This is a genomic window from Nocardia sp. KT25-26, assembly GCF_056627695.1.
Window position 1 is genome coordinate 1,896,108 of the sequence record NZ_CM152813.1, and the last position, 57,130, is coordinate 1,953,237.

The following is a 57,130-nucleotide window of genomic DNA, read 5'->3' on the forward strand; positions in this document are numbered from 1 at the left end:
GCAAACTGCACCCGAAATGGGTGGACCGGGCCTGGGAACGGATCGTCGAGGAGGTGGCGGCCGGTCGGCAGGCCTATGTGGTGTGCTCCCGGATCGGTGACGACCCCGAGAAATCCGCGGCGAAGGAAGCGGAATCGGCCGGGCCCACCACCCAGGCGGCGGTGGACATGTTCGAGACGCTCGGCGCCGGACCGCTGGCCGGGGTCCGGGTCGGCCTGCTGCACGGCCGGCTACCCACCGAAGAGAAGGACCGGGTGATGCGGGCCTTCAACGACGGCGAGCTGGACGTGCTGGTGTGCACCACCGTCGTCGAGGTCGGTGTCGACGTGCCGAACGCAACGGTCATGGCGATCGTCGATGCCGACCGGTTCGGGGTCAGCCAGCTGCATCAGCTGCGCGGCCGGGTCGGCCGCGGGCAACATCCCGGGCTGTGCCTGCTGATCACCGATGCGGCGCCGGGCGGCACCTCGATGGCGCGGCTCGAGGCGGTGGCCGGTACCACCGACGGATTCGAGCTTGCCGTGCTGGATCTGCGGCAGCGGCGCGAGGGCGATGTGCTCGGTGCCGCCCAGTCCGGGACCGCCAGTTCGTTGCGGCTGCTGTCGTTGCTCGACGACCTGGAGGTCATCTCCGCCGCCCAGGACTGCGCGCGCCGGGTGGTCGCGGACGATCCCGGGTTGGCCCGGCATCCCGGGTTGGCCCGGATGATGCACGCCGCCGTCGATTCCGAACGCCTGGAGTATCTGGCCAAGTCGTGAGCCGCCCGGGCCCGGCAGATCAGTTCGGCAGTCGCGGATAGGGGAGATCGGTACCGGTGTGCTCGGCGATCGCGAGCGGCCGGCCGATCTGCGGGAAGGCACGCTGCCGGCAGTTGTCGCGTTCGCACACCTTGCAGCCGGCGCCGATCGGCACCGCGGTGTTCTCGTCATGGGTGGCCAGACCGGCGGAATAGGTGAGCCGGTCGGCGTATTCGATATCGCAGCCGAGCCCGATCGCGAACTCCTTGGTGGCCGCACCGAAACGCTGCGGGGTGGCCGCGGTGGTGCGGGCGATCCAGAGATACCGGCGGCCGTCGGGCATCTCGGCGATCTGGGTGAGGATCCGCCCGGGCTGCGCGAAGGCGTCGTGCACGACCCACAGCGGGCAGCTGCCGCCGACCCGGGAGAAGTGGAAGGCCGTCGCCGACTGCCGTTTCGAGATGTTGCCGGCCCGGTCGGTGCGGACCAGGAAGAACGGAACCCCCCGCTGCCCTTGCCGTTGCAGGGTGCTGAGGCGGTGGCAGACCGTCTCGAAGCCCACCTCGAAACGCAGGCCGAGCAGGTCGATGTCGTAGCGCAGTTCCTCGGCGGACCGCAGAAAGCGGCCGTACGGGAGGACCAGGGCACCGGCGAAGTAGTTGGCCAGCCCGATGCGTGCGAGTGCCCGGGATTCGTCGGTGAGCGATCGGGATTCGTTCAACACCTCGTCGATCTGCTTGTCGAACAACAACAGTCCGAGTGTGGTGGCGATCTGGAAGGCCCGCTGCCCGGGCCGCAGCCGGCGGGCCAGGGTCAGGGTCCGGGTCTCGGGGTCGTAGTGCCGCTTCGGGATCCGCGGGTCGGCGCCGTCGCCGCGGACCAGCACGGTGACGCCGGCCCGCTCCTCGGCGACCCGGGCGAGCTGGCGGTCCAGGGAGCCGATCGTCAGGCCGGATTCCTCGAACAGGCGTTCCGCGGCGTGATCCAGGGTCGAGATGTGGTTGCGGTGGTCGTAGAAGAAGTCCCGGACGTCCTCGTAGGGCATCGGGTCGCCCGGCTGAGTGTCCGGCGTGTCCACCCGGGCCGACAGCAGATCGAGCTGGTCGGTCGCGGCCCGCAGGCGCCGGTTCATCGCGATGACGATGCGGGCGACCTCGGGTAGCCGGGTCGCCAGTTCCTCGACCTCGGTCAGCGGTGCGGTATCGCCACCGGCGGCGGACTCCACCAGGGCCTCGTGCAGATCGGAGACCAGGCGGGCGTCGGAATCGGCGGCGAAGAACTGGACGTCCAGATCGAAGGTGGAGTTCAGTTTCAGCAACACCGGTATCGTCAGCGGCCGCTGGTCGCGTTCGAGCTGGTTGAGGTAGCTGGGAGACAGGTCGAGGGATTTGGCGAGGGCTGCCTGCGTCATCCGTCGTTCTTCGCGCAGTCGGCGCAGCCGGGCGCCCGCATACATCTTGCGCACCCGGCAGATCCTAGCTGCCGGGGTTCGCAATGTTCGCACATCGGTGCGTCGGATCGGCTTAACACCGGAAACCACAACATGTTCTGCGGTGCCGGTGCCGTGCGTATGGTGCGAATCCGGGCCGACCGGATTCGCGCGGCTGCCGGCGTGCGCTGCGCATACCGCACGCCGGCAGCCGTCCGGTCAGCGCAGCGCCCGCGCCGCGGCGACCAGGTTGCGCAACGATTCCTGGACCTCCAGGAGACCACGGGTCTTCAGCCCACAGTCGGGGTTCACCCAGAGTCGTTCCGCGGGAACGGCCTTCAATGCCGCCCGCAGCGAGGTGGTGATCTCCTCGACCGACGGCACCCGGGGGGAGTGGATGTCGTACACGCCGGGGCCGATACCGAGGTCGAAACCGGCCGCGGTCAGATCGTCCAGCACCTCCATACGCGAACGGGCCGCCTCGATCGAGGTGACATCGGCATCCAGCTCGGCGATCGCGTCGATGACCGCACCGAACTCCGAGTAGCACAGGTGGGTGTGCACCTGGGTGGTGTCGGCGACGCCGGAGGTGGCCAGCCGGAACGCGGCCACCGACCAGTCCAGGTACCCGGCCTGCTCGGCGGCCCGCAGCGGCAGCAGTTCACGCAGCGCCGGTTCGTCCACCTGGATGATCCGGACACCGTCGGCCTCCAGGTCGACGGTTTCGTCGCGGATGGCGAGCGCGACCTGCCGCGCCGATTCGGCCGGTGGCTGGTCGTCCCGGACGAACGACCACGCCAGCATGGTCACCGGGCCGGTCAGCATGCCCTTGACCGGTTTGCCGGTCCGCGAGCGGGCATAGCCGATCCAGTCCACCGTCATCGGGGCGGGCCGGGAGACGTCACCGAACAGGATCGGCGGCCGGACGCAGCGGGTGCCGTAGGACTGCACCCAGCCGGCCGTGGTCGTGGCGAATCCGTCCAGCAGGTCCGCGAAGTACTGCACCATGTCGTTGCGCTCGGGCTCACCGTGCACCAGCACATCCAGGCCGAGCTCCTCCTGCAGTGCGATCACCGCATCGATCTCCGCCCGCATCCGCCGCTGGTACTCGTCCCGGTCGATCGCGCCGGAGCGCAGTGCGGCCCGGGCCCGCCGGATCGCGGCGGTCTGCGGATAGGAGCCGATGGTGGTGGTCGGCAAGGGCGGCAGGTCCAACTCCGCACGCTGCAGGGCGCGGCGCTCGTCGGCGGGGGCCCGGGTCACCTCGGCCGGGCCCAGTGCGGCCAGCCGATTCCGCACGGCGGTGTTGTACAGCCGGGTGTCGGTCCGGCGCGCCGCCAGTGCGGTGCGGGCCGCGGCGAGTTCCTCGGCCACCGCCTCGGTGCCGTCGCGCAGTGCCGTGGCCAGCAGCCGGACCTCGGCGATCTTCTCGGCGCCGAAGGCCAGCCGGCTGCGCAGTTGTTCGTCGAGAGCCTGCTCGGGGGCCAGCGAATACGGGACGTGCAGCAGCGAGCAGGAACAGGCAACGGCCACCGCACCGGCGCTGCCCAGCAGCGTGCCCAGGGTGCTCAGGGCGCGGTCCGGGTCGGTGCGCCAGACATTGCGTCCGTCCACCACGCCCGCGACCAGCAGCTTGTCCGCCAGTGCCGGGACCACGGCGACGTCCTCGACCCGGGTGCCCGCGGTGAAGTCCAGCGCGATGCCGTCGATATCGGTCTCGGCGAGCGCGGGCAGCGCGGCGTCGAGATGTCCGAAGTAGGTCGCCACCAGGATCGCCGGTCGTTGCCCGGCCGCCGACAGGCGACGGTAGGCCTCGACGACCCGGGCGAGCTCCGTCGCAGTCAGATCGGTCGCCAGGATCGGCTCGTCGATCTGTACCCAGCCGGCACCGGCCGCGGCGAGCCGGCCCAGCAGGTCCTCGTACAGCGGCAGCAGCTCGGCCAGCCGGTCCAGCGGCTCGCCGGTGGCGTGCTTGGCCAGCTTCAGGAACGTCACCGGCCCGATCACCACCGGCCGGGCGGGCACCCCGAGTTCGGCCGCCTCGGCGAACTCGGCCAGCAGCTTGTCCGGCTGCAGGGTGAAGGTGGTGTCGGCCGTCAGCTCCGGCACCAGGTAGTGGTAGTTGGTGTCGAACCATTTGGTCATTTCCAGGGGTGGCACGGTGTCGTTGCCGCGGGCGGCGGCGAAGTACCGGTCCAGCGGGTCGGCGATGTCGGTGACTCGCCGGGGCAGTGCGCCGAGCATTACGGCGGTGTCGAGGACCTGGTCGTAGTAGGAGAAGGTGCCCACCGGCACCGAGTCCAGGCCGGCGGCGGTGGCCGCGCCGAGCTGGCTGCGGCGCAGGTCGCGGGCCACGGTGTGCAGGTACTCGGCATCGACGCGGCCGGCCCAGTAGGCCTCGGTGGCGCGCTTGAGCTCCCGGTTCGGCCCCACCCGGGGCAGGCCGAGCACGGTCGCGGTGAACGGGGTTCGGGAAACGGTCACGGAATCTCTCCCAATGCAGTGCGGATGGCCACGGCCATTACCGGGCGAGGGCACACGGGAGCGCCGCGGCAGGGATCCGTGCTGCCGGCAGCAGGAGCCCGATACGACGGTTCCGATGGTCCGCGCGCCCGATCCACGAGGCGGTGGCCGCCGGATACGGCGTATCCGGCACAGCGGGCAGGTCTTCGGACTCGCGGGCACCGGCCGGATCGGCCGACCTACTGGCCGTCGCTTCCCGGGCGCCGGGCCCAGTGCTCATGACGGCGGTCGTTCCTGCATACCGCTGCGGGACAGTCCCGGATTCCCACCGGGTTCCCTCTCACCCGGGCCCCGAGGGGCGCGGGCTTCGACCCGGTGCGGGAGGACGGGGCTCCATCTCTTCCACCGCACCGGCGAACCAGCTGCGTACTCCAGCATAGGTCCTCCCGGGGGAGTAATGTCGCGCCTGCCCGCACCACGGGCGTCGGCCGGCCGTGAGATGTGACCGCTGAGTGAACACAACTTCGCAGGTCGGCGGCGGATCCTGTGAAGATTGCTGCGAACCACCCTTCGCTGTCGGATCCTCGGACAGGGCCATGTACGTTGAATCAATGTTCTCGAAAGTCTTGGTCGCCAACCGCGGCGAGATCGCCATCCGGGCCTTCCGGGCTGCCTACGAACTGGGCATCGGAACGGTCGCGGTGTTTCCGCACGAGGACCGCAACTCCGTCCACCGGCTGAAGGCCGCCGAGGCCTACCAGATCGGTGAGGAGGGGCACCCGGTCCGGGCGTATCTGTCGATCGACGCCGTCATCGACGCCGCGAAGTCGGCGGGTGCCGATGCCATCTACCCGGGCTACGGCTTCCTGTCGGAGAACCCGGACCTGGCGGCGGCGTGTGCCCGGGAAGGCATCACCTTCATCGGCCCGTCCGCCGAAGTGCTGGAGATGGCCGGTAACAAGGCCACCGCCATCGCCGCGGCGAAGGCGGCCGGGCTGCCGGTGCTGAAGTCCAGCGAACCGAGCGCCGATATCGATGCGCTGCTGGCCGCCGCCCAGGAATTCGAGTACCCGGTCTTCGTCAAGGCGGTGGCCGGTGGCGGCGGCCGCGGGATGCGGCGGGTCGCCGAGCCGGATCAACTGCGTGAGGCGATCGAGGCCGCCTCCCGGGAGGCCGAGTCGGCGTTCGGCGATCCGACGGTGTTCCTCGAGCAGGCCGTGGTCAACCCGCGGCATATCGAGGTGCAGATCCTGGCCGACCAGCAGGGCAATGTGATGCATCTGTTCGAGCGGGACTGCTCGCTGCAGCGGCGGCATCAGAAGGTGATCGAGCTGGCTCCGGCACCGAATCTGGACCCGGAGCTGCGGGAACGGATCTGTGCCGACGCCGTCGCCTTCGCCCGGCAGATCGGTTACAGCAATGCCGGCACCGTCGAGTTCCTCCTCGATGAACGCGGCAACCACGTCTTCATCGAGATGAACCCGCGCATCCAGGTCGAGCACACGGTGACCGAGGAGATCACCGATGTCGACCTGGTGCAGTCGCAGCTGCGGATCGCCGCGGGGGAGACCCTGTCCGACCTGGGGCTGAGCCAGGACGCGGTGTCCATCCACGGTGCTGCGCTGCAATGCCGGATCACCACCGAGGACCCGGCCAACGGGTTCCGCCCGGACACCGGCCGGATCACCGCCTACCGCACCCCGGGTGGTGCCGGGATCCGCCTGGACGGCGGCGCCAACCTGGGCGCGGAGATCGGTGCCTACTTCGATTCGATGCTGGTGAAGCTGACCTGCCGGGGCCGCGACTTCACCGCGGCGGCCGGGCGGGCGCGCCGCGCGCTGGCCGAGTTCCGGATCCGCGGCGTCACCACCAACATCCCGTTCCTGCTCGCCGTGCTCGACGACCCGGATTTCCGGGCCGGCCGGGTGACCACCTCGTTCATCGACGAACGGCCGCAGCTGCTGACACCGCGTGAGCCCGCCGACCGCGGTACCAAGATCCTGAACTATCTCGCCGATATCACCGTCAACAAGCCGCACGGGCCGCGGCCGACGGCGGTGTACCCGCACGACAAGCTGCCCGCCATCGACCTGACGGTGCCGCCGCCGGACGGGTCGCGGCAGCGGCTGCTGACCCTCGGTCCGGAGGGCTTTTCGCGGGCGCTGCGCGAACAGGACGCGGTCGGGGTCACCGACACCACCTTCCGGGACGCCCACCAGTCGCTGCTGGCCACCCGGGTGCGGACCAACGGACTGCTGGACGTCGCCGGGCACGTTGCGCGGCTGACCCCCGAACTGCTGTCGATCGAGGCCTGGGGTGGCGCGACCTACGATGTGGCGCTGCGGTTCCTGTACGAGGATCCGTGGGAGCGCCTCGCGGCATTGCGCGAAGCGGTCCCGAACATCTGCCTGCAGATGCTGCTGCGGGGCCGCAACACCGTCGGCTACACCCCGTACCCGGAGCGGGTCACCCGCGCCTTCGTGTCCGAGGCGGCCGACACCGGAATCGACATCTTCCGGATCTTCGATGCGCTCAACAATGTCGACCAGATGCGGCCGGCCATCGACGCCGTCCGAGAGACCGGGACCGCGGTCGCCGAGGTCGCACTGAGTTACACCGGCGATCTGTGCAACCCGGACGAGGAGCTCTACACCCTCGACTACTACCTGAAGCTGGCCGAGCAGATCGTCGACGCCGGTGCGCACGTGCTCGCCATCAAGGACATGGCCGGGCTGCTGCGCGCCCCGGCGGCGGTGAAGCTGGTCACGGCGTTGCGCAGCAACTTCGACCTGCCGGTGCATGTGCACACCCACGACACTCCGGGCGGGCAGCTCGCGACGTACCTGGCGGCCTGGCAGGCGGGCGCCGATGCGGTCGACGGCGCCAGCGCCGCGATGGCCGGCACCACCAGCCAGCCCGCGCTGTCGGCGATCGTGGCCGCGGCCGCGCACACCGAGCGCGACACCGGGCTGAATCTGCAGAACGTCTGCGATCTGGAGCCGTACTGGGAGGCGCTGCGCAAGGTGTACGCGCCGTTCGAATCCGGCCTGCCCGCGCCGACCGGCCGGGTGTACACCCACGAGATCCCCGGCGGGCAGCTGTCGAACCTGCGGCAGCAGGCCATCGCGCTCGGCCTCGGTGACCGGTTCGAAGAGGTCGAGGCCAAGTATGCGGCCGCGGATCGGCTGCTGGGTCGGCTGATCAAGGTGACCCCGTCCTCGAAGGTCGTCGGTGACCTGGCGTTGTCGCTGGTCGGCAGCGGTGTCTCGGTGGACGAGTTCGCCGCCGATCCCGGCCGTTACGACATCCCCGACTCGGTGATCGGATTCCTGCGCGGTGAACTCGGCACCCCTGCCGGTGGCTGGCCGGAACCGTTCCGCAGCCGGGCCCTGGCCGGTCGTGCCGAACCGCGGCCGGAGACGCCGCTGACGCCCACCGACGAGGCCGGACTGGCCGGGACCTCCGCGGAACGCCGCGGCACCCTGAACCGGCTGCTGTTCCCCGGCCCGACGGCGGAATTCCTCGCGCATCGGGACAAGTACGGCGACACCACCGGGCTGTCGGCGAACCAGTTCTTCTACGGCCTGCGATACGGCGAGGAACACCGGGTGCAGCTGGAGAAGGGCGTCACGCTGTTGATCGGCCTGGAAGCCATCTCCGAACCCGACGACCGGGGGATGCGCACCGTCATGTGCATCCTCAACGGGCAGCTGCGTCCGATCGCGGTGCGGGACCGGTCCGTCGCCTCCGAGGTCCCGGTGGCCGAGAAGGCCGACAAGACCAACCCCGGCCATATCGCTGCCCCGTTCGCCGGTGTGGTCACCCTCGGCGTGTCCGAAGGCGACACGGTCTCGGCCGGTGACACCGTCGGCACCATCGAGGCCATGAAGATGGAAGCGGCCATCACCGCACCCCGGGCCGGAGTCGTCCGCCGCATCGCTATCGGCCAGGTGCAGCAGGTCGAGGGCGGCGATCTGCTGATCGAATTGACCGTGCGCGAATCCGAATGACGCGCATCGTCGCCGGACGGGCCGGGGGGCGGCGCCTGCGGGTGCCGCCCGCCGGCACCCGGCCCACTTCCGACCGGGTGCGGGAAGCGTTGTTCAGCAGCCTCGAGGCGCGGATCGACCTGGACGGCGCCCGAGTGCTGGACCTCTATGCCGGGTCGGGGGCCTTGGGACTGGAAGCGCTCTCCCGGGGCGCAGATCATGCCCTGCTGGTCGAATCCGACCGGAAAGCGGCGGCCGTGCTGCGCGCCAATATCGCCGAACTCGGCGTTCCCGGCGCCGAACTCCGAGTCGGCGCGGTCGCCGCGGTGCTCACCCAGGGTGGCGCCGGCCGCTTCGACATCGTCTTCGCCGACCCGCCCTACGATCTGGACACCGCCGCGGTGACCGCCGATATCGCCGCGCTGCTCGAACACGGCTGGCTCGCCGAGGACGCGCTGATCGTCGTGGAGCGGTCGGTCCGGTCGGCCGAAATCACCTGGCCCGAAGTGTTCTCGCCGGCGAAGTCGCGCCGGTACGGGGAGACCCGGCTCGAATCTGCCGAATTCACCGGCCCGATCTGACCGCTTCGATCACCGGTCGGCCGGCGGCTGCCTCGAAGACGATGCCACCGAAATGCCCTTCCTGCATGGTCACCGGGTGGCCGTCGATGTAGCACACACCGGACCGGGTGACCTCGACGCACTCCTCCGGTGCGGGGCCACGGCGGTGGTCGCGGTCGAGCGTGTCGGAGTAGTAAGCGACCATGCCACCACTCAGGTGGGTGTTGTAGCCGACGATGTGCCGGCCGGCGCGGTCGGTGGTGCGTGTCGAGCAGCGGCCACAGACCGCGCGGGGGGATCGGGCGGAGTAGACGGACGCACCGCCGCATACGGGGCAGGGCTGGGTATAACGCCGCCCGGGGACTCGGTCCTGTAGCAGGGAATCGTTGTCGGCGAGAATGCCGCGACCCGACCGGCCGGAGAGGCGGAAACGGTGCAGCATCAACAGGAGAAACTCGGCATAGTCGGTCGTCTCGGCATCCGTCGGCTGCCTGCCAGGTAGCGCGCCGATGTGCGTATGCCCGGCATCGTAGGCCGCCAGCGCCAGCCGGTGTGCTTCCGACAGGTCCTCGTCGAGGATCGTCCGGTGGATGTGTTCGGCGTCGGCCAGATGCTCTGCGATCACCGACTCCATGGTCGGTCGCCGGTCGAACAACAGACCGCTGCCGCGCCGGGTTGTGGTCACCAGCACGTAGCCGTCGACCTCGCCGACGTCGGTCACCACCCGCTGCGCGAAGGCGAATCCCGCTCCGTAGCGGGCATTCTCGAGCCGGTGGTTGCGGTAGGGGACGAGCGTCCGGGGATCCTGGGCCAAGTCGCGCGCGATCCGCAGCGCTTCATCGTAGGTCGGCGGAGAATTCGGATCGGGCCTGTCCATGCCTGCCACTCTATCGATCCGGTTGTCCACCGGTTGCCCGGCCACCCGTCGGCTTCCGTGTCGCGGTCGGCTGCCCCGACAATCCGTGGGTTGCCGGGCTCGGTGGGCCTTCCTAGCATCGAACCCGACCACGACCGGCAAGTGGAGGCGAAATGAAGCGGTTTCTGGTGGTGACGGCAGTAGCGGGGGCGCTGGCTTGCGGGCACGGCGCAGTGGCCGCCGCGGATCCGGTCGGGACACCGGCGGTCGAGGTGGCGAGCGGGTCCACCGAGGCGTGGGCCGACTTCTGGCAGGCGTTCTGGGAGCAGCCGGTCACCACCGGCTCCGCCGAGTTCCTCGGCGACCTGCTGTGCCGGTTCCAGACCTGCAACGCCGCCGGTTGAGCTCTCGACCGGGTGTCATCCGGTACCGCATCCCGGATCGGGGACCGGTTCAGCGGGGTGGCCGCTGGCACCTCGGGCAGGAGAACGACGAGCGGTTCATGAACTTCTCCCGCCGGATGGGTGCCCCGCAGTGCAGGCAGGGTTCGTGTTCGCGGCCGTAGACGGCGAGGGAACGTTCGAAATAGCCGGAATCGCCGTTGACGTCGACGTAGAGGGCGTCGAAGGAAGTGCCGCCGGCCGCGAGGGCATCGGTCATGACGGCGGCGACCTCGGCGAGGAGCGAGCGTAGCACCGGGCGGCTCAATCGGGCGGCCGGGCGGGTGCCGTGCAGGCGGGCACGCCACAGAGCTTCGTCGGCGTAGATGTTGCCGATGCCGGAGATCACGGCCTGATCCAGCAGAACGCGTTTGATCTCGGAGTTGCGGGACCGAATCGCGGCGACCGCGGCCTCGGTGTCGAATGCCGGATCGAGTGGATCACGGGCGATATGGGCGACGCTGTCGGGCACCTCGGTGCCGTGCACGGGGACCAGATCGGCCAGCGACCAGCCGCCGAAGGTGCGCTGGTCGACGAACCGCAGCTCGGTGTCGTCGCCCAGCCGGGCCCGGATATGGGCGTGCTTCTCGACCGGTGCGTCGGCGGGCCGGACCAGCATCTGGCCACTCATGCCGAGATGCACGACGAGCGCGGTCGCCGGGTCGTCGAAGGTCAGCCAGAGATATTTGCCGCGTCGCTGCGCCGACTCGATCCGTCGCCCGGTCAGGCGATCGGCCAGGTCGGCGCCCCCGGCGAGATGCCGGCGTACCGAGCGTGGATGCGTGACGGTGACCGCATCGATGGTCCGGCCGACCGCATGCCGGGCCAGGCCGCGCCGCACCACTTCGACCTCGGGGAGCTCCGGCACGACGGATCAGGCTTCTTCGGTGAGTGCCCGGTATGCGGCGCCCGCTGCCTTCTGCTCGGCTTCCTTCTTGGAACGGCCGACACCCTGACCGTAGCCGCGGCCACCGATCATGGTGGTCGCGGTGAATTCCTTGTCGTGGTCGGGCCCGGTGGACGTGATGTCGTAACTGGGCACCCCGAGACCACGTTCGGCGGTGAGTTCTTGCAGGCTGGTCTTGAAGTCCAGGCCGGCGCCCATGCGCGGCCCGCGTTCCAGCAGTTCGGCGAACAGTCGCAGCACCACACTGCGGGCCACGTCGATACCGTGCTCCAGGTGCACCGCGCCGAGCAGCGATTCCATGCCGTCGGCGAGGATGCTGGGCTTGTTGCGACCGCCGGTAAGTTCCTCACCCTTGCCCAGCAGCAGGTGCGTGCCCAGGCCGCCTTCGCCCAGCCCGCGGGCCACCTCGGCGAGCGCGTGCATGTTGACCACGCTGGCACGCAGTTTGGCGAGTTCGCCCTCGGACTTGTCCGGGTGCTCCTGATAGAGCCGCTCGGTGATGCTGAGACCGAGCACGGAGTCGCCCAGGAACTCCAACCGCTCGTTGGTGGGCAGGCCGCCGTGCTCGTACGCGTACGACCGGTGCGTCAGCGCCAGGCGCAGCAGCTCCGGTCGTACGTCGACACCGAGGGCCTCGAGCAGACTCGCGTTGTCCGACGGGACCCCGTCGGTGGAACTCGCGTCGTGCTCGACTCCGTCTTTGTTACCGGCAGTCACGTCGCGAACGATCAGACCGCAGCGGTGACCTGGCGGCCCTTGTAGGTGCCGCAGGACGGGCACGCGATATGCGGCAGGGTCTTCTCACCGCAGGCACGGTTCGGGCAGGTGATCAGGGTCGGCGCGGTGGCCTTCCACTGGCTGCGCCGCGACCTGGTGTTGGAACGGGACATCCGGCGCTTGGGAACGGCCACGACTACTTCTCCTCTGTCTTTTCGCTTGCCACTTCGGCGGAACGGTCGGTGGATGCGGCACCCTCGTCGGGGCTGCCGCTGCCGGGCGTTTCGGTGGCGAACTTCGCCAGCCCGGCCCAGCGGGGGTCCAGTATCTCATGCTCATGATCGGGACCTGCAATCGCCATCCGCACGCCGCATTCCGGGCACAGGCCCGGACAATCCGGAGTGCACACCGGCTGCAACGGCAGCTCGAGGCCGATGGCATCGACGATCAGCGGTTCCAGGTCGATCAGGTCGTCGCCCATCCGATAGATCTCGTCCTCGGAGGTCGTCTGCTCGGTCGTGCTGTCCGGGTAGGCGAACAGTTCGGTCAGCGGCAGTACCACCGAATCGGTGAACGTCTCCAGGCAGCGGGAGCACTCCCCGGCGGCCGGCGCCGAGACGGTGCCGGTGACCAGCACGCCTTCGGACACCGCCTGCAGTTGCAGATCCAGTTCCACGTCGGACCCGGCCGGGATGGCGACCAGATCGAGACCTATCCGGTTGTCCGTGCTGACCGTGCGGTGCAGTTCCTGCATGGTCCCCGGCCGGCGGCCGAGGCTGCGGGTGTCCAGCACGAAGCCTGCGTCCGGCGTCCGGCGGGACGCCGGACGGGAACGCGATCCGGAACCGGCGGACATCACGAACTCACTCCCGAAAAAGTCTGGATCGAAGCTGATTGGGCAACCATTCCACGGTACGCGAACGACCCCGGCGATGCCAAAATCGCCGGGCGATCACGGTGCCGCCGCCGGCTCAGGCGCCGCGCGGGTCGGCCCGGTAGTCGCCGAACCCGGCGCCCCGCAGATGTGCCCGGCCGCGGCTGACCGTGCGCCGGGTGCTGCTGAGCGTCTCCTCCAGTTCGGTGAGCCGATCGCCGAACTCGGCCATCCGGTCGTCGACGTACTCGTCGCATTCGGCCCGCAACCGGGCGGATTCGGCCTCGGCGGCGTCGATCACCCGGGCGGATTCGGCGTGCGCGGCGCGGACCACCTCGGTCTGCTCCACCAGCCGGGTCTGCTCGGCCTTGCCGTCGGCGACCGACCGTTCGTAGGATTCCCGGCCCGCCGCGATCGTGCGGTCGGCCTCGGCCCGGGCCCGGCCGGTCAGGTCCTCGTACTCGGCCTTGCCCTCGGCGACCGTCCGCTCGGCCTCCGCTTCGGCGTCGTCGACCAGCCGGTCGGCATGTGCGGTGGCCTCGGCGACCATCCGATCGGCATGTGCTTTGGCCTCGGACAGGATCCGGTCGGCCTCGGCGCGGGCGGTTTCGACGGTCTCGCGGGCCTGTGTGTCGGCGGCGCCGATCGTGCTCTCGGCGCCGTGCCGGGCGTCGGAGACGATCTTGTCCCGGTGGTCGAGCACGTCCTGGGCGTCGTCCAGTTCCCCGGGCAGGGCATCGCGGACGTCGTCCAGCAGTTCCAGGACGTCGCCGCGGGGCACGATGCAGCCGCGCGTCGGCGGGATGCCCCGTGCCTCCTCGACGATGGCGACCAGTTCGTCGAGCGCTTCGAATACGCGATACATACTCACAACCCTCCTGCGGCCTCAGGGCAAAACTACTACCGGTACGCCCGCCACGCCGGTCCCGGAGTCCGCCCGTGTGTCGGGCACAGTGGCCCAGATCGCACCCCAATCAAATGGAGAAGGCTCCTCCACTTCTTGTATCATCGAGCAGCGAGGCCGGCAGCGCCGCCGGTTCGAGAAGTGCTCGGCGATCGGAACGACGATGACGGTGACGGAACCGCCCACCACCTGGGTGCTGCCGGGTACGGCCACGTTCGCCGCGTGGTACCCGCCCATGGCACCGGTACGGACAGCGACCGCGGAGCCGGTGGAGCAGTCGCGGTGCCTGCGCCGGACGGCACTGCTGAGCTATCTCCGGGGTGACCGGGCACTGCCGCAGCTGATCCGGTTCGCCCTGGTCGGCGGATTCAGCAACATCACCTATGTCCTGTTGTTCTTCGCGCTGCTCGGTATCGGCCCGCTGACCGCGAATATCGCCGGGTCGATCGTCAGCACCGTGCTCGCCAACGAACTCCACCGCCGGCTCACCTTCCACGCCGCCGAGCGGGTGGGCTGGTTCACCGCACAATGGGAGGGCGGCGGACTGGCCGCTCTCGGGCTGATCATCACCACCGTCGCACTGGCTGCCCTCGGCTTCTGGGCGCCGGGCCTGGGCGGAATGGCCCAGGCCGCCGCGGTCGTCGCCATCACCGCCGCGGTGGGCGGGATGCGTTTCCTCGCCCTCCGTGGCTGGGTGTTCTGAGCAAGCCGGTACGTCAGCGCTGGGCCAGTCGCTCCAGCAGTCGCTTGTGCACCGCCGGTGGCAGCATGTCGCTGACATCGCCGCCGTACGCGGCCACCTCCTTGACCAGCGAGCTGGACAGATAGCTCAGGGCCGGGTTGGTCGCGATGAAGAAGGTGTCGACGCCGGCCAGCTTGTGGTTCATCTGCGCCATCTGCATCTCGTAGCCGAAATCACCCGCATCGCGTAGACCCTTGACGATGGCCGTGAGCCCCTGTTCCCGGGCGAAGTCGACCAGCAGGCCCTGCCAGGATTCCACCCGGACGTTCCCGAGGTGCGCGGTCGCCTCCCGCAGCAGTTCCATCCGCTCGTCGACGGTGAACATGCCCTGCTTCTTCGGGTTGATCATCACGGTCACGACGACTTCGTCGAACTGCGCGGCAGCCCGGGTGAACACGTCGATATGTCCATTGGTCACCGGGTCGAAGGAACCCGGACACAACGCTCCAGCCATGCCTGCGAGTCTATGGCCTACTGGGATCGTCCGGTTCGCGCTACCGTCTTCGGTAGGAGGAACCGATGCGCAAGCTCACCTACTTCGTAGCGTCGACCATCGATGGTTTCATCGCCACCGAGGACGGTTCGCCGGACTTCTTCCCGGTGGGTGGTGACCATTGGCCGGCCATCGTGTCCCAGTACCCGGAGCGGTTGCCGACGAAGGTGCGCCAGGCCCGCGGCGCGACCTTGGGCAACACCACCTTCGACACCGTGCTGATGGGCCGGAAAACCTACGACTTCGGCGTACGGACCGGCACCGCGAGTCCGTACGAGCACCTGCGGCAGTTCGTCGTCTCCACGACCCTGCCGGACCCGCCGGCGCCCGGGGTGGAACTGATCGCCACCGACCCGGTCGCGGCGGTCCGCGAACTCAAGCTGGCCCCGGGCCTGGGTATCTGGCTGTGCGGCGGTGGCGAGCTGGCGCAGTCACTGCTGCCGGAGATCGACCGGATCTTTCTCGAGTTGTATCCGATCGTGCTGGGCCGCGGCCGGCCGCTGTTCGGTGGTGGTACGCCACTGCCGGAGCCGGAACGGTTCCGGGTGATCACCAGCCGGGTGTTCAACGACGGGGTGGCCTTCCTGAAGTACGGCCGGGTCCGGTAGCGCCGTGCCGGACGAGTCCGCGGAGACGAGTGCGGCGGCGGCCCCGGACGCCGTCGCCGCCCTGCGCGAGATCGGATTCTGGCTGGAACGGGATCACGCCGAGACCCACCGGGTGCGCGCATACCGGCGGGCCGCGGACGTCGTGGCGGGGCTCTCGGCCGCCGAACGGGCGGACCGGGCCCGGGCCCGGAGCTGGCAGCAGCTGGCCGGTATCGGCCCCAAGACGGCAGCGGTGATCGAACAGGCCGAAGCCGGTGCTGTGCCCGCCTATCTGGCGGAGCTGCGGGCCGCGGCGCGGCCGATCGAGCCGGCGGGGGCGGCGCTGCGGCAGCAGTTGCGCGGCGATCTGCACACCCATTCGGACTGGTCCGACGGTGGTTCGCCGATCGCCGAGATGATGGCGGTCGCCGCGGCACTCGGGCACGAATACTGCGCGCTGACCGATCACTCACCCCGGTTGCGCGTGGCGAACGGATTGTCCGCGCAGCGGTTGCGCCGGCAGCTCGCGGTGGTCGCGGAGCTGAACGCCGGACCGGCACCGCTGCGCATTCTGACCGGCATCGAGGTGGACATCCTCGACGACGGGTCGCTGGATCAGGATCCGGAGTTGCTCGCCGAACTGGATATCGTCGTGGCGAGCGTGCACTCCCGGCTGCGCGACGACCGGGACACAATGACCCGCCGAATGGTGCGTGCGGCGGCGAATCCGGCGGTGGACATCCTCGGCCACTGCACCGGCCGCCTGGTCGAGGGGGCCCGGGGTACCCGGCCGGAGTCGAGTTTCGATGCCGAGGTCGTCTTCGAGGCCTGCCGCCGGTACCACACGGCGGTGGAGATCAACTGCCGCCCGGAGCGCCGCGATCCACCGGGGCGGCTGCTGGACCTGGCGGTGGAGCTGGGCTGCCTGTTCAGCATCGATACCGATGCGCACGCACCCGGGCAACTGGACTGGCAGGGCTACGGCTGCGCCCGGGCGCAGGCGCACGGTGTCCGCGCCGAATCGGTGATCGATACCTGGCCGCTGTCCGAGCTGCTCGCCTGGACCGACGCACCCGGCCCGGGCAGCGCCGGGTGAACATCTGTCCAACTCTCGTCGCGGTGCTGTCCCGCGAAGCCGTTGTCACGCAAGACTGAGTGGTCCGGGCGGTACGCGCCGGACGAGTAGTGCGAGCACGGGGGAACGGTGGGCGGTCTGCAACTCGATACGGTGCTGGGCCTGTTCGGCATTCTGGTGCCGCTGCTGGCCTTTCTGTGGGAGTTCGTGCTGTCGGGACGGCGTCGGCTGGGCTTCCGGGTGCAGATGGACACCCCGGTCACCGGCGAAATCGAATCGGTTCATCCGGGCGTGCTGACCCAGCTCCGGCCGGACACCGACGGTGCCGGGCCGCCGCTGCAGGATCTGTCCGTCGTCCTGGTTCGGATCGAGAACAGCGGGCCGGTGGCGATCGAGGCGTGCGACTACACCGCCCCCACGTCGGACGTCGGTGTGCACCTGCATTTCCCGCGTCGCCGGGTGATCGGGATGGCGGTGACCGAGCTCAGCGCACCCGGACTGGCCGACCACCTCGGACCGCAGTCGGGGATTGCGCCCGGATTGGATTCGGCCGCCGCCGACGGGGTGATCGAGCTGCCGAAGGTGCCGTTGAACCGCAACGAGCACTACAAGGTGCTGGCGATCCTGCAGCGCACCACCGGCTCCGGTGGCTACCCGGAACCGGTGCTCCAAGGCGGGATCCGGGCGGGTCGGATCGTGCGCACCGCCAGCAGCAGTTCGCGGGCCACCCGGGTGCTGCTCGCGATCAGCCTGTTCCTGGTGGCCGTGGTGGCGGCGCAACTGCTGTTCGCGCAGTTCGATCGGTCGTCGGCGCTGGGCTGCCGGACCGGCCGGGTGACGCTGACCGGGTCGACCGCGCTCGCACCGGCGGTGACCCGGGCTGCGCAGACCTACGAGAAGGAATGCGCCGGAGCGGCATTCACCTTCCACTTCGAAGGGTCGGGGCGGGGGCTGGACGAACTGGCCGAGTCGGGCCCGTCCGCCGATGTGCTCGCGATCGCCGACGGCGACAAGGGATCGGGGTACGCCCACCTGGCCGAGCGGCCGATCGCGGTCTCGGTGTTCTCGATGATCGTCAATTCCCGGGCCGGGGTGACCGACCTGACCGCGGAACAGATCCGGGACCTGTACGAGGGTCGGATCACCAACTGGCAGGCGCTCGGCGGTGCCGATCTGCCGGTGGTGCTGGTCGACCGGACGCCCGGTTCGGGGACCCGCCGGGTATTCGAGACCCGATTGCTGACGCAGCCACCGCCGGTGCGGCGGTTCGTCAGCTGTACCGCCGTTCGAACGGCGGCCGAACGTCGTTCGGGGGCCTGTGAGGTGAGCGTGACCGAGGACATGGTCGGTGCCGTCTCGGGCATCCCCGGGGCGATCGGCTATCTGGACGCAGCGGGCGCGGAACGGATCGAAGCACCCGGGGTGGCCCGGGTCTCGATCGACGGCGCACCCGCGACGATCGATGCGGTACGTGCCCAGGGGTACCCGTTCTGGGGTATCGAATACGTCTACAGCGCCGCGGATCTGCCGGGCGATTCACTGGCGGCCGGGTTCCTGGCCTATCTGGCCGACGGTGCCGGGCGGGCGGTTCTGCGTGAATTCGGGAACAGCCCGTGTACCGATATCGAGTCCCGGCAGCGGTGTACGGGTGCACCCTGAGCGGGTCGGCAATCGCCCGGCACCCGGGCTGCCCGAGTCGGTTCACCCGCTTCGGTGCGGATACCGGCCGGTGTACATCGTTTTCACCTGCGCCGAACCGGTGAATGCGAAATGAGTGGTTGCCGACTTTGTGTCGAAACGCGGGATTTGCAGCAACCTACTGGTTTACGCACCGGTAGGCGGGTACCGTCCGTACCGGCCCCCCTGATCACCGGGGTTCCGATGCCGGTCCGACGCGAATCCCGGCGCCCCCGGTGGCCAGGCCGACCGAGCCCGATGGACGGCGGTGTAGTTCTCGCTCCACCCCCGCCGAGGCGGCCATCTTGTTCGGCATCCGGCGAGCAAGTCCCGGCGCCGGGTGTGTTGCAAGTGCTGCACGAGGTTGTGTCCTGTGGAAGGAAGGTCATGAGCACACAGTTGCCGGCAATGCCGCCGGCAGTTTCGCCTGCTTTCGATCGTTTTACCGATGCTGTTCCGGGCGATCCACTGCGGATCGCCATGGTTGTCCCGCCGTATTTCGATGTGCCGCCCAAGGCCTACGGCGGTGTCGAGGCGGTCGTCGCCGATCTGGTGGATGCCCTGGTCGACCGGGGGCACCGGGTCACCCTACTCGGCGCCGGCGAGCCGGGTACCCGCGGCGAATTCCTGCCGCTGTGGGACCGTCCGGTACCGGAACGACTGGGCGAGCCGTTTCCCGAGGTGATGCACGCATTGAAGGTGCGTCGGGCGGTCGAGCAGCTCGCGCTGACCGACGGTATCGATCTGGTGCACGATCACACCTTCGCCGGTCCGCTCAACGCACCGGCCCTGAGCACGCTCGGGGTGCCGACCGTGGTGACCGTGCACGGTCCGGTGCAGGACGAGTGCTACACGTACTACAGCGAACTCGGCGACGACGTCTCGCTGGTCGCGATCAGCGACCGGCAACGGGAACTGGCGCCCGAACTGCCGTGGGCCGGACGGGTACACAACGCGCTGCGGGTGGACACTTTTCCGTTCCAGCCCGCCAAGGGGGACTACGCGCTGTTCCTCGGCCGGTTCACGATGGACAAGGGCCCGCATCTCGCCCTGGATGCGGCGCATGCGGCGGGTATTCCGCTCATCCTGGCCGGAAAGTGCAGCGAGCCACCGGAGCAGGCGTACTTCGACGAGTACGTGGCGCCCCGGCTCACCCCGGACGATCACGTTTTCGGTCTCGCCGACTACGCTGCGAAGCGTAAACTACTTGCCGGAGCCCGGTGTCTGCTGTTCCCCATCCGATGGGAGGAGCCGTTCGGCATGGTGATGATCGAGGCGATGGTGTGCGGGACGCCGGTCGTGGCCTTGCGTGGCGGGGCGGTGAGCGAGGTCGTGGTCGACGGTGTCACCGGCCGGATCTGTGACGACCCCGACGAACTGCCCGGCGCGATCGAGGACGTCCGGCAACTGGACCCGGTTGCCTGCCGGTCGCATGTGGTGTCGCACTTCGGCGCCGACACGCTCGGCCGGGGCTACGAACAGGTGTACCGGCGGGTGCTGGCCTCCCGGACCGTGGCACCGGTCGGCGCGGTGGCCGGCGGTCGCGTATGAGCGTCGAGGGTTGCGGTCCGCCCGATCCGCTGAATGCCGGTGAACCCGCCGGGCTCGGCGGCGATTCGGTCACCCTCGTCGAAGGTGCCACCTTCTGCCTGTCCGACCGGCTCGGCGATGTCACGCCGGGCCGGCCGCACGGGCTGTTCTTCCGGGACGCCCGGGTGCTGTCCCGTTGGGAACTGCTGGTGGACGGGAAACCGCCGGAGCCGCTGTCGGTGCTGAGCCCGGAGGCATTCGCCGCGCGGTTCGTCCTGCGGCGCCCGCCCCAGGCGGGGCTGGCCGACAGCACCCTGCTGGTGGTCCGCAACCGCTTGGTCGCCGACGGTATGCACGAGCTGATCAGCCTGGAGAACATGGGGCGGGAAGCCACCGCGGTGGTCCTGGAACTGCATGTCGACGCCGATTTCGTCGACCTGTTCTCGGTGAAGGAGGGCCGGGCCGGCGCCCGCCGGGCCGAGATGACCACCTCCGACGGGGAACTGCTGCTGCACGATCGCGGCGATCTGTCCCGGGGCCTCGCGCTCACCTCCACGATGGAGCCGATGCTGCTGCCGGGGACCATGATCTGGCGAGTAGTGGTGCCCGCGGGCGGCCGCTGGCAGACCGAGATCACCGCACAGCCCGCGGGTGCCGCTCAGCGTCCGCAGACGCAGGGCACCCCGGGGGAGCGGTACCGGGCCAGCGAACCGGTGCGCAAGATTCAGGCGTGGCGGGCCACCGCCACCGACATCACCACCGATTCGCGGCGGCTCACCCGGGTGCTGCGGCGGACCGAGAGCGACCTGGGCGCGCTGCAGATCCACAACGACAACGGCACCGGCCGCCCGTTCGTCGCCGCCGGGGCGCCCTGGTTCATGACCCTGTTCGGACGGGACTCGCTGCTCACCTCGTGGATGTCGTTGCCGCTGGAGGTCGACCTGGCGCTGGGCACCCTGCAGCAGCTCGCCGAACTGCAGGGCCAGACCGTGGACCCGCTGGTGGACGAGCAGCCCGGCCGGATCATGCACGAGATGCGGCGCGGGCCGGCGGTCGGGCAGGTCCTGGGCGGCCAGATCTACTACGGGACCGCGGATGCCACTCCGCTGTTCCTGATGCTGATGGCCGAATGCCTGCGCTGGGGCGCCGATCCCAATGCGATTGCGGCCCTGCTGCCGGCCGCCGATGCGGCGCTGTCCTGGATCACCGATTTCGGCGACCGCGACGGCGACGGGTTCGTCGAATACCAGCGGGCGACCGACCGGGGCCTGGTGAATCAGGGCTGGAAGGACAGTTTCGACGGAATCAACGATGCCGCAGGGGCGCTCGCGCGTACGCCGATTGCTCTGTGCGAGGTGCAGGGCTACGTCTACGCGGCGCTGCTGGCGCGGGCCGAACTGGCCGCCGCCTTCGAGGATATGCAGACCGCGCAGCGGCTGACCGAGCGGGCCGCCGAACTGCGGGCCAAGTTCGCCGAGCAGTTCTGGATTCCCGAACGCGGCTGGTACGCCGTGGCGTTGGACGGTGGTAAACGCCAGGTCGATGCATTGACCAGCAATACCGCCCACTGCCTGTGGTCCGGAATCGCCACCGACGAACACGCCGAAGCCCTGATCCAGCAGCTGGCCTCGGCGGAGATGGACTCCGGTTTCGGTTTGCGCACGCTGGCCGCTTCGATGGGCGCGTACAACCCGATGAGCTACCACAACGGTTCGGTGTGGCCGCACGATACGGCCATCGCGGTCGCCGGGCTGATGCGGTACCGGCACATCCCGGGAGCGGTCGCCCTGGCGACGCGGCTGGCCGGCGGACTCCTGGACGCGGCGCAGGCCTTCGACGGCCGGCTGCCCGAGCTGTTCTGCGGGTTCCCGCGGGCCCGGTTCGCCGCGCCGGTGCCGTACCCCACCTCCTGCTCACCGCAGGCGTGGGCCAGCGCCGCGCCGCTGCTGCTGGTCCGGTCCTTCCTCGGGCTGGAACCCGATGTGCCGGCCCGCCGGCTGGTGCTGCGCCCCCAGGTGCCCAAGGAATGGGGGACCGTGGTGCTCTCGGAATTCCGGCTCGGCCCGGTCACGGTGGATCTGTCGGTGCGCGGAACCGAGGTGCTGTCCGGTGAACTGCCGCCGGATTGGGAGTTGATCACGGATTGACCGGCGGCGGGATTTCCCGCCGCCGTTCCGGTGCGGTGAGCCCGGCGTGTCGTCGGCGCGTCCGGATCCGCGCCGAAACACGCCCACCGTATCGCTGCACATGCGTCCGGGCCGGACTAGCATCGCCGTCCGGAACGTCGCGCCGTCCGGCGGGCGAACCGGTCGAACATATTGATTCGCAATGATTTCGGGCCTCTGGAGCGAGGTTCGGACAATTCCGATGGAAAGGAATTCCGGTGTCGGTGATCACCCCGGCAATTCTGAGCGCGTTCGTCGCCGCTCTGCTGTTCATCCGCGTCCTCGGCAACATGGTGGATGCGCCCCGGGCCCGCCGGGTCCCGGTGGTGGTTCCGGTGCGCAGCGCGCGGGAGCGGCAGCGCACGCACTGACCCGGTGCGGTGCGGCCGGGGTCTGCATCGGAGCATTTCCGGTCACTCGGGGAATGCCGCCGCGCCGGTGTGCGTTGCCGGCCGTGAGGCGTTTCCGACGAGGATGGCAGGATTTCCCCCATGGCTGATCAGACCGCTGTTTCCAGTACCACGCCCGATGCCGGCTCCGATGCGCCCCAGCCGACGGAGCTGTGGGTGGAGCGCACCGGTACCCGGGCCTACACCGGGCGCAGTTCGCGCGGCGCCGAGGTGCTGATCGCATCGCAGGGCGTTCCGGGCGCCTTCACACCCGGTGAGCTGCTCAAGATCGCCCTCGCGGCGTGCACGGGGCTCAGTGCGGATCTGCCGCTGTCCCGGCGGCTGGGCGACAACTTCGACGCCACCGTGCGGGTCTCCGGTGATGCGGACCGGGAGAACGAGGTGTACCCGCAGCTCGACGAGGTGCTGGAACTCGACCTGTCCGAACTCGACGAGGCCGCGCGGGAACGGCTGCTGGTGACTGTGCAGCGGGCGGTGGACCGGGTGTGCACGGTGGGCCGGACCCTGAAGGCGGGCAGCAAGGTGAACTTGTCCTTCGACGTGGACGCCTGATGCCGGACGCCGAGGACCCGCCGGTCCGGTTGAGCGCCTGGGTGCACGGATACGTGCAGGGCGTCGGGTTCCGGTGGTGGACCCGGTCGCGGGCCCTGGAGCTGGGTCTGGCCGGCTATGCGCGCAACAGCAGCGACGGCCGGGTGCACGTGGTGGCCGAGGGGCCCCGGCCGGCGGTGGAGATGCTGCTCGGGCTGCTGCGTTCCGGTGGCACTCCGGGCCGGGTGGATCTGGTCGTCGAGAGCTGGGCGGAGCCGCGGGGCGATCTGACCGGTTTCGACGAACGCTGAGCTGCACGGCGGACAACCCTTGACATTCCACATTGGAGGGAGAATCCTGGAGGAAACCCTCCAATGTGGAGTGTGGCCGAGTTCGGAAGGATGTCCGCCGTGAACATCGCACCCGCGACCCGAATCTCCGATGCCGAGCGCGGCGAGATCGCCGCACTGCTCGGCCGGCATCTGGCCGACGGACGCCTCGACCTGGCCGAATACGACGAGCGGGTGGCGCGGGTGTACGCCTCGGTCACCGGCGCCGAGGTGCAGCAGGTCCTGGCCGATCTGCCTGCGCCGCCGCCCGCGCCCGTCCGGGTGTCCCGGTCCCGCCGGGTCCCGGTGTGGCAGCGGATCGAGGGCGGTGCATGGCTCGGCGTCAGTGCGCTGGTGCTGCTCATCTGGGGCATGATCTCGCTGTCGGTGGGAGAACTCACCTACTTCTGGCCGATGTGGGTCATCGGGCCCTGGGGAGCGGTGCTGGCGTTCCGGGCGATCTCCGGCGTCGAATCCGGCCGGTGCCGCTCGGCGCGCCGGACCGGCTGACGCGGTGCGGCGGGCCGTACGGGGCGGCCGTACGCGACTCGTTACCCTGGTCCCACCCGGGAGTACGGGGCGCACCGCGCAGAAAGGGCCGCCGGATTGCACCTGAAGAGCCTGACGTTGAAGGGCTTCAAGTCCTTCGCGTCCGCGACGACGCTGCGCTTCGAACCGGGGATCACCTGTGTGGTCGGTCCCAACGGTTCCGGCAAATCCAACGTCGTCGACGCGCTCACCTGGGTGATGGGCGAACAGGGCGCCAAAGCGCTGCGCGGCGGAAAGATGCAGGACGTCATCTTCGCCGGGACCTCCGGGCGGCCACCGCTCGGCCGCGCCGAGGTGACGTTGACCATCGACAACTCCGACGGTGCCCTGCCGATCGAGTACTCCGAGGTGTCGGTCACCCGGCGGATGTTCCGCGACGGCGCCGGTGAATACGAGATCAACGGCAGTTCCTGCCGGCTGATGGACGTCCAGGAGCTGCTCAGCGACTCCGGTATCGGCCGCGAGATGCACGTCATCGTCGGCCAGGGTCAGCTCGCCGCGATCCTGGAATCCCGGCCCGAGGACCGGCGGGCCTTCATCGAGGAAGCCGCCGGCGTGCTCAAACATCGCCGCCGCAAGGAGAAGGCGGTCCGCAAGCTCGACGCGATGCAGGCCAACCTGGCCCGCCTCACCGACCTCACCACGGAGCTGCGCCGCCAGCTCAAGCCGCTGGGTCGGCAGGCAGAGGTGGCCCGCCGGGCCCAGACGGTGCAGGCCGACCTGCGCGACGCCCGGCTCCGGTTGGCGGCCGACGACCTGGTGACCCGGCGCGAGGAGCTGTCCAGCCGGCAGAACAAGGAGGCCTATGCGCGTGAGCAGCAGATCACCGTGCAGGCCGAACTGGATGCCGCCTCGGCCGCGCTCGCCCAGCAGGAGCATCGCCTGGCCCAGCTGACCCCGGGAGCCGAGGCGGCCGGGCAGACCTGGTTCCAGCTCTCCGCCCTGGTCGAGCGGGTCAATGCGACCACCCGGATCGCGGGCGACCGGGCCCGGCATCTGGACACCGAGGCACCGGCCGGGACCGGCCGCGATCCCGACCAGCTGGAGGCCGAGGCCGACCGGGTGGCCGCCGAAGAAGCCGAGCTGGCCGAAGCCGTGGAGATCGCCGCCGAGACCCTGGAAGCCGCCCGCGATGCCCTGGCCGAACGCGAGCATGCGGCGCAGGCGGCCGAACAGGCGCATCTGGCCGCCGTGCGGGCAATTGCCGACCGGCGCGAGGGCCTGGCCCGGTTGTCCGGTCAGGTGGACACGCTGCGCACCCGGACTCAGTCGGTGGACGCCGAGATCGCCCGGGTCTCGGTCCAGATCGCCGAATCCCGGCACCGCAGCGAGGACGCACAGGCCGAGTTCGACACCGTGCAGGAAGAACTGAGCGAACTCGAAGCCGGCGAGGCCGGTCTCGACGCCCAGCACGAGCATGCGGTCGCCGCCCTGGAATCGGCCGATCGGCGGGTGGCCGAACTGCGCGCGCAGGATCGTGATGCGAACAAGCGGATCGCCTCGCTGTCGGCGCGCATCGATGCGTTGGGCATGAACCTGTCCCGGAAGGACGGGGCCGCCTGGCTCACCGAACGCGAGATCACCGGATTGCTCGGTCCGCTGTCGGGCCTGCTGCGCGTGCACAGCGGCTTCGAGGCGGCTGCGGCCGCCACTCTGGGACCGCTGGCCGATGCGCTGGCCGCCGAATCCGACGAGATCGCGCAGACCGCCGTGGCGGCCCTGCGTGCGGGGGACGGTGGCCGGGCGGCGCTGGTGTTCCGGACCGCCGGCCGGGTGCCGGAACCGGCCGGGGCGCTGCCCGATTCCGCGTGCTGGCTGGCCGACGTGGTGGACTGCCCGGACTCGGTGTCGGCCGCCGTCGCCGCGCTCACCGCCGGTGTCGCGGTCGTCGCGGATCTCGCGGCCGCCGCCGACCTCGTCGCCGCGCGGCCGGAACTGCGGGTGGTGACCCGCGACGGCGACCTGGCCGGCACCGGCTGGATGATCGGCGGCGCCGACCGGCGGCCCAGCCAGCTGGAGATCCAGGCCGAAATCGATACGGCCACCGCCGACCTGGCCGAGGCGCAGCGGCACGGCGCGGAACTCGAGGCGGCGCTGGCCGGTGCCCTCGAGGAGCAGGCCGACCGGAAAGAGGCCGTCGACCATGCCCTGCTGGCCCTGCACGAATCCGATCAGGCGCTGCTGGCCGTCTACGACCGCCTGGCACGGCTGGGGCAGACTGCGCGCGGTGGGCAGGCCGAACACGACCGCCTGATCGCGCAGCGCGGTGAGGCCGAATCGACCAGGGAAGCGGCGCTGGCCGAACTGGCCGAACTGGAGGACCGGCTCCGGCATGTCGAAACCGAAGAGGCGTCGGCCGACACCGGCTACGGCGCCGCCGGTACCGAGGCCGCCGGGCTGGAACGAGAGGAGGCCGCGGCCGCGCTGGCCGAGGCCCGCACGATGGAAGTCGAGGCCCGGCTGGCGGTCCGGACCGCCGAGGAGCGGGCGGAATCGGTGCGCGGTAAGGCCGACGGGCTGCGCCGCGCCGCGCGGGCCGAACGGGAGGCCCGCGCCCGGGCCGAGCGGGCGCAGGCGGCCCGCCGCCGCGCCGCCGCCGTGGCAGCCGCAGTCGCCGAATCGGGCGCCCGGATCGCGGCCGAGCTGGAGCAGGTGGTCGCCGTCGCCGAGGGGCGGCGTGACGAACTGGTCCGCCGGCGGACCGAATGCGCCGCGGAGGTCGACCGGATCAAGGAACGAGTGCGCGCACTGAACGCCCAGCTGGGCTCACTCACCGATGCGGTGCACCGGGACGAGGTCGCCAAGGCGGAAGCCACCCTGCGGATCGAGCAGCTGGAGGCCACCATCTCCGAGCAGTTCGGGATCGCGCTCGACGATCTGATCGCCGAATACGGCCCGGAGGTGCCGCTGCCGCCGACCGCCCTGGAGATCCAGGAGTACGAACAGGCCCGGGAACGCGGCGAGCAGGTCAGCGAACCGCAGCCGATGCCCTACGACCGAGCCACCCAGGAGCGCCGTGCCAAACGGGCACAGAAGGACCTGGCCACGCTCGGCAAGGTCAATCCGCTGGCCCTGGAGGAGTTTGCGGCGCTCGAGGAACGCTACAACTTCCTCGCGACGCAGCTCGAGGACGTCAAGCAGGCCCGCCAGGACCTCCTGGATGTGGTCGCCGAGGTCGATGCGCGCATTCTGCAGGTGTTCACCGAGGCCTATGCCGACGTCGAGCGCGAGTTCGTCGAGGTCTTCGCGAAACTGTTCCCCGGCGGCGAGGGCCGGCTGGTGCTCACCGACCCGTCCGACATGCTCACCACCGGAATCGAGGTGGAGGCCCGGCCGCCCGGTAAGAAGGTCAAACGACTGTCGCTGCTCTCCGGCGGCGAGAAGTCGCTGACCGCGGTGGCGCTGCTGGTGTCGATCTTCCGGGCCCGCCCCTCACCGTTCTATGTCATGGACGAGGTGGAGGCCGCCCTGGACGACACCAACCTGCGGCGGCTGATCGGGCTGTTCGAACAGCTGCGGGAGAAGAGTCAGCTGATCGTCATCACCCACCAGAAGCCGACCATGGAAATCGCCGATGCACTCTACGGGGTGAGCATGCGCGGCGATGGCATCACCCAGGTGATCTCGCAGCGGCTGCGTGGCCAGAACGTCGCTACCGCACCGGAGGCCGAGCCGGAAGCGGCCACGGCCGCCGGTCCTGCTCAATGAGACCGAAACATCGGTTTTTCTGTAACTCGTTGCCGCAGGGGTGTGGGTGATTAACCTGCCGGAGGCATGAGAACACTTGTCACCGCGGCCGCCGCGGGTCTCGCCCTCGCCCTCCTTGCGCCCGCCGCCGTCGCCGCACCGGGGTCGGGTTCGTCCTCGTTGTCCGGCGGTTCCGGCTCCTCGTCACTGTCCGGTTCCGGTTCGTCGTCGCTGTCCGCCGGCGAGCTGCCGCCCTACAGCGAGTGGATCGCCGAGATCGAACAGGTCGTCGCAGCGGCCCGCAGCTACCTCGAGACCAGGCTGCCCGGCGCCACCGCGCCGGCTCTCGTCTTCGATATCGACAACACCACGCTGGAGACCGACTACAACGCCGGAATCGTGGTTCCGGCGATCCCGCCGGTGCTCGAGCTGGCCACCTGGGCGAAGAGCAACGGTGCCGCCATCTTCTTCGTGACCGGGAGGCCCGCCCTGCTGAACATCTACACCAGGATGAATCTCGACGCGGTCGGCTATCCGGTCGACGGCCTGTCCGGCTCCGCGCCGACCACCCTGTCTGCCGGGGACGCCGGCCTGGCCGCGTACAAGACCGCCGAACGCGCCGAGCTCGAGGCCGACGGGTACACGATCGTCGCCAATATCGGCAACAACACCAGCGACCTCACCGGCGGACATGCCGAACGCGCCTTCAAATTCCCCGACTACGACGGCGCGCTGCGTTGAATTGAGCAGCTCCGCTGCTCGAGTCGCGGCCCCTAGGGGGCCGCTCCGTGTTGGATGGAGCGGCTGCGCCGCTCTGGTGGCGGGTGGGATCGGGTTGCTGTGCGGCTACGCACTCGGCCGGCTCAGAGCAGATCGCTGACGTCGTCCGGGACATCGACGGCGTACTTGCGCAGGATGTCCATCGAGATCACCTCCAGGGCATCCTCATGCGTCGCGGCAAGCACCACGGGGGCGGCGACGCCGTCCTCGTGGGCGTGCAACCACCGCACCGCCACCACACACCACCGGTCGCCCGGTTGCAGTCCCGGGAAGTTGTTCTCCGGACGGGGCGTACTGAGATCGTTGCCGATGGAGGCCTGATGCTCCAGGAACTCGGCGGTGACGACGGTGCACACCGTGTGGCTGCCGAGATCCTCCGGGCCGGTGCTGCAGCAGCCGTCCCGGTAGAAGCCGGTGAGCGGATCGGTGCCGCACTCTTCCAGCGGTCCCCCAAGCACGTTTCGATCGGTCACCCCGTCGATCCTATTGGTCCGGGGCCGGATCTTGCGTGTTTTGTCAGCCGATGGTGTTGGCGCGGTCCGCGCTGCGCCGACCCGCGGCGGGGACGTGCCGGAACCGGCCCGGGCACACGCCCTAGACTCCGGGTGTGAGTTCGCAAGCGTGGATCCTTATCGCCGCGATCGCTGCCGTCCTGGTGGTGGCCTTCGTGTCGGGTTTCGTCCTGTACAAGCGGCGGCGTATTTCGCTGGCGCCGCCCGAACCGGACAAGGAGGTGACCGACCGATCCGGTGGGTATTCCGCCGCCGGCGGATTCAGTTTCAGCCAGGGGGGCGCGGCAACGGCGACACGCCCGGAGCCGTTGCCCGAACGCACCGATACCGAGGGACAGCCGCACGTCGGTGACGACGCCGCCGTCCCGCGCGATGCACCGCGGCGCAGCATCACCGACGTCCCGCTCCCGGACGCCGATGTGGCGGGCGATACCGCGACTCGTGAACCCGACACCACCGACACCACGGTCGAACCGGCGCCCGGCGCCGACGAGCAGGCCGCGACCGACGGCTCCGGGACCGTCGCCGGGGCCGCACCGGCCGCCGAAGCCGCGGTCGGCACCGAATCGGCCGACACCGTCGCCCCGGCAGCCGACACCGCCCCGGCCGAAGCGGGCGCTGCTCCTGACACCACCGAATCGGCCGGCACCACCGAACCCGCCGAGACCCCCGAACCCGCCGAGACCACCGAGACGGCCGACAGCACCGAGACTGCCGAGCCGGCCGCCGCGGCGACGGCTCCCGCCGAGCCCGCCACCGAGACCGCCACCACCGAGATCGAGGAGATCGAGCCCACCAGCGGCCGCCTGGAACGGCTCCGCGGCCGGCTGTCCCGGTCGCAGAATGCGGTCGGCAAGAGCCTGCTGGGCCTGCTGGGCGGCGGCGATCTCGACGAGGATTCGTGGGAGGAGATCGAGGACACGCTGGTGCTGGCCGATATCGGCACCGCCGGCACCATGGCCATCGTGGAACGGCTCCGCGAGGAAATGGCCGCACGCAGCGTCCGGACCCCGGACGAGGCCCGCGCGGTACTGCGCGACGTACTGGTCGAGGCGCTGCGCCCGGAGCTGGACCGGTCCATCCACGCCCTGCCGCATCCGGATCATCCGTCCATCCTGCTGGTGGTCGGGGTCAACGGCACCGGCAAGACCACCACGACGGGCAAACTGGCCCGGGTGCTGGTCGCCGACGGGCGCCGGGTGCTGCTCGGCGCGGCCGACACCTTCCGGGCCGCCGCGGCCGATCAGTTGCAGACCTGGGGCGAACGAGTCGGTGCCGAAACGGTCCGGGGCAAGGAGGGCGCCGACCCCGCCGCGGTGGCCTTCGATGCGGTCAGCGCCGGAATCGACCGCGGCGTCGACACGGTGCTCGTCGATACCGCCGGCCGGTTGCACACCAAGACCGGCCTGATGGACGAGCTCGGCAAGGTCAAGCGGGTCGTCGAGAAGAAGGCCCTGGCCGGTGTCGACTCCGCCGGTGTCGACGAGGTCCTGCTGGTGCTCGATGCGACCGTCGGCCAGAACGGGCTGATGCAGGCCCGGGTGTTCGCCGATGTCGTGGACATCACCGGGGTGGTGCTCACCAAACTGGACGGCACCGCCAAGGGTGGCATCGTCTTCCAGGTCCAGCACGAGCTCGGTGTTCCGGTGAAGCTGGTCGGCCTCGGCGAGGGCGCCGACGATCTGGCGCCCTTCGAGCCCGGCGCCTTCGTCGACGCACTGCTCGGCTAGATCCGCGAATCAGCGCGGCGAATCGCAGGTCGCGCGCACATCACCACTAACCTCACAGTGAGCGGAACCCCCGTCGTGCGGCCGGCGAAACCTACTGGCAACACGACGGGGGCATCCGTTCACGCAGGTGAAACACCGCAGCTCTCCGCATGAAACACCAAGTGAGGACCCTTCTGTGCAGGCCCTTCGTCGTACTCGGCGGGGCTCGAGATGAGGAGGACTAAAGGTGGTGAATCCCGTACTCCTGGCGGGTGCCGATATGGGCGTACCCGACACAGGTGACACGGCCTGGATTCTGACGAGCGCGGCCCTCGTGCTGCTGATGACCCCCGGGCTCGCGTTCTTCTACGGCGGTATGGTCCGTGGCAAGAACGTGCTGAACATGATCATGATGAGTATCAGCGCCATGGGTGTGGTCACGGTGCTCTGGGTGCTGTACGGCTACTCGATGGCTTTCGGTACCGACAAGGCGAGCCTGATCGGTGACCCGGCCGAGTTCTTCGGGCTCCAGACGTTGTTCGCCGGTTTCGACTCCGGTGAGGTCCCGCTGACCGGTACCGTTCCGACCCTGGTGTTCGTGGCGTTCCAGCTGATGTTCGCGATCATCACCGTGGCTCTGATCTCGGGTGCCGTCGCCGACCGGATGAAGTTCACCGCCTGGCTGGTCTTCTCCGCCGTCTGGGTGACGCTGGTGTACTTCCCGGTCGCGCACTGGGTCTGGGGCGGTGGCTGGATCTTCAGCAAGATCGAGGCGATCGACTTCGCCGGTGGCACCGCGGTGCACATCAACGCCGGTGCCGCGGCCCTGGCGCTCGTGCTGGTGCTCGGTAAGCGCAACGGTTGGCCCAAGACGCCGTTCCGGCCGCACAACCTGCCGTTCGTGATGCTCGGTGCCGGCCTGCTGTGGTTCGGCTGGTTCGGCTTCAACGCCGGTTCGGCGCTGGGTGCGAACGGCACCGCTGCCGCCGCGTTCGTCACCACCGTCGTCGCCACCGGCGCCGCGATGCTCGCCTGGCTGCTGGTGGAGAAGATCCGTGACGGCAAGCCCACCTCGCTCGGTGCGGCCTCGGGAATCGTCGCCGGTCTGGTCGCGATCACCCCGGCCTGTGCCTCGGTCAACGTGCTCGGCGCCCTGCTCATCGGCATCGTCGCCGGCGCGGTCTGCGCGCTGGCGGTCGGCCTGAAGTTCCGCTTCGGCTACGACGATTCGCTCGATGTGGTCGGCGTCCACCTGGTCGGTGGCCTGATCGGCACCGTGATGATCGGTTTCGTCGGCACCGCGACCGCGCCGACCGCCGCGGACGGCCTGTTCTACGGCGGCGGTTTCGACCTGGTCTGGAAGCAGACCGTCGGCGCGGTGGCCGTACTGGCCTACTCGCTGGTCGTGGCCGGTGTCATCGCGCTGGCGTTGAAGTACACCATCGGCCTGCGGGCGGGTGCCGAAGAGGAATCTGTCGGCATGGACGAGTCCGAACACGCGGAGACGGCATACGATTTTGCTGCTGTGGGTGGCACGGCGCGAACTGCCGTCAAGGAGGCATGAGGCATGAAACTCATTACCGCAATCGTCAAACCGTTCACGCTGGAGGACGTCAAGACCGGGCTGGAACAGGCCGGCGTGTTCGGTATGACGGTCAGCGAGGTCCAGGGGTACGGACGGCAGAAGGGCCACACCGAGGTCTACCGCGGCGCGGAGTACTCGGTGGACTTCGTCCCCAAGGTGCGTGTCGAGGTCGTCGTCGACGATGCGTCGGTGGACAAGGTCGTCGAGGTGATCGTCGAGGCCTCGCGCACCGGCAAGATCGGTGACGGCAAGGTCTGGGTGACCCCGGTCGAATCCATCATCCGGGTTCGTACCGGGGAGCGCGGCAGCGACGCACTGTAATCGGTTCGAACGGTGGCCTCGTTCGGTGTCGGGAGACCGGCGCCGGACGAGGCCACCGGCGGTAGCGGGCGGCTCGGGGGCACCCGGACGCCCCGGCACAGGCGGTGGGGTAGTGGGCGGTATACAGAACAACGGCGCGGCCGATCTGGTCCGGGCGCGGGAGCACTTGCTCGCCGGCGCCGGGCCGCGGAATCCCCGCCTGGATGCGCAGGGCCTGCGCGATGCCCTGGTCGACCTGTTCGACCTGTGGCTGACGACCAAGGGGCACGACGTCGGGATCACCGCCGACAGCGGGCTGGCACTGGTCGCCGTCGGGGGCCTCGGCCGTCGCGAGATGCTGCCTTATTCGGACCTGGATCTGGTGCTGCTGCACGACGATGTCGATCCGGACCGGGTGGCGGAGGTGGCCGACCGGCTCTGGTATCCGCTGTGGGATGCGCACATCAAGCTCGACCACAGTGTCCGCACGGTGCCCCAGGCACTGCAGGTCGCCTCGACGGATCTGATCGCCGCGTTCGGGATGCTGGAGGCCCGGCACATCGTCGGTGACGAGGATCTGACCGGGCTGCTGATCGGTGGTGTCCGCCGGGAATGGCGCACCGGAATCCGGTCCCGCTTCGACGAACTGATCGCCCAGGCGCAGGCCCGCTGGCAGCGCAGCGGGCAGATCGCCCACCGGGCCGAACCGGATCTGAAGAACGGCCGGGGCGGGTTGCGCGATCTGCAACTGCTGGACGCGCTCGCAGTGGCCCAGCTCACCGATGCGATGCCGGGCCTCGGGCCCGATGTTCCGGGCGGCGGTGTCGAACAGGCACATCGGCGGCTGCTGGACGTGCGCACCGAACTGCACCGGGTGGCCGGGCGGGCCCGGGACCAGTTGCGCGCCCAGGACGCCGACGAGATCGGAGCGGCGCTGCGCATCGGCGACCGGTTCGATCTGGCCCGCACCCTGAGCGATTCGGCTCGCACCGTGAGCTACTCGGTCGATGTCGGCCTGCGGACGGCTGCCAACGCACTGCCCCGGCGCGGGCTGGCCCGGTTGCGCCGCCGCCCGGTGCGGCGACCACTCGATGAGGGGGTGGTCGAGCACTCCGGCGAAGTGGTGCTGGCCCGCGACGCCCGGCCGCAACGGGATCCGGGGCTGATCCTGCGGGTGGCGGCGGCGTCGGCCCGGACCGGTCTGCCCATCTCGGCGACCACCTTGAACCGGCTCTCCGACGATGCCCCCGAGCTGCGGGAACCCTGGCCGCAGGACGCCCGCAACGATCTGCTGGTCCTGCTCGGCGCCGGCCGCAACACCATCGATGCGGTCGAGGCACTGGACCGGACCGGGTTGTGGGGCCGGCTGTTCCCCGAGTGGGGTGCGGTGCGCGATCTGCCGCCGCGCGATGCCGTGCACACCTGGACCGTCGACCGGCATCTGATCGAGGCAGTCGTCCAGGCTGCGGCACGCAGCACCCGGGTGTCGCGCCCCGATCTGCTCGCGCTCGGCGCGCTGCTGCACGACCTCGGGAAGGGTCGGGCCGGTGACCACAGCGTGGTCGGCGCCGAGCTGGCCACCCACATCGGGCGGCGGCTGGGGCTCCCACCGGCGGATGTCGAGATCCTCGCCGCCGTGGTCCGACACCATCTGCTGCTCCCCGATACGGCGATGCGCCGCGACCTCGGTGACCCGGCCACCATTCGGTACGTCGTCGATGCCCTCGACGGTGACCTGACCCGGCTGGAGCTGCTGCACACCCTGGCCGAAGCGGATTCGCTGGCCACCGGCCCGGGCGTCTGGGGCGACTGGAAGGCCGCATTGATCGGCGACCTGGTGCGACGGTGCCGGCTGGTGATGGCCGGGCATCCGCTGCCGGGGCCGGTCGAGATCCCGCCGGAACTGGTGGCGAAGGCCGAAACCGGCGGTGTGCACGTCGAGCTGGCGCCGGGGGAGAGCAAACACTCGTACCGGCTCACCGTGATCGGCCCGGACCGGCCGGGCATGCTGGCCGACGCCGCCGGGGTGCTGGCCCTGCATTCGCTGCGGGTGCTGGCCGCATCGCTGGGCAGTGCCGGTACCGCAGCGATCAACACCTTCCTGGTCACGCCGCCGTTCGGTGCGCCACCGGATCCGGGACTGCTGCGTCAGGAACTGATCCGGGCCTCGGCCGGGGATCTCGACCTGGCGGCGGCCCTGGCCGAGCGGGAACGCGCCGCCGGGCCCCGCGATGCCCAGGCACCGCCGCGGGTGCTGTGGTCGACGGCCCCGGACGGCGACCGGACGCTGCTGGAAGTGCGCACCGAGGACCGGATCGGCCTGCTCAGCAGGCTGGCCGGGGTGTTCGCCGCGCAGAACGCCGATGTCCGCTGGGCCAAGGCGGTCACCATGGGTGCCGCGGTCGTCGACGTGTTCTGCCTGGATCTGCCGGGATCCGGTGATGCCGCGCGTCGGGAGAAGCTGGAACGCGCCGTCCTGGAAGTGGTTCCGCATCCGGCGCCACCTCCACCACCGGAGGACTCCTGACCCGTCGGGACACAGCTTGCTATCGGATTGCTCGCAATGTCGCTGCGTACCGCGAGACCGGCCGGTACGGACCGTACGATCACCTGGACCGGTGTGCACCCACATGAGGGGAGCAGTGCCATGTCCATCCAGGTGGTCGCCGCATCGCTGATGACCAGTGACGACACGGCGCACGTGGCACGGTGCGTCGGCGGGGACGGCTGGGTGGTCTCCTGGCTGCCGGGCCGCACCCTGACCGGTTCCCAGGCGGTGGCGGCGATGACGGTGGCCGCGGCCGTCGGGCGGCTGGGGGCGGCGGGCGCCACCGAGCTCGGCGGATTGGACGAGCCCGCCTGGGTTCTCGGGCTCACCGCCAACGAGGCGGCCTGTCTCGCAGCGACCGCTTCGGCACCCAGGCAGCCGACCTGACCGCTCCGGCCGGGACGGATCCCATTACCCTGGGGGAGGCAACAGACGTCCCTTTCAGATCAGGAGCGCGATCGGTGTTCGAATCCCTGTCCGACCGGCTTACCGGTGCCCTCTCGGATCTGCGCGGTAAGGGGCGACTGTCACCGGCCGACATCGACGCCACCGCTCGCGAGATCCGGCTGGCCCTGCTCGAGGCCGATGTGGCGCTGCCCGTGGTGCGCGGCTTCATCGCCCGGATCAAGGAGCGGGCCAAGGGCGCCGAGGTCTCCGCCGCGTTGAATCCGGCCCAGCAGGTGGTCAAGATCGTCAACGAGGAGCTCGTCGGCATCCTCGGTGGCGAGACCCGCCGGCTGAACCTGGCCAAGAACCCGCCGACGGTGATCATGCTGGCCGGTCTGCAGGGTGCCGGTAAAACGACCCTGGCCGGCAAGCTGGCCCGGTGGTTGAAGGGGCAGGGCCATCAGCCGCTGCTGGTGGCCTGTGACCTGCAGCGCCCCGGCGCGGTGACCCAGTTGCAGGTGGTCGGCGACCGGGCCGAGGTGCCGGTGTTCGCGCCCCATCCGGGTACCTCGGTGGGCGGCGGCGAGAACCCGCTCGGGATCACCGCGGCCGATCCGGTGCGGGTGGCGCGCGACGGTGTCGAGGAGGCCCGGGCCAAGCAGTACGACGTGGTGATCGTCGACACCGCGGGCCGGTTGGGTATCGACGCCGAGCTGATGGAACAGGCCGCCGGGATCCGCGATGCGGTGCAGCCGGACGAGACGCTGTTCGTCCTCGACGCCATGATCGGCCAGGACGCGGTGAGCACGGCGGAGGCGTTCCGCGACGGTGTCGGCTTCACGGGTGTGGTGCTGACCAAGCTCGACGGTGATGCGCGCGGTGGCGCCGCGCTGTCGGTGCGTAACGTCACCGGTTCGCCGATCATGTTCGCCTCCAGCGGTGAGAAGCTGGAGGACTTCGACGTCTTCCACCCGGATCGGATGGCGAGCCGGATCCTCGGCATGGGTGATGTGCTCACCCTGATCGAGCAGGCCGAGCAGGTCTACGACGCCGAGCAGGCCGAGGCCACGGCCCGCAAGATCGGCAGCGGTGAGCTCACCCTGGAGGACTTCCTCGAGCAGATGCTGGCCATCCGCAAGATGGGCCCGATCGGCAACCTGCTGGGCATGCTGCCGGGTGCCGGTCAGATGAAGGATGTGCTCGCCCAGGTCGACGACAAGCAGCTCGACCGGGTACAGGCCATCATCCGCGGTATGACCCCGGCCGAACGGGACAATCCGAAGATCATCAATGCGTCCCGGCGGCTGCGGATCGCCAACGGTTCCGGTGTCCAGGTCTCCGACGTCAACCAGCTGGTCGACCGGTTCTTCGAGGCCCGGAAGATGATGGCCAGCATGGGTCGGCAGATGGGGATGCCCGGTGCCGGCGGTGGCCGCGGCAAGAACAAGCGCAAAGGCAAGAAGGGCAAGAAGGGACGCGGTCCCACCCCGCCGAAGATGCGCGGCGGAATGCCCGGGATGCCCGCAGGGATGCCGCAGCTGCCCGGCGGCGGCATGCCGGACCTGTCGAATATGCCTCCCGGCCTCGATCAGCTGCCGCCCGGCCTGGACGGCATCGATTTGTCGCAGCTGAAGTTCCCGAAGGGGAAATGACGTAGCGGTCTACCGGTGGCCGACGACCGGGTCGCCCTTTTCCACGACGGCCCCGCGCAGCACCACGTACTGCGGATGGTTCAGGGCTCGCGGCGATCGGCGCGGATCCTCGGCGTAGACGACGAAATCGGCCGGGGCGCCCTCCTCGACACCGGGGCGCCCCAGCCATCGCCGGGCGGACCAGGATGCGGCGCCCAGCGCCTCGTGCGCGGACAGGCCCGCGCCGTGCAGGGCTGCGATCTCGTCCGCGATCCGCCCGTGCCGGATGGAGCCGCCGGCGTCGGTGCCCGCATAGACCGGGACCCCGGCGTCGTGGGCCCGGCCCACGGTGTCGCGCACCCGGCGGTGCAGATCGCGCATATGCGCGGCATAGCGCGGGTACTTCCCCGCACTGTCGGCGATCGACGGGAACGTGTCGATGTTGATCAGGGTCGGCACCAGGGCGGTGCCGTGTTCGAGCATCTGCTCGATGGTGTCGTCGGTGAGGCCGGTGCCGTGCTCGATGCAGTCGATTCCCGCGCCGAGCAGGCCGGGCAGCGCATCCTCGCCGAAGACGTGCGCGGTGACCCGGGCCCCGTTGGCATGGGCGGCGTCGATGGCGGCCTTCAGCACGGTATCGCTCCACAGCGGCGCCAGATCGCCGACGGAGCGATCGATCCAGTCGCCGACGATCTTCACCCAGCCGTCGCCGCGCCGGGCCTGTTCGGCCACGATATCGGGCAGATCCCGCTCGTCGTCCAGTTCGATACCGAGTTCCCGGATGTAGCGTCGGGGTCGCGCGATATGGCGGCCGGCGCGGATGATCCGGGGCAGATCGGCGCGGTCGTCGATGAACCGGGTATCGATCGGGGAGCCGGCGTCACGCAGCAACAGTGCTCCGGCGGCCCGCTCGGTCTCGGCCTGTTCGACGGCGCCGTCCCGGGTCTCGTGCCCGCCGCCGTAGTGGATGCCGACATGGCAGTGCGCATCGACCAGGCCCGGGACGATCCAGCCGGTCCGGCACAGGGTGTCGGACCCGGCCACGGGCTCGAAGGTCACCACGCCGTCGACGACCCAGAGGTCGCGTTCCACGTCGTCGGGCAGCACCACACCGCGCAGATGCACAGCAACCTCCCACGTCGGACGGCTTCGTCTGCAGCCTACCGCCCCCCGCCGGCCGGGGCGGGCCCGAAGGGGCGGGACGGACCGATTTCGGCGGTGGCCGGCCCGTCTGGCAGAATGGATCACCGTCCTCGTCGAGGACAGTGTCAGCCCGTCTCCGGTTCCGTACCGCGCGGCGGTCACGCACTTCAAACGCGAAACCGGGCTCGCCGACCAGGCGGGTCGCCGAATCGCGTGGTGACCAACTACCCGAAAGAGGCAGATAGCACATGGCTGTCAAAATCAAGCTCACCCGCCTGGGCAAGATCCGCAACCCGCAGTACCGCGTCATCGTCGCGGACGCCCGCACCCGCCGGGACGGCCGGGCCATCGAGACCATCGGCAAGTACCAGCCGAAGGAAGAGCCCTCGCTGATCGAGATCGACTCCGAGCGGGCGCAGTACTGGCTGGGTGTCGGCGCGCAGCCGACCGAGCCGGTGAAGCGACTGCTGGAGATCACCGGCGACTGGCAGAAGTTCAAGGGCCTGCCGGGCACCGAGGGCACCCTGAAGGTGAAGGCCGCGAAGCCGTCCAAGCTGGAGCTGTTCAACGCCGCGCTGGCCGCCGCCGACAACGAGCCGGTCGCCGAGGCCGTCACGCCGAAGAAGAAGGCCGCCAAGAAGGACGAGGCCGCCGAGACCGAGGCCGGCGCCGAGGCTGCGGAATAATATGAGCGCCGTCGTCGCCGATGCCGTCGACCACCTGGTCCGCGGCATCGTCGCCAACCCCGATGATGTCCGGGTGGAGCTGCTGACCGGCCGGCGTGGCCGGACAGTCGAGGTGCACGTCCACCCCGACGATCTGGGCAAGGTGATCGGCCGTGGTGGCCGTACCGCCACCGCGCTGCGCACCCTGGTCGCCGGCATCGGAGGCCGTGGCATCCGGGTCGACGTGGTCGACACCGATCAATAGATGGAACTCGTCGTAGGACGGGTCGCCAAATCGCACGGGGTGCGCGGCGAACTCGTCGTCGAGGTGCGCACCGACGAACCGGAACTCCGGTTCGTGCCGGGTGCGCCCCTGCGCGGCCGGATGCCCCGGGCGACGCAGACGCGTGACTACACCGTGGAGTCGGTCCGGGAACACTCGGGCCGGCTCCTGGTGTTCCTGTCCGGCGTCGCGGACCGGACCGCTGCCGATGCGCTGCGCGGCATGCTGTTCGTGATCGACAGTGCCGAGCTGCCGCCTTCGGCGGATCCGGACGAGTTCTACGATCACGAACTGGAGGGCCTGCAGGTCCGGCTGCCCGACGGCACCGAGATCGGAACCGTCACCGAGGTGCTGCATTCGGCGGCCGGGGAACTGCTGTCGGTCCGGGCCGCGGCGGATCGCCGCGAGATCCTGGTCCCGTTCGTCACCGCGATCGTGCCGACGGTATCGATCAGCGGTGGCTACCTCGAAATCGATCCGCCCGAGGGCCTGCTGGATCCGGAGTGAGCCGCACGGCCGGGACCGGCGGGATGCGGAAATGCGGAGTCGCATGATGAAACTGGACGTCGTCACCATCTTTCCGGAGTATCTGGAACCGTTGCGGACGGCGCTGCTCGGCAAGGCCATCGACAAGGGGCTGATCTCCGTCGGCGTCCACGATCTGCGGCAGTGGACGCACGATGTGCACAAGTCGGTGGACGATTCGCCCTACGGTGGCGGCCCAGGCATGGTGATGAAGCCGACCGTCTGGGGTGATGCGCTCGATGCAGTCTGCCCCGATGACGCGCTGCTCGTCGTACCCACCCCGGCCGGCGCCCCGTTCACCCAGGCCACCGCGCGGCGCTGGGCGGCCGAATCGCACCTCGTCTTCGCCTGCGGCCGCTACGAGGGGATCGATCAGCGGGTGTTCGACGATGCGGCCCGCCGGGTGCGGGTCGAGGAGGTCAGCATCGGTGACTATGTGCTGATCGGCGGGGAGGCCGCCGTCCTGGTGATGACCGAGGCGGTGGTCCGGCTGCTGCCCGGCGTCCTGGGCAATCAGCAGTCCCACGAACAGGATTCGTTCTCCGACGGATTGCTGGAGGGACCCAGCTACACCCGGCCGGTGAGCTGGCGTGGTCTCGACGTCCCACCGATCCTGCTCTCCGGTGATCACGCCAAGGTCGATGCCTGGCGGCACGAACAGGCGCTCGCCCGGACCCGGGAACGCCGACCGGACCTGCTGCCACCAGACTAGCCGAGCGTCCGGCCGGGTCACTCCGGGATACGTGCCGTGGTGATACAGAACGGGTGCCCGGCCGGGTCCAACAGGACTCGGAAGATGTCCCCGCCGGAGTGTTCCGGGGCGAGAGTGGCACCGAGATCGATGGCGCGGCGCACCGCCTCGGCGAGTTCGGCCTGGTCGGTGACCGCCAGATCCAGATGCACTATCGAGGCGCCCGGCCAGTCCGGCGGGGTGTGGTCGGCGACCCGGTGCGCGAAGATCGCCTGGCCGGTTTCGGTGCGGATTCCGACACTGCGGTGCTTGCGCCACAGCAGGCGGCCGCCGAGAAGTTGCAGATAGAAGTCGGCGAGGACATCGGGATCGGCGCTGTCGAGCGAGATTCCGGCGATCCGAAACATGGCCATCGCCGGAGTCTAAGGCAGCAGCCCGTACCGGCGGGCCGTCACCACCGCCTGGTGCCGCGACCGGGCATCGAGTTTGTGCATCGCCTGCCGCAGATAGCTCTTGACCGTCTCCTGGCCGAGCGACAGCCGGTGTGCGGCTTCCCGATTGCTGCAGCCGAGCGCGATCTGGGCCAGGACATCGAGCTCGCGACGGGACAGTTGCGGGCCACCGGGATCGCTGTCGCCGGCCGTGATGCGGGTCAGCCGCTCGCACACCGCATCCAACCGGTCCCGGACGGCGCCGTCGGCGGAGGTGGCCAGCTCCCGCAGGTCGGCATGGAGGCCGCGCAGTTCCTCGGTGACGGACGCCGTGGTGCCGGGGACCGGTGGTGCCGCACGGTCCAGCAGTTGCAACCGACGATCCACCTCGTCGCGGACCGCGATCTCGGTGGCCAGCCGCTGTCCCGCCTGGACGACCAGTTCCACGGTGCGGTCGCCGAACGGGCCGCCGCGGCGATTCGCGGCGTACAGCACCGCGCGGGCCCGGTCCGCCACGACCACCGGAACGGCCAGCACCGAACGAATACCTTCACCGGTGACCGGACCGTCGTAATGGTGGGTGATGGTTTCGGCGCGCCGATAGTCGGAGACCGCGGCGGGCCGGCCCATGGCCATCACCCGGCCACCCAGACCGGACGAACGCAGCACCGGCAGGCCACGCAGCCGGTTGGTCACGGTACCGGCGAACTCGGTGAGCAGCAGCGTGTCGTCGTGCACCTGGCCGCCGAAGACCACGGGGACCCCGGCCCGGCGGGCCACCCAGCGGATCTCGGCGCGCAGCGCATCACCGTCGCGCGGCCGCAGCAGTGCAGCCGTGGTCATCGGGATCACCCCATTTCGGGGGTAGTGGTGAACGTGAGCTGACCCACATTCTAGGTGGTGCCGAGTGGCCCGGATCACCGATGAGGAGAGCTGCCATGAACACCGACCTGTCCGAGCGGGTGTCCGAACTGCTCGCGGCCTACGACGGACCCGAGGCGTGCGCCGCCGAACTGCTCTGCGATCGGCACCCCGCCGAGCAGGTGGCGTTCACCGTGATCGAACCCGATCTGAGTGCCCGTGACCTCACCTACGGCGAGTTGCGGGACCGGTCCCGCCGTTGCGCGGCGGCGCTGGCCGAGCTCGGCATCGGACCCGGCGACCGGGTCGCGACCCTGATGGGCAAGTCGGTGGATCTGATCGTCACCCTGCTCGGTATCTGGCGGCGCGGGGCCGTCCACGTTCCGTTGTTCACCGCGTTCGCCCCACCCGCGATCGCGTTCCGGCTGACCGCCGGCCGGGTCGCGGCGGTGGTTGCCGATGCCGATCAGGCGGCGAAGCTGGCCCCGGGCGACGACGTCCCGGCCGCCCTCGGTGCGCAGCTGATCGTCGCCCGGGGCGGGTCGCGCACGCCGGTGGACGCCGGCCGCGCCGTGCTGTATCTCGACGAGTTGCTGGCCGGCCACTCGGTTGCCGAGCGCTGTGCTCCCGCCGCCGTGGTCGGCGGCGACGGCCTGCTGGTCCAGCTGTTCACCAGCGGAACCACGGGTGCCCCGAAGGGGGTGCCGATTCCGGTGCGGGCGCTGGCCTCCTTCCATGCGTATCAGGAGTTCGCGCTGGACGTCCGCCCGGACGACGTCTACTGGAACGCGGCGGACCCCGGCTGGGCCTACGGGCTCTACTACGCGATCCTGAGCCCACTCGCGTCCGGGACCCGCAGTCTGCTGGTGCACGCCGGCTTCTCGCCGGAGTTGACCTGGCGGGTGCTGAGCGAGTTCGGTGTCACCAATTTCGCGGCCGCGCCGACCGTGTACCGGGCGTTGCGTGCTGCCGATACCGCGGTGCCGGAGGGGATCGCGGTGCGCCGGGCCTCGTCCGCGGGGGAGCCACTGACGCCCGAGGTCGTCGAATGGTCGGCCACGGTGCTCGGGGTACCGGTGCGGGACCACTACGGGCAGACCGAACACGGGATGGTCATCTGCCACGCCTGGTACGACGCGGCGGCCACCGCGCCGATCGGGTCGATGGGCCGGCCGTTGCCGGGCTGGAGCTGTGGGGTGCTGGCGGAGCAGTCCGATACCGAGGCGGCGCCGGGTGCGGTCGGCCGGGTCGCCATCGACACCGAACGCAGCCCGCTGCTGTGGTTCCTCGGCTACCTCGACGCACCGGACCGCACGGCGCAGCGGTTCACCGCGGACGGCCGCTGGTACCTGACCGGCGATACGGGTTCCCGCGACGCCGACGGCTACTTCCACTTCTCGGCACGCGACGACGATGTGATCATCATGGCCGGCTATCGGATCGGCCCGTTCGAGGTGGAGAGCGTGCTGGTGCGGCACGAACACGTCGCGGAGGCCGCGGTGGTGGGACGGCCCGACGAACTGCGCGGTGAGGTGCTCGAGGCATTCGTGGTGCCCCGGTCCGGCATCACCGGGGATGCAGAGCTGGCCGCCCGGCTGCAGCAGTTGGTGAAGGACGAGTTCGCCGCCCACGCCTATCCACGCCGGGTGCACTTCGTGACCGACCTGCCCAAGACCCCGAGCGGGAAGGTGCAGCGGTATCTGCTGCGGCAGCGGCCGCCCGGCGTCATCGGGGCGGCCGCCGCGGATCAGAGCAGCCGCGGTGAACGCACGGTGATGCAGAACGGGTGACCGGCCGGGTCGAGCAGCACCCGCCACCGGGGATCCGGCTGCACCGGAGCCGGTTTGGCGCCGATGGCGAGGGCATGCTGCTCGGCCATGTTCAGGTCGGCATCGGCGGCCAGGTCCAGATGAACCACCGAGGTGCCGGGCCACTGCGGGGGCAGGTAGTTCTCGACCCGCTGGGCTGCCAGGCTCAGCCCCGACGGCAGCTGGATACCGATGCCCCGCTCGTCGCTCCACAGCACCCGGCCGCCCAGCAGGCCGAGGTAGAAACGGGCGAGCGCCTCCGGGTCGTCGCAGTCCAGCGAGAGGCCGGCCAGTTGAAACGGTTCTGTCACGCCCCCGAAACTACCGGGCCGGAACGACCCGGAGCATGTTTTGTCGCAACGATATCCGGGTACTCCAAGCCGATTTTCCCAAAGCGAATGACTCGCGGAGGATCGGCCTGCGCACCTGGATGCGATGCCGCCGGATGCCGCGCTAGGGTTTGCTGTCGTGACGACAGCGCCCGAGATCGCCCGTTCGGAGTCGAACGGCACTTCGCCCGACAGCACCTCCGCCCCTGCTGCGCTCGCCGGCGTCGGCGCGCGGATCGCCGAAGAACTGGAGGTGCGGGAGAGTCAGGTACGTGCCGCGGTGGAACTGCTCGACGGCGGGTCCACGGTGCCGTTCATCGCCCGGTACCGCAAGGAGGTCACCGGCGGTCTCGACGACGCCCAGCTGCGCCGTCTGGAGGAACGGCTTTCGTATCTGCGCGAACTCGACGAGCGCCGGGGCACCGTCCTCGAGTCGATCCGGGGCCAGGGCAAGCTCGACGAGGAACTGCACCGGCAGATCCTGCTCGCCGACACCAAGGCCCGGCTGGAGGACATCTATCTCCCGTACAAGCCGAAGCGGCGCACCAAGGCGCAGATCGCCCGGGAGGCCGGCCACGAGCCGGTCGCCGACGCCCTGATCGGGGATCCGGCCACCGATCCGGCCGGATACAGTACCGAGCAGCTCGACGGTGCCCGCGCCATCCTGGTGGAACGTTTCGCCGAGGACGCCGACCTGGTCGGTGAACTCCGGGAACTGATGTGGAACCGGGGCCGGGTGACCGCCACCGTTCGCGCGGGCAAGGAGGAGGCGGGCGCCAAGTTCGCCGATTACTTCGACTTCGCCGAACAATTCACCGACCTGCCCTCGCACCGGATCCTGGCGCTGCTGCGCGGCGAGAAGGAAGAGGTGCTCACCCTGCACCTGGAGCCGGATGCGGACGAACCCGAACCCGGTGAACGGACCGTCTACGAGGGCCGGATCGCGAACCGGTTCGGCATCGCCGACCGGGGCCGCCCCGCCGACGGCTGGCTGCTGGACACCGTCCGCTGGGCGTGGCGGACCAAACTGCAGGTGAGCCTGGGGATCGACACCCGGATGCGGTTGCGGCAATCCGCCGAACGCGATGCCGTCGACGTCTTCGCCGCCAACCTGCGCGATCTGCTGCTGGCCGCTCCCGCGGGGACCCGCGCCACCATGGGCCTCGATCCCGGCTACCGCACCGGAGTGAAGGTGGCCGTGGTCGATGCCACCGGCAAGGTCGTCGCGACCGAGGTGATCTACCCGCACAAGCCGCAGGGGCAGACCGAGAAGTCCCTGGCGACGCTGGGCGCGCTGGTCGCCCGGTTCGGTGTGGAGCTCATCGCCATCGGCAACGGCACCGCCTCTCGCGAGACCGACTCCCTGGCCGCCGAACTGATCACCCGGATCGGCAAGGCGGCCCCGGAGGGCCTCCGGCCGCCGACGAAGGTGATGGTGTCGGAAGCGGGCGCGTCGGTGTACTCGGCCTCGGCGTACGCCTCCCAGGAACTGCCCGATATGGATGTCTCGCTGCGTGGTGCGGTATCCATCGCCCGCCGGCTGCAGGATCCCCTCGCCGAGCTGGTCAAGATCGAGCCCAAGTCGATCGGTGTCGGCCAGTACCAGCACGATGTGTCCGAAACACTCCTGGCGCGGTCGCTGGGCGCCGTGGTCGAAGATGCGGTGAACGCCGTCGGCGTGGATGTGAACACCGCGTCGGTGCCGTTGCTGTCCCGGGTGTCCGGCATCTCCGCATCGGTCGCCGAGAGCATCGTCGCGCACCGGGACGGGAACGGCCCGTTCCGCAGCCGTACGGCGCTCCTCGATGTGCCCCGGCTCGGGCCGAAGGCGTTCGAACAGTGTGCGGGCTTCCTGCGCATCCGGGAGGGCGAGGATCCGCTCGATTCCTCGGCCGTGCACCCGGAGGCCTATCCGGTGGTGCGGCGGATTCTGGACGCCACGGGCAGCGCCGTCGCCGACGTCATCGGCAATACCTCGGTGCTGCGGGCATTGCGACCGGCCGATTTCACCGACGACACCTTCGGCGTGCCGACCGTCACCGACATCATCGCCGAACTGGAGAAGCCCGGCCGGGACCCGCGACCGGAGTTCAAGACGGCCGAATTCGCCGCCGGTGTGGAGAAGGTGGCCGACCTGTCTCCGGGGATGGTGCTGGAGGGCGTCGTCACCAATGTCGCGGCGTTCGGCGCGTTCGTCGACGTCGGGGTGCATCAGGACGGTCTGGTCCACGTCTCGGCGATGTCGCACAATTTCGTCAAGGACCCGCGTGAAGTGGTGAAGTCCGGTGACGTGGTGAAGGTCAAGGTCCTCGAAGTCGACGTGGCCCGGCAGCGGATCGGGCTGACCCTGCGGCTGGACGACGAACCCGGCAAACCGGCTACCGGCGGTTCCCGCCCGAAGCGTTCCGGTGGCGAGCGCTCCGGCGGTGGCCAGAGCGGCAACCGGGCTCGCGGTGGTAAGGGTGGAAACGGTGGCCAGGGTGGTAAGGGCGGCGGTCGGCGCCGCTCGCAACCGGAGCCGACCGGCTCGATGGCCGATGCGCTGCGCCGGGCGGGCTACCGGGGCTGAACCCGGCCGCCCGACCCGGGTCGCCACGGATCCGGCAACCAGTTGACGGGGGTGGACGTGCGTCGATGGCTCGAAGACGATGTGATCGCGCACGGCCGCCTGCCGCTGCTGTGTTTCCTGCTCGGCTTCATCCTCGGATTCCTGTTCATCCGGGTGAGCGTGCGGCTGATCCGGGCGAAGGTGCGCTGGTGGCCGGGCAACCTCCGGGCCGGAGACGTGCACATCCACCACATGGTGTTCGGGGTGATCCTGGTGCTGGGCGCCGGCCTGGGCCTGGTGGCGCTGGCGGAGACCGGCAGCCGGCCGCTCCTGGCTGCGCTGGCCACCGCATTCGGCATCGGTGCGGCCCTGGTGCTCGACGAATTCGCGCTCATCTACTACCTGCGCGATGTCTACTGGGAGGAACAGGGGCGTACCTCGGTGGATGCGGTGTTCGTGGCGATCGCCGTCACCGGACTGCTGCTGCTGGGATTCCATCCGCTGTCGCTGCTGGACATCAACGATTTCCGCTCCTCGATCGGGACCGGCGGGCACATCCTCGCGGTGGTCTTCGCCGGGATCAACCTGCTGCTGGCCGCAGTGGTGATCGCGAAGGGCAAGATCTGGACCGGGCTCTTCGGCATGTTCTTTCCGCCGCTGCTGCTGGTCGGTGCGGTCCGGTTGAGCCGGCCGGGGGCACCCTGGGCCCGATGGCGCTACGCGGAGCGGCGGCGGCTGATGCAGCGTGCCATGGTGCGCGAGCGCCGGTACCGGCGCCCGGTGGTCCGCGCCAAGATCCTGGTGCAGGATCTGGTGGCGGGAAAGCCGGATGCCGAACACGTCCGTACCGCTGCCGAGGCGGAGCTTTCCCGGCGGGTGGTCGCGGCGCCGCCCGCGCCGCACCGGCATCCCCGGCACGGGAGTCCCCGGTGAGGGGCGCCCGATTTCCGCGGCCCGGCCGTCCTCTGGCACAATGATCCGGTTGCCCTGGGCGGATGGTTCCGGGTGCAGCTCTTGTTCGGAGCACGAACCGGTCCGAGCATGCGAATGCCGCCAGGTTCCTCTGTTCTCGCCATGAATCCATAAGGACGGAAAATGAACACCCTTGACTTCGTCGACGAGAAGTCGCTGCGCAGCGATGTCCCCGAGTTCGGCCCGGGTGACACGCTGAACGTGCACGTGAAGGTCATCGAGGGCTCCAAGGAGCGCATCCAGGTCTTCAAGGGCGTCGTGATCCGGCGTCAGGGTGGCGGCATCCGCGAGACCTTCACCGTGCGCAAGGTGTCGTTCGGCGTCGGTGTGGAGCGCACCTTCCCGGTGCACAGCCCCAACATCGATCACATCGATGTGGTGACCCGCGGTGATGTGCGTCGCGCCAAGCTGTACTACCTGCGCGATCTGCGCGGCAAGGCCGCCAAGATCAAGGAGAAGCGCTGAGCTCTGCCCGCGCGGCTTTCTCGACGCGGACTTCGGCTGGTAGCCCGGTACCCGACCTCGGTCGGTGTGCCGGGCTACTCTGTTCGGCGTGGCAGACGAAAGTGAGTCGGTGAGGATGTCGGGTCCGGACGACGAGCACGGCCGGGGCCGTGGCGGGAAGAAGCAGCGGCCGTTCTGGCAGGAGCTGCCGATCCTCATCGTGATCGCCGCGGTGATCGCGGCGGTGATGGTTACTTTCGTGGGCCGCCCGTACGTGATTCCGTCGCAGTCGATGGAGGATACGCTGCTGATCGGCGACCGGATCTACGTGCAGAAGATCAGCTATTACGCCGGTGAACCGGAACCGGGGGATGTCGTCGTGTTCGTGGGCCCGGATTCGTGGAACGGACACTATCGCTCGATCCGCTCGGACAACACCGTGGTGCGCGGTGCGCAGAATTTCCTGTCCTTCTTCGGCCTGGTGCCGCCGGACGAGAACGATCTGGTGAAGCGAGTGATCGCGGTCGGTGGTCAGACGGTGCAGTGCTGTGACGATCAGGGCCGGGTCATGGTGGACGGCAAACCGTTGGACGAGCCGTACATCAAGAAGGACTACCCCTGGTACACAGATCGGCCCAATGCGCCGTATCCGGCGGGCCGGGTCTTCGGCCCGGTGACGGTGCCGGAGGGCAACCTGTGGGTGATGGGTGACAACCGCAACGAATCGGCCGATTCCCGGGCCCATGTGGGCGACGAACTGCAGGGCACCGTGCCGGTGGAGAATGTGCGCGGCAAGACCGTGGTCAAGATCTGGCCGCCCAGCCGGTGGGGCACGGTCCCCTCGCAGGACCCGCAGCAGAACTGACCACCGGCGGCTGGGATAATCGTACGGTGGGGCGAGAGCGGACGAACTGGCCGCCGCGGGTGGCGATGCGCCGGGCCGGTGGCCTGCGCACCCTGGAATCGGCATTGATCCGGAGCGGTCTCGGGCCGGTGGCCGGAGTGGACGAGGCGGGCCGCGGGCCGTGTGCCGGACCGCTGGTGGTGGCGGCGTGCATCCTTGCACCGCGGGCGCAGACCGCCCTGGCGGGACTGGACGACTCCAAACGGCTCACCGAGTCGGCCCGGGAGCAGCTGTACCCGGTGATCACCCGGCTCGCCCTGGCCTGGCAGGTGGTCGTGGTGCCGGCCTGGGAGATCGATGCGATCGGGATCCATGTCGCCAATATCGAAGGCATGCGTCGTGCGGTCGCCGGTCTGGGTTCCACGCCCGGGTACGTGCTCACCGACGGCTTCCGGGTGCCGGGGCTGCCGGTGCCGTCGCTGCCGGTGATCGGGGGAGACGGTGCGGCGGCATGTATCGCAGCGGCCAGTATTCTTGCCAAAGTGACCCGCGACCGGATGATGGTGGCCCTCGACGCCGAACTGCCCGGATACGGGTTCGCCGCCCACAAGGGCTACAACACCGCCGAGCACACCGCGGCGCTCACCGCGCTCGGCCCCTCCAGCGAACATCGTCGTTCCTGGCGTAATGTGCGGGAACTGGAGGTCGCGGCGGGTGGCCGGTTGGCCACCGACGTCGCGCATGCGCGATGATGGCAGCACAGCACGCAGCATCGCGAGAAGGAGGACGTCCCACCCGATGAGTGCCGAGGACCTCGAGAGGTACGAAACCGAGATGGAGCTGTCCCTGTACCGCGAGTACAAGGACATCGTCGGTCAGTTCTCGTACGTGGTCGAGACCGAACGACGGTTCTACCTGGCCAATTCGGTGGAACTGCGCCCGCAGAACGCCGACGGCGAGGTGTACTTCGAGGTGCGGATGAGCGATGCCTGGGTGTGGGACATGTACCGACCGGCTCGCTTCGTCAAGCACGTCCGGGTGATCACGTTCAAAGATGTGAACATCGAGGAACTGGAGAAGCCGGATCTGCGCCTGCCGGAATGACCGGCCGGCGCACCCCGCCGCGACACCGAGTTCTCCACAGTCGATGAGTTGTCCACAGGTTCGTTGTCTGCCCAGGTCACCGCGGCCGGTGCCGAAACCGGCCGGGCGACGCTGGGGCGGTGACGGATAAACGGGCGCTCGGCGCATACGGAGAACAGCTGGCCGCGCAGTATCTGCGCGACGGCGGGATGGATATTCTCGCCCGCAACTGGCGATGCCGGTACGGGGAGCTCGACCTGATCGCCACCGAACCCGGTGTGACAGCCTTCGTCGAGGTGAAGACCCGGTCCGGGACCCGATTCGGCTCGCCGGCCGAGGCGGTGACCTTCGACAAGCAGCAGCGGATCCGCCGGCTGGCCCTGCTGTGGCTGGCCGAACAGGAAGCACCGTGGCGGCGGGTCCGGTTCGATGTGGTCTCGGTGCTGGTGCAGCGCGGGCATCGGCCGGTGATCGATCACCTGCGGGCGGTGTTCTGAGATGGCGCTCGGACGAGCACTGTCGGTCGCAGTGGCCGGGGTGGACGGGCAGATCGTCGAGATCGAGGCCGATATCGGGCAGGGACTGCCGTCGGTGAACCTGGTCGGGCTGCCCGACACCGCCCTGCAGGAATCCCGCAACCGGGTCCGGTCGGCTGTGGCCAACTCCGGCGAGAAATGGCCGGACGGCCGCGTCACCCTCGCCCTGTCCCCGGCCACCCTGCCGAAGGTGGGCAGCGTATACGACCTGGCGCTCGCCGTTGCGGTGCTGCACGCCTCGGGCGCCGTCCCCGGCGACCGTGCGGCGGGTGCGGTACTGCTCGGGGAGCTCGCGCTCGACGGTCGGGTGCGGCGGGTCCGCGGGGTATTGCCCGCGGTGCTCGCCGCCCGGACCGCGGGGATCGGCACGGTGGTGGTCCCCGCCGAAGCGGTCGAGGAGGCCGGGCTCGTCGACGGGATCGAGGTGCTCGGCGCATCCGATCTGCGCGCGACCGTGTCCTGGTTGCGGGGTGCGGGCGGGCTGATCGAACCGGCCGGCCGGGTGGTCGGCGCACCGGTGACCGCCGGTGATCTGAGCGAGGTGGTCGGCCAGGACGAGGCACGGTGGGCGCTCGAGGTTGCGGCGGCCGGCGGACACCATCTGCTGCTCACCGGACCGCCCGGAATCGGCAAGACGATGCTGGCCCAGCGCCTGCCCAGCCTGCTGCCGCCGTTGACCGCGCCCGAGGCGCTGGAGGTCACCGCGATCCATTCGATGGCGGGCACCCTGTCCGCCGGCGAACCGCTGATCACCGTGCCGCCGTTCGTGGCCCCGCATCATTCGACCTCGGCCACCGCCATGATCGGCGGCGGCTCCGGACTGGCCCGCCCCGGTGCGGTGAGCCGAGCCCACCGCGGTGTGCTGTTCCTCGACGAATGCGCCGAGATCGGAACGAAGGTGCTGGAGGCCATGCGGACACCGTTGGAGGAAGGCGAGGTGCGGATCGCCCGCCGCGACGGCGTCGCCCGGTATCCGGCCCGGTTCCAGCTGGTGCTGGCGGCGAACCCCTGTCCCTGTGCGCCCGCGCGGGACGTGGACTGCATCTGCGCCCCGCTCGCCCGGCGGCGCTATCTGGGCAAACTGTCCGGGCCGCTGCTCGATCGGATCGATATCTGGGTCCGGATGCACGGACACCGGGGCGCGGCGTTCGATGCCGACACTCCGGAGTCCAGTGCTGCGGTACGCGAGCGGGTGGCCCGCGCCCGGGAGGCGGCGGCGCAGCGGTGGCGGGACTTCGGGTGGACCAGCAATGCCGAAGTACCCGGGCATGTGCTGCGGCAGCGTTTCCGGCTTCCGGTCGATGCGGTGGCCCCGATCGAAGCCGCGCTGCGGACCGGGCAGATGTCGGCGCGGGGCGCCGATCGAGCGGTCCGGGTGGCCTGGACGGTCTGCGACCTGCGCGGAGCGGAGCAGCCGTCGGTCCGGGACGTGCTGGCGGCCTTGAACTTCCGGCAGCGGAGTGCGGCATGAGCGCGCAGATGCGGGAACCGGGATCACCCGGCACCGGGTGCCCGCGATCGTCGGGCACCGGCGAGGTGCGCTCATGAACGGGGTGGGGCTCGGTGCGCCCGAACCGGTCGTGCCGATCGGTGCCGGCGATGAGCGCCGGCTGGCCTGGGCCTATCTGTCCCGGGTGGTACAGGCGCCCTGTGCACCGCTGTCGGCGCTGATCGAGCGGGTGGGCGTGCTGGAAGCCGCTCGCGCGGTTCGGGAGTGTGCGCTGCCGGAACCGCTGCGGTCGGCCACCGGTGCCGGGCGCGGTGTCGATGTGGCGGCTCGTGACCTGGCGGTGCTGGCCGAGCTGGGTGGCCGGTTGGTGACTCCGGATGATCCGGAGTGGCCGGCCTGGCGGCTGCTCGGTCTGGAACAGCTGGCACCGGGGCGCGACGGTGACGGTGGGGTACCGCTGGCGTTGTGGGTGCGTGGCCCGGGGTCGCTCGCCCAGCTCACCGAGCGGGCGGTCGCGGTGGTGGGCGCCCGGTGCAGTACCGGATACGGGGAGCAGGTGGTCGGGGAGGTCGTCGGGGAGCTCGCGGCGCACGGTTGGACGATCGTCTCCGGGGCGGCGTTCGGGATCGACGGCGCCGCGCATCGTGCCGCCCTGGGTGTCGGTGGCCCGACGATCGCCGTACTGGCCTGCGGGCTCGATCGCCCGTACCCGGCGCAGCATCATCGGCTGCTCGACGCCATCGCCGACACCGGACTGGTGGTGAGCGAGTATCCGCCCGGTGCAGTAGCGCACAAGCACCGCTTCCTGGCGCGCAACCGGCTGATCGCCGCCCTCGCGGACGGGGTGCTGGTGGTCGAGGCGGGGCGGCGCAGCGGTGCCCGGAACACGGTGAAGTGGGCACGCCGGCAGGGGCGTCCCGCCCTGGCCGTACCGGGATCGGTGGGTTCGGCGGCCTCCGTCGGATGTCACCGGATGATCCGCGAGGGCGAGGCCACCCTGGTGACCGATGCTTCGGAGGTGCTCGAGGCGGTCGGGCCACTGCGGTTGGCGGTATCCGGTGCACCGGTTCCGGAGGTGGCCGAGCGGCTGTCCGATGACGAGGCCGAGGTCTATGCGGCGCTGCCGGTCTCCGGCGCGTTGCTGCCGCGGGCGCTCGCCACGGCAACCGGTTTGACGCCGGCGGCGGTCCGGGTGGCGCTGCCCGCGCTGGAGCTGGCCGGGCTGGCCGGCTGCGACGACCGCGGCTGGTTCCGGATGCGTCCGGAATAGCCTCCGGCATCGTGGAGTTGGCACCGGATATGGCGATCGATGGACTCGGACGGTACGGCATCTGGCGGGCGGGCAAGCCTTTCACGCCTCAGGACGCACAGGAACTCGAGGCGCTCGGGTTCGGCACGCTCTGGATCGGCGGTTCACCGCCGGCGCAGCTACCGGGAGTGGCGGAGCTGCTGGCGGCCACCGAGAGCGTCACGGTGGCGACCAGCATCGTGAACATCTGGTCGGCACCGGCGAAGGAACTGGCCGAATCGTTCCACCGGATCGAGGCCCGGTTCCCCGGCCGATTCCTGCTCGGTATCGGTGCCGGACACCCGGAGATCGACGGCACCTACCGCACGCCGTACGACGCGCTGGTGGAGTACCTGGACGAGCTCGACGCCGCGGGAGTCCCGCAGGACCGGCGGGCACTCGCGGCGCTGGGGCCGCGCGTGCTGCGGCTGGCCCGGGATCGCACGGCGGGGGCGCTGCCGTATCTCGGGACGCCGGACCATACCGCGACAGCGCGCGAGATCCTCGGTCCGGATGCACTGCTGGCCGTCGAGCAGAAGGTCGTGCTCGATGAGGATCCCGAACGGGCCCGCACCACCGGCCGCGCCGTGGTCGGGATGTACCTACAGCTGGCGAACTACGTCGCCAACCTGCGCCGGCTCGGCTTCACCGACGCCGATATCGCGGCTCCGGGCAGTGACCGGATCATCGACGAGCTCGCCCGGCACGGGTCGGTCACCGAGGTGGCGGCAGGTTTGCAGGAGCATCTGCACCGCGGCGCCGACCATGTCGCCGTTCAGGCTCTCGGCGACGATGTGGCCGGCACGCTCCGGGCGCTGGCACCCGCCCTCTCTACCCGGGCCTGATCCGCGCCGGTGCTGCCGGATCGGGCGCAGCGCGAGCGCGCCCGATCCGTTCCGGCCGGCGATCCGGTGCCGGGTTCGGCCCGGCCGGCGCGGCGGTGGCGCCCGGTCGGGTCGTGGCCGGTGGTGGTCCGTCGCGGCGCGTGGGCTTGCGCCGACCGCGCGCGCCCGCAACGGTGGACAGATGCGGGACTTGCCGGAGGATCTGGAAGCGTTGTTGCGCGAATTCGGCCGACAGCTGCGCTACGGGCAGAACCGTTCGGAACACACCGTGCGGGCCTACCTCGGCGACGTGCGGGCACTGCTCGAACAGCTGTACCGGCAAACTCCGGATGCCGCGATCGGTGAACTCGACCTGCCGTTGCTGCGGTCCTGGCTGGCACAGCAGGCGGATGCCGGAATGGCGCGGACCACGCTGGCCCGGCGCGCCTCGGCGGTGCGTACCTTCACCGCCTGGCTGACCGAAACCGGCCGGCTCACCGCCGATTCGGGCGCCCGCCTGCGGGCGCCGAAGGCGCATCGAACGCTGCCGTCGGTACTCGCCCGCAGCCAGGCTTCGTCGGTTATGGCGGCCGCGGAATCCGGGGCGGCCCAGGAGGATCCGATTGCGCTGCGCGACCGGCTGATTGTGGAGCTGTTGTACGCCACCGGTATCCGGGTGAGTGAGCTGTGCGGACTCGACCTCGAGGATCTGGACCGGGAGCGCCGGGTGCTGCGGGTCCTCGGGAAGGGGAACACACAGCGGGTGACGCCGTTCGGTGTTCCGGCCGACACCGCCCTGGAGGCCTGGCTGCGGCGGGGACGGCCCGCCGTCGCCACCGAGACCTCCGGGCCCGCATTGTTGCTCGGGCGCCGCGGCCGGCGGCTCGACCCTCGGCAGGCCCGCACCGTGGTGCACGATGCGGTGTCGGCGATTCCCGGCGCCCCGGACATGGGGCCGCACGGGCTGCGGCACACCGCCGCCACCCACCTGCTGGAAGGCGGCGCCGACCTTCGCGTCGTGCAGGAGCTGCTGGGGCACGCCAGCCTGGCCACCACCCAGCTCTATACCCACGTCTCCGCCGAACGCCTGAAGCGAGTCCACGACCAGGCACATCCGCGCGCCTGATCACGTATCCCGGCATTCCGGTCCGCCGTTCCCGGACCCGGACACCGGCGGCACGGGTGGCGGTGGGTGCACCCGTCGGGGGCAGGTGGCGGTCCGGTCCGCTGGGGCGGTTCGGCCGTATCATCGGCTCGGTCGGTCGAGTGCGGACCGTGACCCGGCGGGGGTGTTCTCGTCGGCCACGGGCAGCTGCGGGAAATCGGGAGGACTTCGTGGATGGACCCGGGGACGATGCCGAATCCGGTGAACAGGAAATCGACTACCGTTTCACGCTCGCCAACGAACGCACCTTTCTGGCCTGGATCCGAACTGCGCTCGGGCTGCTGGCCGGTGGTGTAGCGGTCTACACGCTGGTCGACCCGGATCTGCTGCCCCGATTCCACCGGATCATCACGCTGGTCTGCCTGGTACTGGCGCTGGTGGTGGCAGGCGGTGCCTATGCCCACTGGCGCCGCACCGGCACCGCGATGCGGCGCGGCGAACCGTTGCCCGGCACCGTGCTGGTCCCGCTGCTGGCCATCGGCATCGCAGTGGTCGCGGTACTCGCGGCGATCCCGGTCCTGCTGCAGTGAACGAGTCCGCGAGTGGATCGGTGCCGTCCGGTGCGCCGACACCGGGGCGCCGGAGGTCATCGAAGGCGCGACCGGGGAGCGAGCCGAGCCTGTCACTCGACATCGGCGGACAGCAGGTCGGTCGGGTGTTCGGGTGTGTCGGGGGACAGTGGGCTGGCCGCGTGCTCGGGTGTGTCGGGGGACGGTGGGTCGGTCGGGTGTTCGGGTGTGTCGGGGGACAGCGGGCTGGCCGCGTGCTCGAGTGCGCCGGGGGACGGCGGGTCGGTCAAGGGTTCGGGTGCGCCGGCCGGGTATCCGGATATCCCGACGTGGGTAGCCGGCACGTCTGCCGGGTAGGTGGTCCCGGTGCTTCGGGAGCCAGGGCGGTGAGCCGTGAGGCGAGTGGGCGAACGAGCCGACCGGCACGGCAGGCCTCGTACACGCGGGAGCCGTGGATTGTGAGGTGCCTCCGTGCGTGATTCCGGGGCTGCGGGCCCGGGGCCGTCTGCGGGCCCGGGGCCGGCGATGCTGGTCGCCGAACGCACGGCCCTGGCATGGCGCCGCACCGCGCTGGCGGCGGCGCTGTGTGCCCTGCTCTTCGGCAACCATGCCTTGCTGCTCGGTGGTGGTGCGGCCTTCGCGGCGACGGCCGCGGCTGCGGTGGTGAGCATTCTGTTGTCCGTGCTGGGCTGGCTCCGGGGGCGATCGCTTCGGCACGGTCACTGGGGCCACAGTGGTACCGCAGTGACCGCGACGGCTGCGGTGGTGATCCTGGCCGGGCTCCTCGCGATCCTGGTGGTCACCGCACGATAGATCCGGCGCCGTCATTCGCCCGCCGGCTGCGGCGCAGTGGTTTCAGCCGAAGCGGATACCGGTACAGCAGGCCCAGCGGATCGATGTACTCCCGGTGATTGCGGCGCGACGCCTCCCGGCGGGCACCCCAGTGCAGACATGCGGCACGGGGACAACCGGGGTGGCCCGCTTCGAGGACCCCGATGGGGGTGCCCCGCGCCACCCGGCGACCGGCGGCGAGCTCCGACCGGACCGGCTCGTAGGTGGTGCGCAGTCCACCCGAATGGCGGATCGAGACGACCGGCTTCCCCGCGACCATTCCGGCGAAGACGACGATCCCGGCACCGGCGGCCAGCACCGGCTGCCCCGGCGCCCCTGCCAGATCGACACCGCGATGACCCGGCAACCAGTCGTGCACCGGCCCGTCGAAACGCCGAGTCACCGGCGGGTGCGGTCGTAGCGGCCACACGTAAGGACCGGCCCGGCTCCGGGACTCCGGGCCCGGTTCAGCGTGCACCGGCCCCGCCCCGAGCCCGCTTGCCGCCCCGGCGGCGACGAGCACTGCTGCCAGCGCCACCCTCGCCCCCGGCCGGTCGCGTCCACGATGCCCCGAACCGCCCGGTCCGGTGGTGCCCGGCCGGTGCCGTCCCTGGACCGGTCGAGCGCCGCCACCATGGGATCCACCGGCCCACTTGCGGCACCCGAGCCCGCGTCTCGGAGCGGCGCGAGCATCGTTCGGCGGTTGGGAGCCGGGCGTAGCGGGGGTGTGGTGACCGGGTCCTCCGGCGGACGTGCGGTACTTGCGCCCGGGTCCCGGGGTGGTGTGAGCGCCGTTC

Annotated in this window: 56 protein-coding genes and 1 riboswitch (1 of these 57 running past the window's edge); of the genes, 40 read left to right on the forward strand and 16 right to left on the reverse strand. The window is 70.2% G+C overall.

Features of this window, described 5'->3' with window-relative positions:
* Positions 1-758 carry the 3' end of an ATP-dependent DNA helicase RecG gene (gene recG / locus AC1HFH_RS08675; protein ID WP_480246914.1) on the forward strand. It extends 1,495 nt beyond the left edge of the window, so 758 of the gene's 2,253 nt are visible here — the last part of the coding sequence; the start codon falls outside the window, past its left edge; its stop codon occupies positions 756-758.
* A gap of 19 nt (positions 759-777) precedes the next feature.
* Here recG and AC1HFH_RS08680 read toward each other — a convergent pair whose 3' ends face one another.
* Positions 778-2,202 carry a short-chain fatty acyl-CoA regulator family protein gene (locus AC1HFH_RS08680; RefSeq protein ID WP_480246915.1) on the reverse strand — a complete coding sequence of 475 codons (1,425 nt, stop codon included), beginning with the start codon at positions 2,200-2,202 and terminating at the stop codon, positions 778-780.
* A 183-nt stretch (positions 2,203-2,385) separates the two neighbouring features.
* Entirely contained in the window at positions 2,386-4,650 is a 2,265-nt protein-coding gene (metE, locus tag AC1HFH_RS08685) for a 5-methyltetrahydropteroyltriglutamate--homocysteine S-methyltransferase (RefSeq protein WP_480246916.1), read from the reverse strand.
* A 179-nt stretch (positions 4,651-4,829) separates the two neighbouring features.
* Positions 4,830-4,968, reverse strand: a riboswitch (cobalamin riboswitch).
* Between the two features lie 272 nt (positions 4,969-5,240).
* Here metE and AC1HFH_RS08690 point away from each other — a divergent pair.
* Positions 5,241-8,639, forward strand: a complete 3,399-nt coding sequence (locus tag AC1HFH_RS08690) for a pyruvate carboxylase (RefSeq protein WP_480246918.1) — start codon at positions 5,241-5,243, stop codon at positions 8,637-8,639.
* Positions 8,636-9,199 (forward strand): 16S rRNA (guanine(966)-N(2))-methyltransferase RsmD, encoded by a 564-nt coding sequence (gene rsmD, locus AC1HFH_RS08695; protein WP_480246919.1) that lies wholly within the window; start codon positions 8,636-8,638, stop codon positions 9,197-9,199. The genes AC1HFH_RS08690 and rsmD overlap by 4 nt, the downstream gene beginning before the upstream one ends.
* On the opposite strand, the gene AC1HFH_RS08700 is transcribed toward rsmD, so the two are convergent.
* On the reverse strand, positions 9,183-10,187 hold the full coding sequence (locus tag AC1HFH_RS08700) for a hypothetical protein (protein ID WP_480246920.1): 1,005 nt from the start codon (positions 10,185-10,187) through the stop codon (positions 9,183-9,185). The genes rsmD and AC1HFH_RS08700 overlap by 17 nt on opposite strands.
* Before the next feature lie 20 nt (positions 10,188-10,207).
* Between AC1HFH_RS08700 and AC1HFH_RS08705 the strand changes: the two genes are divergently transcribed.
* A complete protein-coding gene (locus AC1HFH_RS08705) occupies positions 10,208-10,438 on the forward strand; it encodes a hypothetical protein (RefSeq protein WP_480246921.1) in 231 nt (76 codons plus the stop codon).
* Between the two features lie 49 nt (positions 10,439-10,487).
* Here the strand turns inward: AC1HFH_RS08705 and mutM are convergent, their stop codons facing one another.
* From mutM to AC1HFH_RS08730, 5 genes are all read right to left on the reverse strand, one after another.
* Positions 10,488-11,342, reverse strand: a complete 855-nt coding sequence (mutM, locus tag AC1HFH_RS08710) for a bifunctional DNA-formamidopyrimidine glycosylase/DNA-(apurinic or apyrimidinic site) lyase (RefSeq protein WP_480246922.1) — start codon at positions 11,340-11,342, stop codon at positions 10,488-10,490.
* Positions 11,343-11,348: 6 nt separating this feature from the next.
* Positions 11,349-12,023 (reverse strand): ribonuclease III, encoded by a 675-nt coding sequence (gene rnc / locus AC1HFH_RS08715; protein WP_480247777.1) that lies wholly within the window; start codon positions 12,021-12,023, stop codon positions 11,349-11,351.
* A gap of 86 nt (positions 12,024-12,109) precedes the next feature.
* Positions 12,110-12,292, reverse strand: coding sequence for a 50S ribosomal protein L32 (gene rpmF, locus AC1HFH_RS08720; RefSeq protein WP_014987105.1), 183 nt, complete (start codon positions 12,290-12,292; stop codon positions 12,110-12,112).
* A 2-nt stretch (positions 12,293-12,294) separates the two neighbouring features.
* Complete coding sequence (locus tag AC1HFH_RS08725) at positions 12,295-12,954, reverse strand: YceD family protein (protein ID WP_480246923.1); 660 nt, start codon at positions 12,952-12,954, stop codon at positions 12,295-12,297.
* Between the two features lie 115 nt (positions 12,955-13,069).
* Positions 13,070-13,837: a DivIVA domain-containing protein gene (locus AC1HFH_RS08730; RefSeq protein WP_480247778.1), complete on the reverse strand. Its 768-nt coding sequence runs from the start codon at positions 13,835-13,837 to the stop codon at positions 13,070-13,072.
* A 202-nt stretch (positions 13,838-14,039) separates the two neighbouring features.
* Here AC1HFH_RS08730 and AC1HFH_RS08735 point away from each other — a divergent pair, with 202 nt between their 5' ends.
* Positions 14,040-14,579: a GtrA family protein gene (locus AC1HFH_RS08735; protein ID WP_480246924.1), complete on the forward strand. Its 540-nt coding sequence runs from the start codon at positions 14,040-14,042 to the stop codon at positions 14,577-14,579.
* Positions 14,580-14,592: 13 nt separating this feature from the next.
* Here AC1HFH_RS08735 and coaD read toward each other — a convergent pair whose 3' ends face one another.
* Entirely contained in the window at positions 14,593-15,072 is a 480-nt protein-coding gene (gene coaD, locus AC1HFH_RS08740) for a pantetheine-phosphate adenylyltransferase (protein ID WP_480246925.1), read from the reverse strand.
* Between the two features lie 65 nt (positions 15,073-15,137).
* Here coaD and AC1HFH_RS08745 point away from each other — a divergent pair, with 65 nt between their 5' ends.
* The 11 genes from AC1HFH_RS08745 (at position 15,138) to AC1HFH_RS08795 (ending at position 28,392) form a co-directional block, all read left to right on the forward strand.
* Entirely contained in the window at positions 15,138-15,719 is a 582-nt protein-coding gene (locus AC1HFH_RS08745; RefSeq protein WP_480246926.1) for a dihydrofolate reductase family protein, read from the forward strand.
* 4 nt (positions 15,720-15,723) lie between these two features.
* Positions 15,724-16,794, forward strand: coding sequence for a PHP domain-containing protein (locus tag AC1HFH_RS08750; RefSeq protein WP_480246927.1), 1,071 nt, complete (start codon positions 15,724-15,726; stop codon positions 16,792-16,794).
* Between the two features lie 108 nt (positions 16,795-16,902).
* Positions 16,903-18,432: a PstS family phosphate ABC transporter substrate-binding protein gene (locus AC1HFH_RS08755; protein ID WP_480246928.1), complete on the forward strand. Its 1,530-nt coding sequence runs from the start codon at positions 16,903-16,905 to the stop codon at positions 18,430-18,432.
* A gap of 498 nt (positions 18,433-18,930) precedes the next feature.
* Entirely contained in the window at positions 18,931-20,001 is a 1,071-nt protein-coding gene (locus AC1HFH_RS08760) for a glycosyltransferase family 4 protein (protein ID WP_480246929.1), read from the forward strand.
* Positions 19,998-22,127: an amylo-alpha-1,6-glucosidase gene (locus AC1HFH_RS08765; RefSeq protein WP_480246930.1), complete on the forward strand. Its 2,130-nt coding sequence runs from the start codon at positions 19,998-20,000 to the stop codon at positions 22,125-22,127. The genes AC1HFH_RS08760 and AC1HFH_RS08765 overlap by 4 nt, the downstream gene beginning before the upstream one ends.
* Before the next feature lie 236 nt (positions 22,128-22,363).
* Positions 22,364-22,516, forward strand: coding sequence for a hypothetical protein (locus AC1HFH_RS08770; RefSeq protein WP_480246931.1), 153 nt, complete (start codon positions 22,364-22,366; stop codon positions 22,514-22,516).
* A gap of 120 nt (positions 22,517-22,636) precedes the next feature.
* Positions 22,637-23,107, forward strand: coding sequence for an OsmC family protein (locus AC1HFH_RS08775; protein WP_480246932.1), 471 nt, complete (start codon positions 22,637-22,639; stop codon positions 23,105-23,107).
* On the forward strand, positions 23,107-23,397 hold the full coding sequence (locus AC1HFH_RS08780; RefSeq protein ID WP_480246933.1) for an acylphosphatase: 291 nt from the start codon (positions 23,107-23,109) through the stop codon (positions 23,395-23,397). Before AC1HFH_RS08775 ends, AC1HFH_RS08780 begins: the two co-directional genes overlap by 1 nt.
* A 90-nt stretch (positions 23,398-23,487) precedes the next feature.
* On the forward strand, positions 23,488-23,925 hold the full coding sequence (locus tag AC1HFH_RS08785; protein WP_480247779.1) for a DUF1707 SHOCT-like domain-containing protein: 438 nt from the start codon (positions 23,488-23,490) through the stop codon (positions 23,923-23,925).
* Positions 23,926-24,021: 96 nt separating this feature from the next.
* Positions 24,022-27,672 (forward strand): chromosome segregation protein SMC, encoded by a 3,651-nt coding sequence (smc, locus tag AC1HFH_RS08790; protein ID WP_480246934.1) that lies wholly within the window; start codon positions 24,022-24,024, stop codon positions 27,670-27,672.
* A gap of 66 nt (positions 27,673-27,738) precedes the next feature.
* Positions 27,739-28,392 (forward strand): HAD family acid phosphatase, encoded by a 654-nt coding sequence (locus AC1HFH_RS08795; protein ID WP_480246935.1) that lies wholly within the window; start codon positions 27,739-27,741, stop codon positions 28,390-28,392.
* 122 nt (positions 28,393-28,514) lie between these two features.
* Here AC1HFH_RS08795 and AC1HFH_RS08800 read toward each other — a convergent pair whose 3' ends face one another.
* Positions 28,515-28,904, reverse strand: a complete 390-nt coding sequence (locus AC1HFH_RS08800) for a DUF2237 family protein (protein ID WP_480246936.1) — start codon at positions 28,902-28,904, stop codon at positions 28,515-28,517.
* Between the two features lie 134 nt (positions 28,905-29,038).
* Between AC1HFH_RS08800 and ftsY the strand changes: the two genes are divergently transcribed.
* From ftsY to ffh, 6 genes are all read left to right on the forward strand, one after another.
* Positions 29,039-30,673 (forward strand): signal recognition particle-docking protein FtsY, encoded by a 1,635-nt coding sequence (gene ftsY / locus AC1HFH_RS08805; RefSeq protein ID WP_480246937.1) that lies wholly within the window; start codon positions 29,039-29,041, stop codon positions 30,671-30,673.
* A 259-nt stretch (positions 30,674-30,932) separates the two neighbouring features.
* Positions 30,933-32,216: an ammonium transporter gene (locus tag AC1HFH_RS08810; RefSeq protein WP_480247780.1), complete on the forward strand. Its 1,284-nt coding sequence runs from the start codon at positions 30,933-30,935 to the stop codon at positions 32,214-32,216.
* A gap of 3 nt (positions 32,217-32,219) precedes the next feature.
* Positions 32,220-32,558: a P-II family nitrogen regulator gene (locus tag AC1HFH_RS08815; RefSeq protein WP_480246938.1), complete on the forward strand. Its 339-nt coding sequence runs from the start codon at positions 32,220-32,222 to the stop codon at positions 32,556-32,558.
* A gap of 112 nt (positions 32,559-32,670) precedes the next feature.
* Complete coding sequence (locus AC1HFH_RS08820; protein ID WP_480246939.1) at positions 32,671-35,064, forward strand: [protein-PII] uridylyltransferase; 2,394 nt, start codon at positions 32,671-32,673, stop codon at positions 35,062-35,064.
* A gap of 120 nt (positions 35,065-35,184) precedes the next feature.
* Positions 35,185-35,472, forward strand: coding sequence for a hypothetical protein (locus tag AC1HFH_RS08825; RefSeq protein WP_480246940.1), 288 nt, complete (start codon positions 35,185-35,187; stop codon positions 35,470-35,472).
* A 74-nt stretch (positions 35,473-35,546) separates the two neighbouring features.
* Positions 35,547-37,124: a signal recognition particle protein gene (gene ffh / locus AC1HFH_RS08830; RefSeq protein WP_480246941.1), complete on the forward strand. Its 1,578-nt coding sequence runs from the start codon at positions 35,547-35,549 to the stop codon at positions 37,122-37,124.
* Between the two features lie 9 nt (positions 37,125-37,133).
* Here the strand turns inward: ffh and AC1HFH_RS08835 are convergent, their stop codons facing one another.
* Positions 37,134-38,228: an amidohydrolase family protein gene (locus AC1HFH_RS08835; RefSeq protein ID WP_480246942.1), complete on the reverse strand. Its 1,095-nt coding sequence runs from the start codon at positions 38,226-38,228 to the stop codon at positions 37,134-37,136.
* Between the two features lie 266 nt (positions 38,229-38,494).
* Between AC1HFH_RS08835 and rpsP the strand changes: the two genes are divergently transcribed.
* The 4 genes from rpsP to trmD are packed head-to-tail and all read left to right on the forward strand — an operon-like array spanning position 38,495 to position 40,431.
* The gene (gene rpsP, locus AC1HFH_RS08840; protein ID WP_480246943.1) at positions 38,495-38,932 is read left to right on the forward strand and encodes a 30S ribosomal protein S16; all 438 of its coding nucleotides are present in this window, start codon (positions 38,495-38,497) and stop codon (positions 38,930-38,932) included.
* Between the two features lies 1 nt (position 38,933).
* On the forward strand, positions 38,934-39,176 hold the full coding sequence (locus tag AC1HFH_RS08845; RefSeq protein ID WP_480246944.1) for an RNA-binding protein: 243 nt from the start codon (positions 38,934-38,936) through the stop codon (positions 39,174-39,176).
* On the forward strand, positions 39,177-39,701 hold the full coding sequence (rimM, locus tag AC1HFH_RS08850; protein ID WP_480246945.1) for a ribosome maturation factor RimM: 525 nt from the start codon (positions 39,177-39,179) through the stop codon (positions 39,699-39,701). It begins immediately after the preceding gene.
* Positions 39,702-39,747: 46 nt separating this feature from the next.
* On the forward strand, positions 39,748-40,431 hold the full coding sequence (trmD, locus tag AC1HFH_RS08855; RefSeq protein WP_480246946.1) for a tRNA (guanosine(37)-N1)-methyltransferase TrmD: 684 nt from the start codon (positions 39,748-39,750) through the stop codon (positions 40,429-40,431).
* Between the two features lie 17 nt (positions 40,432-40,448).
* Here the strand turns inward: trmD and AC1HFH_RS08860 are convergent, their stop codons facing one another.
* Both AC1HFH_RS08860 and AC1HFH_RS08865 read right to left on the reverse strand, forming a co-directional pair.
* Entirely contained in the window at positions 40,449-40,823 is a 375-nt protein-coding gene (locus AC1HFH_RS08860; protein ID WP_480246947.1) for a VOC family protein, read from the reverse strand.
* Between the two features lie 9 nt (positions 40,824-40,832).
* Positions 40,833-41,684 (reverse strand): helix-turn-helix transcriptional regulator, encoded by an 852-nt coding sequence (locus AC1HFH_RS08865; protein ID WP_480246948.1) that lies wholly within the window; start codon positions 41,682-41,684, stop codon positions 40,833-40,835.
* A 95-nt stretch (positions 41,685-41,779) separates the two neighbouring features.
* Between AC1HFH_RS08865 and AC1HFH_RS08870 the strand changes: the two genes are divergently transcribed.
* A complete protein-coding gene (locus AC1HFH_RS08870; protein WP_480246949.1) occupies positions 41,780-43,492 on the forward strand; it encodes an AMP-binding protein in 1,713 nt (570 codons plus the stop codon).
* On the opposite strand, the gene AC1HFH_RS08875 is transcribed toward AC1HFH_RS08870, so the two are convergent.
* Positions 43,450-43,821 carry a VOC family protein gene (locus AC1HFH_RS08875; RefSeq protein WP_480246950.1) on the reverse strand — a complete coding sequence of 124 codons (372 nt, stop codon included), beginning with the start codon at positions 43,819-43,821 and terminating at the stop codon, positions 43,450-43,452. The genes AC1HFH_RS08870 and AC1HFH_RS08875 overlap by 43 nt on opposite strands.
* Before the next feature lie 124 nt (positions 43,822-43,945).
* Here AC1HFH_RS08875 and AC1HFH_RS08880 point away from each other — a divergent pair, with 124 nt between their 5' ends.
* The 12 genes from AC1HFH_RS08880 (at position 43,946) to AC1HFH_RS08935 (ending at position 55,523) form a co-directional block, all read left to right on the forward strand.
* Positions 43,946-46,408 (forward strand): Tex family protein, encoded by a 2,463-nt coding sequence (locus AC1HFH_RS08880; RefSeq protein WP_480246951.1) that lies wholly within the window; start codon positions 43,946-43,948, stop codon positions 46,406-46,408.
* A gap of 57 nt (positions 46,409-46,465) precedes the next feature.
* Positions 46,466-47,320, forward strand: a complete 855-nt coding sequence (locus tag AC1HFH_RS08885) for a hypothetical protein (RefSeq protein WP_480247781.1) — start codon at positions 46,466-46,468, stop codon at positions 47,318-47,320.
* A 162-nt stretch (positions 47,321-47,482) separates the two neighbouring features.
* Complete coding sequence (rplS, locus tag AC1HFH_RS08890; RefSeq protein ID WP_480246952.1) at positions 47,483-47,824, forward strand: 50S ribosomal protein L19; 342 nt, start codon at positions 47,483-47,485, stop codon at positions 47,822-47,824.
* A gap of 88 nt (positions 47,825-47,912) precedes the next feature.
* Positions 47,913-48,668, forward strand: coding sequence for a signal peptidase I (lepB, locus tag AC1HFH_RS08895; RefSeq protein WP_480246953.1), 756 nt, complete (start codon positions 47,913-47,915; stop codon positions 48,666-48,668).
* Positions 48,669-48,733: 65 nt separating this feature from the next.
* Positions 48,734-49,399 (forward strand): ribonuclease HII, encoded by a 666-nt coding sequence (locus AC1HFH_RS08900; RefSeq protein WP_480247782.1) that lies wholly within the window; start codon positions 48,734-48,736, stop codon positions 49,397-49,399.
* A gap of 46 nt (positions 49,400-49,445) precedes the next feature.
* Positions 49,446-49,751, forward strand: a complete 306-nt coding sequence (locus AC1HFH_RS08905; RefSeq protein ID WP_480246954.1) for a DUF2469 domain-containing protein — start codon at positions 49,446-49,448, stop codon at positions 49,749-49,751.
* A gap of 119 nt (positions 49,752-49,870) precedes the next feature.
* Entirely contained in the window at positions 49,871-50,227 is a 357-nt protein-coding gene (locus AC1HFH_RS08910) for a YraN family protein (protein ID WP_480246955.1), read from the forward strand.
* Position 50,228: 1 nt separating this feature from the next.
* On the forward strand, positions 50,229-51,737 hold the full coding sequence (locus AC1HFH_RS08915) for a YifB family Mg chelatase-like AAA ATPase (protein WP_480246956.1): 1,509 nt from the start codon (positions 50,229-50,231) through the stop codon (positions 51,735-51,737).
* Positions 51,738-51,810: 73 nt separating this feature from the next.
* Complete coding sequence (dprA, locus tag AC1HFH_RS08920) at positions 51,811-52,986, forward strand: DNA-processing protein DprA (RefSeq protein ID WP_480246957.1); 1,176 nt, start codon at positions 51,811-51,813, stop codon at positions 52,984-52,986.
* Positions 52,987-53,015: 29 nt separating this feature from the next.
* Complete coding sequence (locus AC1HFH_RS08925) at positions 53,016-53,849, forward strand: LLM class F420-dependent oxidoreductase (protein WP_480247783.1); 834 nt, start codon at positions 53,016-53,018, stop codon at positions 53,847-53,849.
* A gap of 181 nt (positions 53,850-54,030) precedes the next feature.
* On the forward strand, positions 54,031-54,954 hold the full coding sequence (locus tag AC1HFH_RS08930; protein WP_480246958.1) for a tyrosine recombinase XerC: 924 nt from the start codon (positions 54,031-54,033) through the stop codon (positions 54,952-54,954).
* A 209-nt stretch (positions 54,955-55,163) separates the two neighbouring features.
* Complete coding sequence (locus tag AC1HFH_RS08935; RefSeq protein WP_480246959.1) at positions 55,164-55,523, forward strand: YidH family protein; 360 nt, start codon at positions 55,164-55,166, stop codon at positions 55,521-55,523.
* A gap of 92 nt (positions 55,524-55,615) precedes the next feature.
* On the opposite strand, the gene AC1HFH_RS08940 is transcribed toward AC1HFH_RS08935, so the two are convergent.
* Positions 55,616-55,846, reverse strand: coding sequence for a hypothetical protein (locus AC1HFH_RS08940; RefSeq protein ID WP_480246960.1), 231 nt, complete (start codon positions 55,844-55,846; stop codon positions 55,616-55,618).
* Positions 55,847-55,973: 127 nt separating this feature from the next.
* Here AC1HFH_RS08940 and AC1HFH_RS08945 point away from each other — a divergent pair, with 127 nt between their 5' ends.
* Positions 55,974-56,315, forward strand: a complete 342-nt coding sequence (locus AC1HFH_RS08945; protein ID WP_480246961.1) for a DUF202 domain-containing protein — start codon at positions 55,974-55,976, stop codon at positions 56,313-56,315.
* Here the strand turns inward: AC1HFH_RS08945 and AC1HFH_RS08950 are convergent.
* Complete coding sequence (locus AC1HFH_RS08950; RefSeq protein ID WP_480246962.1) at positions 56,302-56,871, reverse strand: M23 family metallopeptidase; 570 nt, start codon at positions 56,869-56,871, stop codon at positions 56,302-56,304. The genes AC1HFH_RS08945 and AC1HFH_RS08950 overlap by 14 nt on opposite strands.
* Between the last annotated feature and the right edge of the window lie 259 nt (positions 56,872-57,130).

Bases quoted from the DNA above. Each gene is read 5' to 3' on its own strand.
- AC1HFH_RS08765 (WP_480246930.1), top strand. From the start codon at position 19,998: ATGAGCGTCGAGGGTTGCGGTCCGCCCGATCCGCTGAATGCCGGTGAA.
- AC1HFH_RS08810 (WP_480247780.1), top strand. From the start codon at position 30,933: ATGGGCGTACCCGACACAGGTGACACGGCCTGGATTCTGACGAGCGCG.
- AC1HFH_RS08930 (WP_480246958.1), top strand. From the start codon at position 54,031: ATGCGGGACTTGCCGGAGGATCTGGAAGCGTTGTTGCGCGAATTCGGC.
- AC1HFH_RS08690 (WP_480246918.1), top strand. From the start codon at position 5,241: ATGTTCTCGAAAGTCTTGGTCGCCAACCGCGGCGAGATCGCCATCCGG.
- AC1HFH_RS08825 (WP_480246940.1), top strand. From the start codon at position 35,185: ATGTCCATCCAGGTGGTCGCCGCATCGCTGATGACCAGTGACGACACG.
- rimM (WP_480246945.1), top strand. From the start codon at position 39,177: ATGGAACTCGTCGTAGGACGGGTCGCCAAATCGCACGGGGTGCGCGGC.
- AC1HFH_RS08735 (WP_480246924.1), top strand. From the start codon at position 14,040: ATGACGGTGACGGAACCGCCCACCACCTGGGTGCTGCCGGGTACGGCC.
- trmD (WP_480246946.1), top strand. From the start codon at position 39,748: ATGAAACTGGACGTCGTCACCATCTTTCCGGAGTATCTGGAACCGTTG.
- rplS (WP_480246952.1), top strand. From the start codon at position 47,483: ATGAACACCCTTGACTTCGTCGACGAGAAGTCGCTGCGCAGCGATGTC.
- AC1HFH_RS08870 (WP_480246949.1), top strand. From the start codon at position 41,780: ATGAACACCGACCTGTCCGAGCGGGTGTCCGAACTGCTCGCGGCCTAC.
- AC1HFH_RS08860 (WP_480246947.1), bottom strand. From the start codon at position 40,823: ATGGCCATGTTTCGGATCGCCGGAATCTCGCTCGACAGCGCCGATCCC.
- AC1HFH_RS08815 (WP_480246938.1), top strand. From the start codon at position 32,220: ATGAAACTCATTACCGCAATCGTCAAACCGTTCACGCTGGAGGACGTC.
- AC1HFH_RS08925 (WP_480247783.1), top strand. From the start codon at position 53,016: ATGGCGATCGATGGACTCGGACGGTACGGCATCTGGCGGGCGGGCAAG.
- dprA (WP_480246957.1), top strand. From the start codon at position 51,811: ATGAACGGGGTGGGGCTCGGTGCGCCCGAACCGGTCGTGCCGATCGGT.
- AC1HFH_RS08900 (WP_480247782.1), top strand. From the start codon at position 48,734: ATGCGCCGGGCCGGTGGCCTGCGCACCCTGGAATCGGCATTGATCCGG.
- AC1HFH_RS08705 (WP_480246921.1), top strand. From the start codon at position 10,208: ATGAAGCGGTTTCTGGTGGTGACGGCAGTAGCGGGGGCGCTGGCTTGC.
- AC1HFH_RS08795 (WP_480246935.1), top strand. From the start codon at position 27,739: ATGAGAACACTTGTCACCGCGGCCGCCGCGGGTCTCGCCCTCGCCCTC.
- AC1HFH_RS08845 (WP_480246944.1), top strand. From the start codon at position 38,934: ATGAGCGCCGTCGTCGCCGATGCCGTCGACCACCTGGTCCGCGGCATC.
- AC1HFH_RS08865 (WP_480246948.1), bottom strand. From the start codon at position 41,684: ATGACCACGGCTGCACTGCTGCGGCCGCGCGACGGTGATGCGCTGCGC.
- AC1HFH_RS08775 (WP_480246932.1), top strand. From the start codon at position 22,637: ATGGCTGATCAGACCGCTGTTTCCAGTACCACGCCCGATGCCGGCTCC.
- AC1HFH_RS08745 (WP_480246926.1), top strand. From the start codon at position 15,138: ATGCGCAAGCTCACCTACTTCGTAGCGTCGACCATCGATGGTTTCATC.
- AC1HFH_RS08905 (WP_480246954.1), top strand. From the start codon at position 49,446: ATGAGTGCCGAGGACCTCGAGAGGTACGAAACCGAGATGGAGCTGTCC.
- AC1HFH_RS08880 (WP_480246951.1), top strand. From the start codon at position 43,946: ATGCCGCCGGATGCCGCGCTAGGGTTTGCTGTCGTGACGACAGCGCCC.
- AC1HFH_RS08730 (WP_480247778.1), bottom strand. From the start codon at position 13,837: ATGTATCGCGTATTCGAAGCGCTCGACGAACTGGTCGCCATCGTCGAG.
- AC1HFH_RS08780 (WP_480246933.1), top strand. From the start codon at position 23,107: ATGCCGGACGCCGAGGACCCGCCGGTCCGGTTGAGCGCCTGGGTGCAC.
- AC1HFH_RS08760 (WP_480246929.1), top strand. From the start codon at position 18,931: ATGGTTGTCCCGCCGTATTTCGATGTGCCGCCCAAGGCCTACGGCGGT.
- rsmD (WP_480246919.1), top strand. From the start codon at position 8,636: ATGACGCGCATCGTCGCCGGACGGGCCGGGGGGCGGCGCCTGCGGGTG.
- AC1HFH_RS08785 (WP_480247779.1), top strand. From the start codon at position 23,488: ATGTCCGCCGTGAACATCGCACCCGCGACCCGAATCTCCGATGCCGAG.
- AC1HFH_RS08725 (WP_480246923.1), bottom strand. From the start codon at position 12,954: ATGTCCGCCGGTTCCGGATCGCGTTCCCGTCCGGCGTCCCGCCGGACG.
- coaD (WP_480246925.1), bottom strand. From the start codon at position 15,072: ATGGCTGGAGCGTTGTGTCCGGGTTCCTTCGACCCGGTGACCAATGGA.
- AC1HFH_RS08915 (WP_480246956.1), top strand. From the start codon at position 50,229: ATGGCGCTCGGACGAGCACTGTCGGTCGCAGTGGCCGGGGTGGACGGG.
- rpsP (WP_480246943.1), top strand. From the start codon at position 38,495: ATGGCTGTCAAAATCAAGCTCACCCGCCTGGGCAAGATCCGCAACCCG.